General features: G+C 42.7%; 55 protein-coding genes, 2 pseudogenes and 2 riboswitches (1 of these 59 running past the window's edge). Of the genes and pseudogenes, 8 read left to right on the top strand and 49 right to left on the bottom strand.

What is annotated here, in order from left to right:
• The 5 genes from G5A70_RS12200 to G5A70_RS12180 all read right to left on the bottom strand — a co-directional run.
• Positions 1–1003, bottom strand: the 5' portion of a protein-coding gene (locus G5A70_RS12200) for an amidohydrolase (protein ID WP_173749909.1). The gene continues 383 nt to the left of window position 1, outside the view; the window shows 1003 of its 1386 coding nt (coding positions 1–1003); the start codon lies at positions 1001–1003; its stop codon lies beyond the left edge, outside the window.
• Positions 1004–1030: 27 nt separating this feature from the next.
• Positions 1031–1972, bottom strand: a complete 942-nt coding sequence (locus tag G5A70_RS12195; RefSeq protein ID WP_173749908.1) for an ABC transporter permease — start codon at positions 1970–1972, stop codon at positions 1031–1033.
• Positions 1973–1974: 2 nt separating this feature from the next.
• Positions 1975–3009, bottom strand: a complete 1035-nt coding sequence (locus tag G5A70_RS12190) for an ABC transporter permease (RefSeq protein WP_173749907.1) — start codon at positions 3007–3009, stop codon at positions 1975–1977.
• Positions 3009–4532 carry an ABC transporter ATP-binding protein gene (locus tag G5A70_RS12185; protein ID WP_173749913.1) on the bottom strand — a complete coding sequence of 508 codons (1524 nt, stop codon included), beginning with the start codon at positions 4530–4532 and terminating at the stop codon, positions 3009–3011. The genes G5A70_RS12190 and G5A70_RS12185 overlap by 1 nt, the downstream gene beginning before the upstream one ends.
• Before the next feature lie 91 nt (positions 4533–4623).
• Complete coding sequence (locus G5A70_RS12180; RefSeq protein ID WP_173749906.1) at positions 4624–5640, bottom strand: BMP family lipoprotein; 1017 nt, start codon at positions 5638–5640, stop codon at positions 4624–4626.
• 149 nt (positions 5641–5789) lie between these two features.
• Between G5A70_RS12180 and G5A70_RS12175 the strand changes: the two genes are divergently transcribed.
• Positions 5790–6392: a helix-turn-helix domain-containing protein gene (locus G5A70_RS12175; RefSeq protein ID WP_173749905.1), complete on the top strand. Its 603-nt coding sequence runs from the start codon at positions 5790–5792 to the stop codon at positions 6390–6392.
• A gap of 91 nt (positions 6393–6483) precedes the next feature.
• On the opposite strand, the gene G5A70_RS12170 is transcribed toward G5A70_RS12175, so the two are convergent.
• The 4 genes and pseudogenes from G5A70_RS12170 to G5A70_RS12155 all read right to left on the bottom strand — a co-directional run.
• Positions 6484–7122, bottom strand: a complete 639-nt coding sequence (locus tag G5A70_RS12170; protein ID WP_173749904.1) for an ECF transporter S component — start codon at positions 7120–7122, stop codon at positions 6484–6486.
• A gap of 192 nt (positions 7123–7314) precedes the next feature.
• Positions 7315–7430, bottom strand: a riboswitch (FMN riboswitch).
• Between the two features lie 52 nt (positions 7431–7482).
• On the bottom strand, positions 7483–8763 hold the full coding sequence (gene rseP / locus G5A70_RS12165; protein WP_173749903.1) for an RIP metalloprotease RseP: 1281 nt from the start codon (positions 8761–8763) through the stop codon (positions 7483–7485).
• Between the two features lies 1 nt (position 8764).
• Positions 8765–9907, bottom strand: coding sequence for a 1-deoxy-D-xylulose-5-phosphate reductoisomerase (dxr, locus tag G5A70_RS12160; RefSeq protein ID WP_173749902.1), 1143 nt, complete (start codon positions 9905–9907; stop codon positions 8765–8767).
• Positions 9908–9920: 13 nt separating this feature from the next.
• Positions 9921–10112, bottom strand: a pseudogene (locus tag G5A70_RS12155) (phosphatidate cytidylyltransferase); the annotation flags it as partial.
• Between the two features lie 137 nt (positions 10113–10249).
• Between G5A70_RS12155 and G5A70_RS12150 the strand changes: the two are divergent.
• The gene (locus tag G5A70_RS12150) at positions 10250–10438 is read left to right on the top strand and encodes a helix-turn-helix domain-containing protein (RefSeq protein ID WP_173749901.1); all 189 of its coding nucleotides are present in this window, start codon (positions 10250–10252) and stop codon (positions 10436–10438) included.
• A gap of 41 nt (positions 10439–10479) precedes the next feature.
• Here G5A70_RS12150 and G5A70_RS12145 read toward each other — a convergent pair whose 3' ends face one another.
• Both G5A70_RS12145 and G5A70_RS12140 read right to left on the bottom strand, forming a co-directional pair.
• Positions 10480–10890, bottom strand: a complete 411-nt coding sequence (locus G5A70_RS12145) for a hypothetical protein (protein ID WP_173749900.1) — start codon at positions 10888–10890, stop codon at positions 10480–10482.
• The gene (locus G5A70_RS12140; protein ID WP_173749899.1) at positions 10877–11578 is read right to left on the bottom strand and encodes a DUF3990 domain-containing protein; all 702 of its coding nucleotides are present in this window, start codon (positions 11576–11578) and stop codon (positions 10877–10879) included. Before G5A70_RS12140 ends, G5A70_RS12145 begins: the two co-directional genes overlap by 14 nt.
• A 180-nt stretch (positions 11579–11758) precedes the next feature.
• Here G5A70_RS12140 and G5A70_RS12135 point away from each other — a divergent pair.
• Positions 11759–12343 (top strand): annotated as a pseudogene (locus G5A70_RS12135) (peptidoglycan-binding protein); the annotation flags it as partial.
• Positions 12344–12442: 99 nt separating this feature from the next.
• Here the strand turns inward: G5A70_RS12135 and eutH are convergent.
• The 11 genes from eutH to G5A70_RS12080 form a co-directional block, all read right to left on the bottom strand.
• A complete protein-coding gene (eutH, locus tag G5A70_RS12130) occupies positions 12443–13510 on the bottom strand; it encodes an ethanolamine utilization protein EutH (RefSeq protein WP_173749898.1) in 1068 nt (355 codons plus the stop codon).
• Between the two features lie 6 nt (positions 13511–13516).
• Positions 13517–14797, bottom strand: coding sequence for an RIP metalloprotease RseP (gene rseP / locus G5A70_RS12125; protein WP_173749897.1), 1281 nt, complete (start codon positions 14795–14797; stop codon positions 13517–13519).
• A gap of 1 nt (position 14798) precedes the next feature.
• Complete coding sequence (dxr, locus tag G5A70_RS12120; RefSeq protein WP_173749896.1) at positions 14799–15941, bottom strand: 1-deoxy-D-xylulose-5-phosphate reductoisomerase; 1143 nt, start codon at positions 15939–15941, stop codon at positions 14799–14801.
• 13 nt (positions 15942–15954) lie between these two features.
• Positions 15955–16767 carry a phosphatidate cytidylyltransferase gene (locus G5A70_RS12115; RefSeq protein WP_173749895.1) on the bottom strand — a complete coding sequence of 271 codons (813 nt, stop codon included), beginning with the start codon at positions 16765–16767 and terminating at the stop codon, positions 15955–15957.
• A 1-nt stretch (position 16768) separates the two neighbouring features.
• The gene (locus G5A70_RS12110; protein ID WP_173749894.1) at positions 16769–17476 is read right to left on the bottom strand and encodes an isoprenyl transferase; all 708 of its coding nucleotides are present in this window, start codon (positions 17474–17476) and stop codon (positions 16769–16771) included.
• 65 nt (positions 17477–17541) lie between these two features.
• Positions 17542–18096 (bottom strand): ribosome recycling factor, encoded by a 555-nt coding sequence (gene frr / locus G5A70_RS12105; protein ID WP_173749893.1) that lies wholly within the window; start codon positions 18094–18096, stop codon positions 17542–17544.
• A 41-nt stretch (positions 18097–18137) separates the two neighbouring features.
• Positions 18138–18833: a UMP kinase gene (gene pyrH / locus G5A70_RS12100; protein ID WP_173749892.1), complete on the bottom strand. Its 696-nt coding sequence runs from the start codon at positions 18831–18833 to the stop codon at positions 18138–18140.
• Positions 18834–19051: 218 nt separating this feature from the next.
• The gene (locus tag G5A70_RS12095) at positions 19052–20425 is read right to left on the bottom strand and encodes a sodium-dependent transporter (protein ID WP_173749891.1); all 1374 of its coding nucleotides are present in this window, start codon (positions 20423–20425) and stop codon (positions 19052–19054) included.
• 119 nt (positions 20426–20544) lie between these two features.
• Positions 20545–21567 carry a nucleoid-associated protein gene (locus G5A70_RS12090; RefSeq protein ID WP_173749890.1) on the bottom strand — a complete coding sequence of 341 codons (1023 nt, stop codon included), beginning with the start codon at positions 21565–21567 and terminating at the stop codon, positions 20545–20547.
• A gap of 36 nt (positions 21568–21603) precedes the next feature.
• Positions 21604–23166 carry a putative ABC exporter domain-containing protein gene (locus G5A70_RS12085; protein WP_173749889.1) on the bottom strand — a complete coding sequence of 521 codons (1563 nt, stop codon included), beginning with the start codon at positions 23164–23166 and terminating at the stop codon, positions 21604–21606.
• Positions 23163–23867: an ABC transporter ATP-binding protein gene (locus G5A70_RS12080; RefSeq protein ID WP_173749888.1), complete on the bottom strand. Its 705-nt coding sequence runs from the start codon at positions 23865–23867 to the stop codon at positions 23163–23165. Before G5A70_RS12080 ends, G5A70_RS12085 begins: the two co-directional genes overlap by 4 nt.
• A gap of 226 nt (positions 23868–24093) precedes the next feature.
• Here G5A70_RS12080 and carB point away from each other — a divergent pair, with 226 nt between their 5' ends.
• Complete coding sequence (gene carB, locus G5A70_RS12075; protein WP_173749887.1) at positions 24094–27312, top strand: carbamoyl-phosphate synthase large subunit; 3219 nt, start codon at positions 24094–24096, stop codon at positions 27310–27312.
• Positions 27313–27394: 82 nt separating this feature from the next.
• Complete coding sequence (locus G5A70_RS12070) at positions 27395–28309, top strand: DMT family transporter (protein ID WP_173749886.1); 915 nt, start codon at positions 27395–27397, stop codon at positions 28307–28309.
• A gap of 70 nt (positions 28310–28379) precedes the next feature.
• Here G5A70_RS12070 and G5A70_RS12065 read toward each other — a convergent pair whose 3' ends face one another.
• From G5A70_RS12065 to yaaA, 5 genes are read right to left on the bottom strand one after another with little or no spacing between them, the layout of a single operon-like run.
• Positions 28380–28847: a class I SAM-dependent methyltransferase gene (locus tag G5A70_RS12065; protein WP_226853691.1), complete on the bottom strand. Its 468-nt coding sequence runs from the start codon at positions 28845–28847 to the stop codon at positions 28380–28382.
• Positions 28848–28871: 24 nt separating this feature from the next.
• The gene (locus G5A70_RS12060; protein WP_173749885.1) at positions 28872–29459 is read right to left on the bottom strand and encodes a cyclase family protein; all 588 of its coding nucleotides are present in this window, start codon (positions 29457–29459) and stop codon (positions 28872–28874) included.
• A gap of 5 nt (positions 29460–29464) precedes the next feature.
• A complete protein-coding gene (locus G5A70_RS12055; RefSeq protein ID WP_308781667.1) occupies positions 29465–30127 on the bottom strand; it encodes an HAD hydrolase-like protein in 663 nt (220 codons plus the stop codon).
• Positions 30128–30139: 12 nt separating this feature from the next.
• Entirely contained in the window at positions 30140–30607 is a 468-nt protein-coding gene (locus tag G5A70_RS12050) for an NAD(P)H-dependent oxidoreductase subunit E (protein ID WP_173749884.1), read from the bottom strand.
• Entirely contained in the window at positions 30604–31377 is a 774-nt protein-coding gene (yaaA, locus tag G5A70_RS12045; protein ID WP_173749883.1) for a peroxide stress protein YaaA, read from the bottom strand. Before yaaA ends, G5A70_RS12050 begins: the two co-directional genes overlap by 4 nt.
• Before the next feature lie 169 nt (positions 31378–31546).
• On the opposite strand from yaaA, the gene G5A70_RS12040 reads away from it, so the two are divergent.
• On the top strand, positions 31547–32212 hold the full coding sequence (locus tag G5A70_RS12040) for an HAD family hydrolase (RefSeq protein ID WP_173749882.1): 666 nt from the start codon (positions 31547–31549) through the stop codon (positions 32210–32212).
• 103 nt (positions 32213–32315) lie between these two features.
• Here G5A70_RS12040 and G5A70_RS12035 read toward each other — a convergent pair whose 3' ends face one another.
• From G5A70_RS12035 to G5A70_RS11985, 11 genes are all read right to left on the bottom strand, one after another.
• Positions 32316–32615, bottom strand: coding sequence for a cysteine-rich small domain-containing protein (locus tag G5A70_RS12035; protein ID WP_173749881.1), 300 nt, complete (start codon positions 32613–32615; stop codon positions 32316–32318).
• Between the two features lie 30 nt (positions 32616–32645).
• Positions 32646–33794: a flagellin lysine-N-methylase gene (gene fliB / locus G5A70_RS12030; RefSeq protein ID WP_173749880.1), complete on the bottom strand. Its 1149-nt coding sequence runs from the start codon at positions 33792–33794 to the stop codon at positions 32646–32648.
• A gap of 69 nt (positions 33795–33863) precedes the next feature.
• Positions 33864–35333 (bottom strand): bifunctional hydroxymethylpyrimidine kinase/phosphomethylpyrimidine kinase, encoded by a 1470-nt coding sequence (thiD, locus tag G5A70_RS16030; protein ID WP_173749879.1) that lies wholly within the window; start codon positions 35331–35333, stop codon positions 33864–33866.
• 49 nt (positions 35334–35382) lie between these two features.
• Positions 35383–35489, bottom strand: a riboswitch (TPP riboswitch).
• 10 nt (positions 35490–35499) lie between these two features.
• Complete coding sequence (locus G5A70_RS12020; protein ID WP_173749878.1) at positions 35500–35859, bottom strand: arsenate reductase family protein; 360 nt, start codon at positions 35857–35859, stop codon at positions 35500–35502.
• 11 nt (positions 35860–35870) lie between these two features.
• A complete protein-coding gene (locus tag G5A70_RS12015; RefSeq protein ID WP_173749877.1) occupies positions 35871–36293 on the bottom strand; it encodes a bacteriohemerythrin in 423 nt (140 codons plus the stop codon).
• A gap of 59 nt (positions 36294–36352) precedes the next feature.
• Positions 36353–36760, bottom strand: coding sequence for a GNAT family N-acetyltransferase (locus tag G5A70_RS12010; RefSeq protein ID WP_173749876.1), 408 nt, complete (start codon positions 36758–36760; stop codon positions 36353–36355).
• A 46-nt stretch (positions 36761–36806) separates the two neighbouring features.
• Positions 36807–37235 carry a DUF1284 domain-containing protein gene (locus tag G5A70_RS12005; RefSeq protein ID WP_173749875.1) on the bottom strand — a complete coding sequence of 143 codons (429 nt, stop codon included), beginning with the start codon at positions 37233–37235 and terminating at the stop codon, positions 36807–36809.
• Positions 37232–37786 carry a biotin transporter BioY gene (locus tag G5A70_RS12000; RefSeq protein ID WP_173749874.1) on the bottom strand — a complete coding sequence of 185 codons (555 nt, stop codon included), beginning with the start codon at positions 37784–37786 and terminating at the stop codon, positions 37232–37234. Before G5A70_RS12000 ends, G5A70_RS12005 begins: the two co-directional genes overlap by 4 nt.
• A gap of 210 nt (positions 37787–37996) precedes the next feature.
• On the bottom strand, positions 37997–38596 hold the full coding sequence (locus tag G5A70_RS11995) for a PepSY domain-containing protein (protein WP_173749873.1): 600 nt from the start codon (positions 38594–38596) through the stop codon (positions 37997–37999).
• A gap of 79 nt (positions 38597–38675) precedes the next feature.
• On the bottom strand, positions 38676–40046 hold the full coding sequence (locus G5A70_RS11990) for a sensor histidine kinase (protein WP_173749872.1): 1371 nt from the start codon (positions 40044–40046) through the stop codon (positions 38676–38678).
• Entirely contained in the window at positions 40043–40717 is a 675-nt protein-coding gene (locus G5A70_RS11985; protein ID WP_173749871.1) for a response regulator transcription factor, read from the bottom strand. The genes G5A70_RS11990 and G5A70_RS11985 overlap by 4 nt, the downstream gene beginning before the upstream one ends.
• Before the next feature lie 366 nt (positions 40718–41083).
• On the opposite strand from G5A70_RS11985, the gene G5A70_RS11980 reads away from it, so the two are divergent.
• On the top strand, positions 41084–41347 hold the full coding sequence (locus G5A70_RS11980; protein ID WP_173749870.1) for a hypothetical protein: 264 nt from the start codon (positions 41084–41086) through the stop codon (positions 41345–41347).
• Between the two features lie 103 nt (positions 41348–41450).
• Here the strand turns inward: G5A70_RS11980 and G5A70_RS11975 are convergent, their stop codons facing one another.
• The 3 genes from G5A70_RS11975 to cooS form a co-directional block, all read right to left on the bottom strand.
• On the bottom strand, positions 41451–43145 hold the full coding sequence (locus G5A70_RS11975) for an ABC transporter ATP-binding protein (RefSeq protein ID WP_173749869.1): 1695 nt from the start codon (positions 43143–43145) through the stop codon (positions 41451–41453).
• The gene (locus G5A70_RS11970) at positions 43138–43647 is read right to left on the bottom strand and encodes a helix-turn-helix domain-containing protein (protein WP_173749868.1); all 510 of its coding nucleotides are present in this window, start codon (positions 43645–43647) and stop codon (positions 43138–43140) included. Before G5A70_RS11970 ends, G5A70_RS11975 begins: the two co-directional genes overlap by 8 nt.
• A 346-nt stretch (positions 43648–43993) precedes the next feature.
• Positions 43994–45886, bottom strand: a complete 1893-nt coding sequence (gene cooS / locus G5A70_RS11965) for an anaerobic carbon-monoxide dehydrogenase catalytic subunit (RefSeq protein ID WP_173749867.1) — start codon at positions 45884–45886, stop codon at positions 43994–43996.
• Between the two features lie 202 nt (positions 45887–46088).
• Between cooS and hutG the strand changes: the two genes are divergently transcribed.
• Positions 46089–47111 (top strand): formimidoylglutamase, encoded by a 1023-nt coding sequence (gene hutG / locus G5A70_RS11960; protein ID WP_173749866.1) that lies wholly within the window; start codon positions 46089–46091, stop codon positions 47109–47111.
• Between the two features lie 115 nt (positions 47112–47226).
• Here hutG and G5A70_RS11955 read toward each other — a convergent pair whose 3' ends face one another.
• The 8 genes from G5A70_RS11955 to G5A70_RS11920 all read right to left on the bottom strand — a co-directional run bounded on the left by G5A70_RS11955 (position 47227) and on the right by G5A70_RS11920 (position 57576).
• A complete protein-coding gene (locus G5A70_RS11955) occupies positions 47227–48777 on the bottom strand; it encodes a glycoside hydrolase family 43 protein (protein WP_173749865.1) in 1551 nt (516 codons plus the stop codon).
• Between the two features lie 24 nt (positions 48778–48801).
• Entirely contained in the window at positions 48802–50514 is a 1713-nt protein-coding gene (locus G5A70_RS11950) for an SGNH/GDSL hydrolase family protein (RefSeq protein ID WP_173749864.1), read from the bottom strand.
• A gap of 11 nt (positions 50515–50525) precedes the next feature.
• On the bottom strand, positions 50526–51671 hold the full coding sequence (locus G5A70_RS11945) for a glycosyl hydrolase family 8 (protein ID WP_173749863.1): 1146 nt from the start codon (positions 51669–51671) through the stop codon (positions 50526–50528).
• Between the two features lie 34 nt (positions 51672–51705).
• Positions 51706–53229: a glycoside hydrolase 43 family protein gene (locus G5A70_RS11940; RefSeq protein WP_173749862.1), complete on the bottom strand. Its 1524-nt coding sequence runs from the start codon at positions 53227–53229 to the stop codon at positions 51706–51708.
• A 3-nt stretch (positions 53230–53232) separates the two neighbouring features.
• On the bottom strand, positions 53233–54114 hold the full coding sequence (locus tag G5A70_RS11935; protein WP_173749861.1) for a carbohydrate ABC transporter permease: 882 nt from the start codon (positions 54112–54114) through the stop codon (positions 53233–53235).
• Between the two features lie 21 nt (positions 54115–54135).
• Positions 54136–55095, bottom strand: coding sequence for an ABC transporter permease (locus tag G5A70_RS11930; protein ID WP_173749860.1), 960 nt, complete (start codon positions 55093–55095; stop codon positions 54136–54138).
• Positions 55096–55168: 73 nt separating this feature from the next.
• On the bottom strand, positions 55169–56839 hold the full coding sequence (locus G5A70_RS11925) for an extracellular solute-binding protein (RefSeq protein WP_173749859.1): 1671 nt from the start codon (positions 56837–56839) through the stop codon (positions 55169–55171).
• 137 nt (positions 56840–56976) lie between these two features.
• Complete coding sequence (locus G5A70_RS11920) at positions 56977–57576, bottom strand: helix-turn-helix domain-containing protein (protein ID WP_226853689.1); 600 nt, start codon at positions 57574–57576, stop codon at positions 56977–56979.
• Between the last annotated feature and the right edge of the window lie 95 nt (positions 57577–57671).

Below are 57671 nucleotides of genomic sequence, written 5' to 3'. Positions count from 1 at the left end.
GTGCATCCAACTCATTTGAACTGTCATTCGTAGCAGAACCATCACACCCAAGACTAACAAGAACTCCCATTTCCTGAAGTTTTTTGATATCCAGAATAGGGAAACCACCAAGAACTGCAGGTGCCGGACAATGGGAGATTCCTGTTCCTGTTTTCGCAATTTTTTCGTATTCTGCCTGCGTTAATTCCCATGCATGTGCATAAAAAACATCATCTCCAATAAATCCAATTTTCTCACACCAATCCAATGTACGCATCCCATAACGTTCCCGGATTCCTTCACTTTCTCCTTCTCCAAGATGTGTATGCAAACGGACACCTTTATCTCTTGCCAGTTTTACAGATTCTACAAACGTATCTCTATAACAGTTGATCGGCTGACATGGAGACACTACGATCTGACTCATAGAATATGGAGATGCATCATGATATTGATCGATCAATCGCTCACAATCCCGAATAAACTCATCTGTCGTTTCCACCATAGCTGCCGGAATAGAACTTCCCTCTTCTCTCGGCAGTGTGTTTCCTCCACGCCCTGCATGATAACGGATTCCCAACTGGGCTGCTGCTTCCATCTGACGATCAACCGGTCTTTTTCCGGTTGTTGTTGTATAACAATACTGATGATCAAATGCTGTAGTACATCCGTGTTTTAACAGGTCAGCCATGGCAGTCAAAGAAGAATAATAAATAATCTGATCATCAATGTTCTGGAAAATGCGATAAATTTTATCAATCCAATCCATAACTGTCAGATGTGGATAATCAATGGTAATCAGATTTCTTACAAAGGTCTGAAAAAAATGATGATGCGTATTTACCATTCCGGGATATACAAATTTCCCTGTTCCATCAATCACCTCTGCATCCTCTGCCGGAAGATTCTTTCCGATTGCAGAGATTTTTGCTCCATCAATCAATAAATCCGAATCATAAAACACGTCATCTTTTGCATTACATGTTACAATTGCTTTTGCATTTTTTATTAAAATTTTACTCATGTCTTTACCTCCAAACTTTAAAATATCTTATCTGGAACCACGGATATACGGTTTGCCTAATTTCTCAGGCTGGTTACTTTTTCCAATAGAAAGTAACAATGTCAGCAACGTTATCACGTACGGAAGCATTGCAAGTGCCTGAGTAGGAAGCGGAACTCCCATGGCCTGTAAGCGAATCTGAAGTGCATTGGCACCGCCAAACACGAAAGCTGCACCCATAGCCCCAAGCGGTGTATATCTTCCAAGAATTACCGCAGCAAGTGCAATATATCCTCGTCCGGAAATCATATTCTCTGAAAACTTACCAAGCTGTACCAGTACCAGAACTGCACCTCCGATACCGCCCAATACACCGTTTACCACAATCGCAGCCCACTGATGTCCATATACAGAGATACCTGCTGCATCCGCAGACTGAGGATTTTCACCAATAGAGGAAAACGCAAGCCCGGATGAGGTTTTCCTATAAAATACAGATGCAAGAATCACAAGAACAAACACAAGATAGGTCATAATATCCTGATTGAAAAATGCATCTCCAATGAGAGGAATTCTACTGAGTACAGGGATTCTAATACGTTTCAGTGTTTCGATCTGCTGATAAGATTCTCCCGCAGACATCAACTTATATCCAAAACTGGTAACACCCAACATAAAAATATTAAGGGCAATGCCGCTGACGGACTGATCCTGAAACAGCTTAATACATAAAAATCCATGAATCACGCTGACAAGACATCCCCCCAGCATACCGCAGAGAAATCCCACCAACAGACTATTACTGTAAAACGCCCCTGCAAAAGAACCGAATGCACCGCCCAACATAACGCCTTCCAGCCCTATGTTCAAAATTCCTGTTTTTTCCAGAAACACTTCTCCAAGGGCAGCATAGATAAGCGGAACTGCCATTCGTACGGCTGCTGCCAAAAATGCAGTAAAAAACGTAAGTGTAAAAATTTGTTCCAGCATCCTTATACCTCCTTGTTTTTTCTCTTTAATAGTGATAGATGGAACGCCTTTCTTCCCAGGATAAGGAGTACCACAAATCCGATCAAAATGCTGACAAGTGCAGACGGAACGCCAAGTTGTCTCTGCATAGAATTTGCTCCGACCTGCATTGCTGCAAATGCTAACGCAGCAGCAAGCACACCCCATGGACGATTTCCAGCAATCAAAGCAATCAAAACTGCTGTATAACCACACTCGGAAGAGATTCCTTCTATCAGTTTTTTCTGCACGGCAATAACTTCAATCACACCTGCAATTCCGGCAAGTCCACCGCTTAAAAAGGCAGACAGTACAATGTTTTTCATCACCGAAATTCCATTGCAGGCAGCACCATGCCTATTCATACCCACCACTTTCATTTCATAACCGAACTTTGTTTTTTCCATAAGAATCCAGATGAATACTACTGCTGCAACAGCAATAAAAATTCCTCCATGCAGGGTAGTCGGAGGCATCAAATAGGAAAACGTAGCTTCTCTGTCAATTCTCGCAGATTGAGGAACCGATCCCGCCGGATCCATTAAGAATGTACGAACCGCAATCCCCAGAAGATTGATGGCAATATAATTTAACATGATTGTTACAATAATTTCTGAGATACCAAATTTTGACTTCATGATTGCTGCAATCAGTGCCCAAATTCCTCCACAGAGAAATCCAGCTACAATAGAAAGCACGATGCGAAGACTCCCGGGAACCTGTGTAAAAGTCAAGGAAACCATAGCCGCAGCAATAGCACCAATATAAAACTGTCCTTCCGCACCAATATTGAAAAAACCGGTACGAAATGCCACTGCACATCCGAGACCCGTCAGAATCAATGGGGTCGCTTTTACAAAAATCTCACAAAAACCATTGAGATTACCAAACACACCGCCCAAAAACATAGTATAAGCTTCCAGAGGATTCGCACCACAGAGTAAAATCAAAATGGTTCCCATTAGGATGGCTAACAGCACGATCCAGACAATATCCAGATATTTTTTTCTACTTCCCATTATTTCATTTCCTCCTTCGTAATACCGCCCATCAGAAGTCCTAACTGTTCCATTTCAATTTCTTCTTTTTTCTGAACACCTACGATTTTTCCACCAAACATAACTGCCACTCTGTCAGAAAGCTGCATGATTTCTTCTAGATCTGCTGAAATCAGGATTACACTTTTCCCTTCATTTCTTTGATCCATCCAGACCTGACGAACAAACTGTGTTGCACCAATATCTAATCCTCTCGTAGGCTGATTTGCGATAATTAATTTGGAATGCTCCGTAATTTCCCTGGCAAGTATTACTTTCTGCTGATTTCCACCCGACATGAATTTTACAGGAGTCTCTCCCTCCTGATTCCCTGATGTTTTAATGTGATACTTCTCAATTGCTTTTTCTGCATTTTCTTTAATAGCTTTTTTCTGAAAAATACCATTCTTTAAAAACGGCTTTTTATCATACTGCCGCAAAATCAGATTTTCTTCTACATTCATATCCAACACCAGTCCATCTCTATGTCGGTCGTCTGAAATATAAGAAATTCCTTTTTCAAATCGCTCCTTAATCTTCCAGGAAGCAATCTCTTCTCCCATGTAGCAGATTTCCCCTTTAGAAATCTTTCGGATACCGGCAATCACTTCTGCCAGCTCCTTTTGTCCATTTCCGTCTACTCCGGCAATCCCCAAGATTTCCCCTTTGTAAACTTCCAGATTGATCTGATCCAGAACCGGTTTTTTATGTCCTTTTTTTACAGTAATATCTTTTAGCTGTAATGCTATTTCTTTCTTCTCTGTTTCTTTTACTTCAAAGTTATAATCCAACTGTCTTCCAATCATATAATTGGACAATTCTGTGGGATTGGTGTCTTTTGTTACAAGATCTTTTATTTTCTTTCCGTCCCTTAAAATGGTTACACGATCACTGATACTCATAATCTCACTCATACGATGGGTAATAATGATCACGGCATATCCTTCTGCCTTCAATTTTCTAAGCACGGAAAAAAATTTCTCTGTTTCTTTTGGCGTAAGAACACCCGTTGGTTCATCCAAAATTAATAATTCTACATTTCTGTATAATGCTTTTAAAATCTCTACTCTCTGCTGCTGCCCAACAGAAAGCTCACTAATCCTTGCATCCGGATCCACTTGCAGACCATATCGTTCTGCCAGATCTTCCAGGCTTTTTTTTGCACTTTTACGATCCAGAAAAAACCCTTGCTTTTCCAATCCCAAAATCACATTGTCAAGAACTGTCATCTTATTCACAAGAGAAAAATGCTGGTGTACCATTCCGATTCCTTCTGCAATCGCATCTTTAGGAGAATGGAAATGCACTTGTTTGCCTTTCCAAAAAATTTCTCCTTCATCTGCAGAATAAATCCCGAACAAAATATTCATCAATGTCGTTTTCCCAGCACCATTCTCTCCAAGCAATGCATGAATTTCGCCTTTTGCCACAGACAGATCGATTTTTTCATTGGCATAGACGCCGGAAAATTTCTTTCCGATATGCTTCATCTCTAATATATTCATCATATTGAAGGCTCCTTTAAAACAGGCAGGTCCAATAAAATCCAGCTCCTATTGTCCTGCCTGCATGATTTCTATATAATTCTATTCCTGATTACTTTCCTGCTCTGTCTTTTGTGTCACATGGAACCTTGAAGCTTCCATCTTTAATTTCGGCTTCTTTTGCATCTACCATTTCTTTTACCTCTGCCGGAATCTTGTCTTCCATAGCTTTGTTATAAACTAATTCTACAATGCCTTCCGCCATTCCAAGTTCCTTAACTTCTCCCTTGAAGTTCCCCTCTTTAATATCTGTAACAGCTGTTTTGATTAGCTCCGGAACATGATATACTGCAGAAGAAAGAACTGCATTTTCAGCAAGAGCACTCTGATCATAAGAATCACCTGTAGCAAATAATCCGGCATCCTGTGCTGCATTCAATGCTCCTGTACCTGATTCATTTGCACAATGTCCGATGACATCTGCACCACCGTCAATCATGGCCTGTGCTGCTTCTTTTGCCAATGCGGTATCTGTAAAAGAACCGGTCCAAGCTGTCTGGTATTTTATGTCTGGATTTACTTCTTTTGCACCATCTTCATATCCGTTCATGATTTTTACAAGAGACGCTCCCTGTACTGGTCCAATAAATCCAATATTTCCTGTCTGTGACATTCCTGCTGCCAGCATACCCTGAAGGTATCCCGTTTCTTCACATTTCATAACATAGGATGCAACATTTTCTGCAGCTGCATCTGATTCAATGCAGATAAATTTTGTATCCGGATACAATTCTCCTACTTCTAAGGCCGGATCACCAAACTGGAAACCATGTCCAATCACTACATCGTAGTCATTAGATGCATATTCTGTAAATGCAGAAGTCATATCTGCTGCCTGTACATTTTCTGTATAAGCAATTTCACATCCCAGTTCTTCTTCCACCAGTTTCAGACCTTCGTATGCTGACTGGCACCATCCCATATCATTGACTGCACCGGTAACACAAAGGGCTACCTTCAGTGTATCATCTTTTGCTTCTGTTTTTTTCTCTTCCGCTTTGTTGCCACATCCGGCCAAAGTTCCTGTTGCTAAAGCTCCACATAACATTGCAGCTAAAAGTTTCTTCATATTTTCTTCTCCTTCACTACATCGTAATCGTCATTTCTCGTTCATTATAATGAACATATATTATTTTGTCAATTACATTTTGTTTTTCATGACAAATCTTTTTTTCTGTGTTATCATAGAGAACAAAAGAAGAAGCAAAGGGGAACACTATGTCAAAACTGAATCTTGCCAGAATTGGCTTTTTATTGAAAAGCAGAAGAATTGAACTAAATCTTTCTATCCGGGAGCTTTCCGTAAAATCTGGGGTTGCCGCTGGAACTATTAGTCAGATTGAAACCGGGAAAACATCTCCAAACCTTGTGAGCGTCTATTCTTTATGCGAATCCCTAAACTTCCCTATCTCAGCTCTTTTTATTCAAGATGACAGCGATCGGGTAAAACTTGTACGAAAAAATGAACGCACCTCTTTTGTAAGAAATACCAGCAATCAGGAAACCATCCTTGAATCTCTTATTACAAAAGGTGATAGCCGAATGTGGGGAGGTATCATTGATATGCCTGCTGGAACAGACTCCGGAGACTATTATTATCACGGAGGAGAAGAATTTGTTTTTGTCTTGGAAGGCAGTATCACTTTTTATCTGGAACAGGTTGGCAGCTATGTATTAGAAGTTGGTGATACCCTGTACTATCCCAATGAGATCGGACATCGATGGAAAAATCACACAAAGAGCTCTGCTAAATTTTTGATCGTATCCACCTCTGAATTCCGTCAGGAAATCGATGAGCTTGCAGACAAGACACTTAATTAGACCAGATACGGATAAACATTGCGATTTTTTACATGTTAAAAGCCCCATAAACCAGATTTTGTTGCTCTGGATTATGGAGCTTGCTTTTCTTTTACATATCTCCTCTTAAAATCACACGGATTCTTTTATAAAGCAGTAATACAATAACAGAAACAAGAACACCTTTCAAAAGATTAAAAGGACCAACGGCAAGAACAGCAAACATAAACAAACTGTCAATCGCTCCGTTAATCTTAGTTCCCATTTCTACAAAAGCCTGTACCGGCATTCCAAACGCTGCTCCATATGCTGGAAGCAATATAAAGGCATTAAGCACACATGCAAAAACTGTCATCAGCACGGTTCCCGTCGTCATACCGATTACTGCATTTTTCCTTGTTTTTTTTCTTCTGTAAAGGAAGGAAGCAGGAAGAAGGAAAGCACATCCAACTATGAAATTCGCCACCTCGCCGACCCCTGCTGTAATGGTTCCGTTTAATACAAAGTTCAGCAAAACTTTTACTGCTTCAATGGCAATTCCAGCTACAGGGCCCATAGCAAATGCACCAATCAGAACCGGAACCTCGCTGAAATCCAATTCATAGAAAGGCGGTGCCAGAAACGGAAGCGGAAACTCAAACAGCATCAAAACTGTTGAAATTGCTCCCAGCATTGCCACCTGGACAATCGTCCTTACTTTGCTTCTGCTTTTTTGTGCTGCATCCATTTTTCTTAATACCTGTTCACTCATGTTCGTTCTCTCCTTTTGATATCTTGATATAAAAGGAAATCCTTTCGTTTTGAATGTAGACCCTGCAATGTCCCTGTGATGGAAAATGCAACCTCCCATCAAACAAAAAGCCCTGAGCAAAATACTCAGGGCTAATATCCGTTTTTGATTTTCCATAGATACACATGAAAAATCATCTTGGAACAATCACGAATCTTTCTTCTCTCATCCAGACTATACTGTCGGTTTTGGAATCTCACCAAATCAACGCATCTGCGCTCGCGGACTATACCGCCGGTGGGGAATCACGCCCCGCCCCGAAGAATTTTCTTTTATTTGCTTTTATTATATGCCACAACGGCAGTTTTTTCAAGAAATTTCTTATAATCTCCTAAAATCGTTAAACATCACAAATACCATCAGCATCATCAGGAGGACAAAACCTGCAAAATGAATCATACCCTCCACATTGGGATTCAACCGTTTCTTTCTCACAGACTCAATGAGCAAGAATACAAGCCTGCCTCCGTCAAGAGCAGGTATGGGAAGAAGATTCATAACACCCAGGTTCGCTGAAAGCAGGATTGCCCAGTACAGCATCTGCATCCACACCATCATGGCACCCTCACTTTTTGCTTCCTCATAAGAATCTCCGATGACATCGATGATTCCCACCGGACCGGAAAGATCATTGACCGAAAACTGCCCTTTTATGAGCATCATTAGACTCTCTACGGTTGTAGAAACCCAGTACCGCACTTCCACTGCACTGTATTTCATAACACCCAGAAAATTTGTCTTTTCCCGGTAAATATTGTAGATAAATCCAGAATCTACATGTTTGGTCATCTGTGGGATTGCAGAGATTGTCTCCACTTTTCCGTCTCTTTCAATCCCAAGAGTAATCTCTGTTCCATCCAGCGGATGCTCCTGCAAATATGCCTGAATCTCCTGGCTGTCTGCAACTGCAGTTCCATTGATCTCCCTGATAATATCTCCTGGCATTACGCCGGCTTTTGTCATAGCACTGTTTAACATGACCTGGGTAATCTCTGGTATTCCTTCGGACAAATAAGTAAAACCAAGCATATATCTGCTTTCACTATTTGCCTGGAACTGAATATCGTGCTTCTTCCCATCTCTTTCATAGGTCAAAGAAATTTCTTCGTCTTTCAGTCCATGTAACGTCATATAAGAATCCAGGTCACGGCCTATGGAAATATGCCTTCCCTGAAATTCTTTGATGATATCTCCTTCTTTCAGTCCTGCCTGGGCTGCCGGAGATCCTTCTGTCACCTGCAGCACTCTTGCCGGATCATATCCTACCACGCTGGTAATGATCATGGCAAACACAAAGGCTAGGATAAAGTTAAAAATAGGTCCTGCTGCAACTACTGATATTCTTGCCCATACAGATGCATTATTGAAAGACCTTTCGCTGTCATCATCCTCATCTTCTCCTACCATCATACAGGAGCCTCCGATAGGAAAAAGTTTCAAAGAGTATCTGGTTCCTCCTTTTTCTGTAGAAAGAAGCCTCGGCCCCATTCCCAGGGAGAACTCTGTGACTGCGATACCGTTTCTCTTTGCCAAGAGAAAATGCCCTAGTTCATGAAACAGCACAATCACAGAAAATACCAACAGTGCAATTAAAATTTTCAATCTACCACCTGCTTTCAATTCTATTGTATATTTCTTGTTCGATATTTAAAATCTCTTCTACGGTAGGTGCCGGGATTACTTTATGACTCTCCATAGCATCCTCAATAATCCGGTAAATATCCAGAAAAGCAATTTTTTTCTGAAGGAACAGAGCCACTGCCTTTTCATTTGCAGCGTTAAATACCGTTGGCATAGAACCACCTGTTCGTGATGCCTTCATGGCAAGAGGCAGGCCTTTGAAGGTTTCCATATCTGGATTCTCGAAGGTAATAGAACCAAGTTTTGCAAAATCCAGACGTTCCCCATCCAGATATCTCCTGGTTCCACCATAAAGAGCATATTGAATCGGCAGCCGCATATCCGGTGTTCCAAGCTGTGCCATCACACTGCCATCTGTAAACCGAATCATAGAATGAATCACACTCTGGGGCTGCACCACTACCTGAATCTGATCCAGATCAACACCGAACAGCCATTTCGCTTCCATGACTTCTAAGCCCTTGTTCACCAGGGTCGCTGAGTCAATGGTAATCTTCTGCCCCATAGCCCAATTTGGATGCTTCAGGGCATCTTCCACCTGAATGTCTCTCAGGTCTTCTGTTTTTCTTCCTCTGAAAGGACCTCCGGATGCAGTGATGAGCAATTTGTCAATGGTCTTATGTTCTTCTCCGTTTAATGCCTGGAAAATAGCACTGTGTTCACTGTCCACCGGCAGAATCCGTACCCCATATTGCTCTGCCAGCGGCATGATGATATGTCCCGCTGTGACCAAGGTCTCTTTATTAGCAAGTGCAATATCTTTGCCTGCTTTGATTCCTTCAATAGTAGGACGGATTCCGATCATTCCCACAATAGCTGTGACAAGAATCTGTGTGCCTTCCATAGCCGCCAGTTCCAGAAGTCCATCCATACCTCCCACTACCTTGCAGTCTGTGTCTTTGACCCGTTCTCTGAGTTCTGCCGCTTTTTCTTCATCTCCTACTGCTGCCAGTCTTGGAGAAAATTCCCGGATTTGTTCCTCCAGCATGGAAATATTTCTTCCTGCTGCCAGGCCAAGAACCTGTAAATCTTTATTTTTTCTCACAATATCCAGGGTCTGGGTTCCAATGGAACCTGTAGAACCTAAAATCGCAATTTTTATCATACTTACCTTCTCCTTAAATCAACACGTTTGCCAGAAAATAGATAAACGGTGCTGTAAAAATCACGCTGTCAAACCGATCCAGAATCCCTCCATGTCCCGGTATCAGTTTTCCGTAATCTTTAATCTCTTTGTTTCTCTTAATCGCAGAAGCAGCCAAATCCCCTACCATGGAAATCAATGCTCCTACGGCACAGATGATACCATACACGCATTTTATCATTTCAACAACAAGTCATCGTCTTGACACGTCACCTTTCATTGGTTCCGTATTTAAAGATTTCCTCAGACAAATATACGCATTAGCATCTAATATGGATATTAACTTAATGGGGGTAAAGTAACATGCTTGAAGCTTATGATGATATTTTAACCATTCCAGAGGTTGCGGATATTCTTAAAATAGGCACCTCTCAAACATATAAAATTGTTCGTACTGGGCAATTGAAAGGATTTAAAGAAGGGAAAGACTGGAAAATCCCCAAAAAATGTTTAATCGAATACATCATTAGCAAAGTATCCTACAAATATTAATGATGGTAAAAATGTAGTAGAGGATGCGGTCCACGCATCCTCTACATACTTAGCAATTTTCTCACACCGTTTTCAACAGAAGTTTCATGCAACGGATAGTATTGCTTATATAATTTCTCCGGCGTTAGCTTCTCTACAATTTCCGATGATGAAAGGTCATATTCCCACTGCATATACACATAAATATCTGCCATCCACTCTAATATAAACTCGTCATATTTCTCATCTGTCTCATGGCCGCTTTGAATGCTGACACCCAATTCTTCCATAATTTGCTTCGGAGTCTTATTTAAGTACATCGGATTCCCCATGTCCATATATTTCCTATAATCACATTTCATATACTTCGAAATCATCAAAAAAGGATCCGAACAATTTCTGCCAATCAATTTAAACAGATACCTTGTCTTCGTAATCATACTATCCAAATAACATTCATCATACGCTGGCATTTTCATATCCTCCAATTTCATGATTATAAACTAATGGATTCTGAATTGCATATCTTGCAGTAATTCCTGGCACTGTATATCCATCAATCAAAATTGCTTTCATACGTTCCTTTAAAAATCGATTCACTTCTCTTCTTGCATACATATCTGAGTTTTTATATTCTTCTAGCATGACTACTTCATACGATTCCAACCACTTAATATGTTCAAACGCTTTTTTTGACTTCAAAAAAATCTGATTTCCTAACGATCCCTTATAAAACAGATGCTCTACTTCAAAAATATTAATCTGGTTTAACAAAAATGCTTCCACAACCTGTGTATAACTATCATCTGCACGATATCCTTTTATAATATCGTACCCATCGTGATTCGGTGCGTATAATTCAACAAGCCTTTCTCCAACAATACTTGCAGCTTCTTGATTCGTTCCTCTATTCGATACCACTTCAGCAATCCAAGCTAAAACCCCACGTTCATTCAAATCCAATATGTTTAATCCATCTAAATCAAGCTGATACATATTTACAATTGATTTTTGCGGATTACCGTTGAGTGTTGCCCAACTTCTGGCACGTTCTTCATATTCTGTTGTATAAAATCCATTTCCATAATCATTATCAGTTTTACCGCCCATATAACGGGGTATTTTTATAATATGATCAGAACCGTGAAAAACTTTTATCATATTTACGACAACCTTTCCGTGTATCTTTTACCTATTGTAATTATAAATGGATATTCGAAATTAAACAAGTCTATCTTTCCCCCTTGTTTAACGACTTCTTTACTCTTGTTTCTTCTTTTTTAATCACCAATTCATTGATAATGAGGTTTCTGTAACCCCGAATATGTATTGATTTCGGTGTACCGGAACAAAGGCTACGATTTCACCATCACCTCTTCCACTGCCTTTGACCACAAATGGATGTACGGGCGCAATATTTTTGAAAGCATTTCCCAAATCGTAGACGAACTTTTCGACAACTATCTGTCTCGCCCTGGCGTACGGCAGCCCATTCTCACCCAATACTGTGACGGAGAACGGGTCCAGTGTCCAAATTGGATGACACAGTGGGGGTCGAAGTATTTGGGTGACCAGGGCTACTCTGCTATTGAAATTCTGCGGAATTTCTACGGTGACAACATGTACATCAATACCGCAGAAGAAATTTCCGGTATTCCTGCTTCCTGGCCTGGACAGCCGCTGGACATTGGCTCCTCCGGCAGCAAAGTACGCCAGATACAGGAACAGCTAAATGCCATCAGCAAAGCTTACCCTGCCCTTCCTTCCGTGACAGCTGACGGAATTTACGGAGAGGCCACCCAGAATGCAGTTCGGGAATTTCAGAGAATCTTCGGTCTTCCCGCAACTGGCGTGGTGGATTATCCCACCTGGTACGAAATTCAGGACATTTATGTAGGTGTCACCAGAATTGCTGAACTGGTTTAAAATTCACCTTAAAGACCCAAAACAGGCATACAGAAACTTACTCCCTAAAAAGGTCTGTAACTCTTTCTGTATGCCTGTGTAACCTTTCTTTCCTGCCTTTTACCGCCGTTTTCTTTCCAACAGCAAAACGGCCGCCACTGCCGTCGCAGCACCTACTATTTTCGCTGCCAGCATAGCCCCAACCATGTCCGGTTCCACACTTAAGGTAAATCCGGCATGAGCTGCCAGGGCAGAGGCCGCGCTGACGGCAAAAGCTGTATTTGCCACTTTTCCCAGCGAATCCATGTCCTTCATGGAAGTAAGCTGGGGAATGGGGCTGACCATACCAATCATCAGTCCGGACACACTGGTCTCATTGAGCCCAAAATGGTGTCCCAGCTTTCGGAACGGCTTCCGCATCAGCCGTCTTAAAAATTCGGCCAGAGGAAGACTTCCCAGCATAGTAATACCAATAGAGGCTACCACGGCCAGCGCATCTTCTATGGGGGCCAGCCCCGGTATCAAGTCCCGTTTCAGGAAATACGACAACGCTCCTAAAATCAGCCCCAGAGTAATCAGAAGCTTCATACCTCTGGCAAACACCCGAAACCCTTTCATCATGACTCTTGGCGCGCATTTCAGTCCCAGCCCCAGAAGCAGGGACAGAACAAACACAGGCATGCTCTGCCAGATAACTTCCCCAAAGGAAAGCCCGCACAGCAGTCCTCCTGCCAAAAGCCCGGCAGGAAGCGCTGCCAGTCCGGTCAGAATTCCTTTTGCAAAGGCGCCTCTGTCCTCTTCCTCCACGATTTCCATGCCTACTGGAATGGTAAACACCAACGTACACCCAAAGGTGGAAGCAATCAGAACTCCTGCATAACTTCCCACCTGGGGATTATTTGCCAGTTCCTTTGCCAGCTGATAACCGCCCATATCAATAGCCAGAATACCGCCCAGCACCGAAGGGTCCGCGCCTGTAAGGGTAAAAATGGGAACCACAAAAGTGCGGAATGCCTGAGAAATAAGAGGTATCAGACATAACATGCCTACCATGGAAAGAGCTGTGGGCCCCATAAGCATAAAGCCCTCCTCCAGACATTTTCCATATCCTCTCTTATTTCCCAAAAGCTGGTCAATCCCACCCAGAAGCACACCTGCTGCCAATACATACATCAAAATCTCATTCATAGCTGCTTACAATCTCCTGAAATCATTAAACATCACAAAAACCATAAGCAACATAAGCAATACAAATCCTGCAAAATGCACCATGCCTTCCACATTAGGATTCAGTCTCTTTCTCCGCACAGCCTCAACAAGCAGAAAAACCAGTCTTCCGCCGTCCAGGGCCGGAATAGGCAGCAGGTTCATCACTCCCAGGTTTGCGGACAACAAAATAGCCCAGTACAACATCTGCATGGATACCATAACAGCGCCTTCCGTCTTCGCCGCTTCATAGGAATCACCCATAACATCAATGATACCCACAGGACCGGAAAGGTCATTGACCGAAAACTGTCCTTTAACCAGCATAGCCAGACTCTCTATGGTAGTGGAAATCCAGTACCGCACTTCTGTAGCGCTGTAACGGATAACTCCCAGAAAATTCGTCTTTTCCCGGTAAACATTGTAAACAAATCCGGAATCTATCTGTTTTGTCATCTGAGGCTTTGCGGAAATGGTTTCCAGCTTTCCATTTCTCTCAATTCCCAGCTTTACTTCCGAACCATCCAGAGGGTGCTCCTTTAAATAGTCCTGCAGCTGGGCGCTGTCCTTGACTTCCACGCCGTTAATTTCCCGGATAATATCTCCGGCCTGTACACCTGCTTTCTGCATGGAACTGTTCAACATCACCTGCAGAATCTCCGGTTCCCCTTCTGACGCATAATGAAATCCCAGCATATACTTACTTTCACTATTGGCCCGGAATGTAATATCCTGCTTCTTCCCGTCCCGTTTATAGGTCAGAGAAATCGTTTCATCCTGCAGTCCGTGAAGCGTCATATAAGAATCCAAATCTCTGCCGATAACAATATTCTTTCCCTGAAACTCGGTAATCACATCACCTTCCCTTAAACCTGCTTCCCAGGCCGGAGAACCCTCCGTTACCTGCAGCACCTTCGGAGGGTCATAGCCCATAACACTGGTAATAATCATGGCAAAAACAAAGGCCAGAATAAAGTTAAATACCGGCCCTGCTGCCACTACGGAAATTCTTGCCCACACGGAGGCATTGTTAAAAGAACCCTCACTGGTATCGTCATCATCTTCCCCTGCCATCATACAGGAGCCGCCAATAGGAAACAGCTTAAGAGAATATCGGGTACCGCCCCGCTCTGTTGACAAAAGCCGGGGACCCATACCCAGAGAGAATTCAATCACCGTAATACCATTCTTCTTCGCCAGAAGAAAATGTCCCAGTTCATGAAAAAGGACAATCACGGAAAATACAATCGCTGCAATTAAAATTTTCAACCTACCACCTGCTTTCAATTCTGTCGTATACGTCTTGTTCGATATTCAGTATGTCTTCTACGGCAGGATTGGATATGACCTCATGCCTTTCCATAGCTTCCTCAATAATCGTATAAATATCCAGAAAACGAATTTTTCTCTGTAAAAACAAGGCAACCGCCTTTTCATTTGCCGCATTGAATACCGTAGGCATAGACCCGCCTCTTCCGGAAGCCTCCATAGCCAGAGGCAAACCTTTAAACGTCTCCATGTCCGGGTTTTCAAAAGTTATAGAGCCCAACGCGGCGAAATCCAGCCGTTCTCCGTCCAGATACCTGCGTTCTCCCCCGTACAGGGCATACTGTATGGGCAGGCGCATATCAGGAGTTCCAAGCTGAGCCATAATACTGCCGTCTGTAAACTGTATCATAGAGTGAATCACACTCTGGGGCTGCACCACCACCTGAATCCGGTCTAAATCCACGTCAAAGAGCCATTTCGCCTCCATAACCTCCAAACCTTTATTCACTAAAGTGGCGGAATCAATGGTAATCTTCTGTCCCATAGCCCAGTTGGGGTGTTTCAAAGCGTCTTCCACTCGTATCTGCTCCAGTTCTTCTCTCTTCCTTCCCCGGAAGGGACCGCCGGACGCAGTAATAAGCAGCCTGTCAATGGTTCTTTCCCGTTCTCCGTTCAGACACTGGAAAATAGCGCTGTGCTCACTGTCCACAGGAAGAATTTTCACCCCGCACTGCCGGGCCAGAGGCATAATAAGGTGTCCTGCCGTTACCAGCGTCTCTTTATTGGCCAGGGCAATGTCCTTTCCGGCTTTAATGGCTTCCATAGTTGGCCGGATACCAATCATCCCTACAATAGCTGTAACCAGAATCTCCGATTCCTCCATAGCCGCCAGTTCCAGCAGGCCGTCCATGCCTCCCGCTATTTTGCAGTCCGTATCCTTTACCTTTTCCCGCAGTTCTTTTGCTTTTTCTTCATTTCCCACAGCCGCCAGTTTCGGATGAAATCTGCGAATCTGTTCTTCCAGCATGGAAATATTACTGCCTGCCGCAAGTCCAACCACCTGCAAATCTTCATTTTTATTCACAATATCCAGCGTCTGTGTTCCAATAGAACCCGTAGAGCCTAAAATTGCAATTTTTTTCATACCACTTTCCTCTTTAAATCAGCACACTCGCCAGAAAATAAATAAACGGGGCAGTGAAAATCACACTGTCGAAGCGGTCCAAAATCCCGCCGTGTCCCGGAATGAGTGTTCCGTAATCCTTGATTTCCTTGTTTCTCTTAATAGCCGATGCCGCCAAATCTCCCACCATGGAAATCAGCGCTCCCACAGCACAGATAAGGGCATACATAAGCGGTGTGTGACCTTCTGCCGGATTCAGTCCTGCAATGGCCAAAGCATACAAAGCACCCAGAAGCGCCGCTCCTGCTACACCCCCGATACCGCCTTCCACGGATTTCTTTGGACTTAACACCGGCGCCATTTTGTGTTTGCCAATGAGCATGCCCACACAGTAAGCGCAGGTATCGCTCCCCCAGGAACTTAAGAAAATCAGACCCACAAGCCAGGCGCCGCCTTCCAGATTCCTGGTTTTATAAATGTAGGACAGCATAACTGCCACATAAACCATGCCGAAAAGAGCTGCCATAATCTGTTCTGCCCTGTATCTGGGATAATAAAACACATAGACACACATAATCAGCACCAGAGTAAACAGTATCACCATGGTAGAAAAACTCTCTGATTTTGTCCATAAAAGAGTCAGATAATACAGCACTGTACCGCTATATCCGGCTATTTCCAGAGGTCCAAAGCCCTTCTGGTGTACCCCCATAGCCCGATACAATTCAAAAACCCCAATCAGGGAAATGCCAAGAAGCACCGCAAAAAGCACTGGCCCACCTGCTGCAATAGACAAAACGGCAATGAGAACCAGGATAATACCGCTTAAAAGTCTTGTCTTAAACATCTTACTCCTCCTTTACGCCGCCATATCTGCGTTCTCTGTGATTGTACTTGTCAATGGCTCTTTCAAATTCCTGTTTATTGAAATCCGGCCACGGCACATCGGTAAAATAAAACTCCGTATAAGCCAGCTGCCACATCAGGAAGTTAGAAAGCCGTTCCTCTCCGCTGGTGCGGATTAAAAGGTCCGGATCCGGCAGTCCCCTGGTATCCAGATAGGAAGAAATGGTTTCCTCTGTAATCTCTTCCGGCTGCAGATTTCCTTTCTGCACTTCTTCTGCCATGTGCTGCATGGCTCTTTTCATTTCATCCCGGCTTCCGTAGTTTAAGGCAATCTGAAAGTGAAGTTCATCATACTGGCTGGAATATTCTTCTAATTCCTGTATTTTCTTCTGCAAATCTTCATCAAAGGCCCTGGGGTCTCCGATAACCCTTACCCGCATTTTATTTTCCGCAGAAATCTTAATACATTTCTTCATATAATTGCGGAACAGCTTCATCAGTCCGTCTACCTCTTCCCTGGAGCGTTTCCAGTTTTCCGTGGAAAAGGCATACACAGTGAGATACTTTACTCCCAGTTCCTTGGCTATGCTGCAGATTTTTTCCAGATTTTCACAACCCTTAATATGCCCGTATGTTCTCGGCATTCCTTTTGCTTTTGCCCAGCGTCCGTTGCCGTCTAAAATGATGGCTACATGATTGGGAACTTTCATATTTTTTCCTCCTACGCATAAAAGAGGCACAATACCGCAAGCTGTATGTGCCCCTTCCCACTGTTTTATACAGTCAAAATTTCTTTGGATTTTTCATCTACTGCTTTATCAATTTCTTTTACAAACTTATCTGTAACCTTCTGAATTTTTTCTTCCAGTTCTTTGATTTCATCTTCAGATATGTCCTGCTTTGCCAATTTCTTAAATGCGTCATTGGCGTCTCTGCGGACATTGCGGACAGCTACTTTTGCAGCTTCGCCTTTTTTCTTGACATCTTTTACCAGTTCTTTTCTTCTCTCTTCTGTCAGTTCCGGCAATACCAGACGAATAATTTTACCATCGCTGTTTGGATTTAATCCCAAATCAGATGCCATAATGGCTTTGCTAATTTCTTTAATCAGAGACGCTTCCCATGGCTGAATCTGAATCATGCGAGCTTCCGGAACCGTAATGTTTGCCACCTGCTGAAGCGGTGTAGGTGTTCCGTAATAATCTACGGTCAGCTTATCCAGAATATGCGGATTTGCACGTCCCGCACGGATCGTTGCCAGTTCCTTTGTCAGACCGTCTAAAGTCTTTGTCATCTTGCTTTCATATACCTGTATTCTCTCATCTGCCATTTTAAAATCCTCCTAATCTTTTCTGTCTGCCTGTGCAGCCTTTATACCAGAACCTTCGTTCCTGTAAATTTGCCGTGTGCGGTATTGACAATGCTGTTTTCTTCATTTAAGCCAAATACCAGCATAGGCATTTTGTTTTCCATACATAAAATGGATGCTGTCATATCCACAACTGCCAGTTTTTTGTCAATGACTTCCTGAATACTGACTTCATCGTATTTCTTTGCGTCCGGATTTGTCTTGGGGTCGCTGTCGTATACCCCGTCTACTGCCTTTGCCAGGAAGATAGTCTCTGCCTCAATCTCAATGGCACGAAGTACAGTAGCTGTATCTGTGGAAAAATAAGGATGACCGGTTCCGCCTGCCATGAAAACAACCATGCCTCTTTCAAAATATTTATTTGCGCGGTCTTTGGAAAACAGTTTTGTGAAAGAACCGCACTCAAAAGGTGTCAGCACACTGGTCTTCATGCCTGCCGCTCTGAAAATTTCTGAAACATAAATGCAGTTCATCACAGTAGCCAGCATACCAATCTGGTCTGCTTTTGTCCGGTCCATGTTTTCACTGGTACGTCCTCTCCAGAAGTTTCCTCCTCCGATGACAATACCTACCTGAATCCCTTCTTCTACCAGTACCTTTACCTGCTTTGCAACTTCCATAACCGTTGCTTCGTCAAATCCGGTTTTCTTCGGGCCGGCCAGCGCTTCACCGCTTAATTTCAGTAATATTCTCTTCATTCTTTAAGCTCCTTTATCTCTTGATTCTCCCGTCACGGCACAAAGCGCCGCTTTGCTTTAAGTATACCCATAAAGTCTCATGATTTCAAGAAATTTTTCCAAAACTGCGAAAAAAGAATACTGCAGGAAACAGCTGTCCGAAACATTCATACATTTTCATCCATGTATCTCTATTTCGCAGCCGGGTTTCCCACAGCATTTTTAAGCAAAAACTCTCTTTACAAACTCTTGAACAAACTCCAGTATCCCTGGATAAAGATATAAAATACCACCAGAGGAAGTACAAAAGTCAGATACACTCTCAGTTTTTTAGGGAAAGATATCCCCTCACCTGTATTGGCCTCCTTCAGGAAGTTATCCCAGCCCCAGCCATAGCGGCTGACACAGAACAGCAGATAGACCAAAGAGCCCAGAGGCAGCATATTGTTGCTGACTAAGAAGTCCTCAAAATCCATAATCTGCTTGCCCAGAATCGTAAAATCACTCCAGACAGTCATGCCGAAAATACAAGGCAGAGACAATACGAACACAGCCACCCCATTTACCACCACGGCCTTTTTCAAACTCCAGTTCCACAAATCCTGTGCAAAGGAAATCAGGTTCTGGAACACTGCAATAATGGTAGACAGCGCCGCAAAAGTCATAAACAGGAAAAACAACGCACCCCAGAGTCTTCCGCCGGGCATCTCATTAAACACATTGGGCAGTGTAACAAAGACCAGCCCCGGTCCTTCTCCCGGATTGATGCCGAAAGCAAAACATGCGGGGAAAATAATCATGCCTGCAATCAGGGCCACAGTAGTGTCCAGAATCAGAATGTTGACAGCCTCTCCTGTCAGCTTTCTTTCCTTCCCTATGTAACTTCCAAAAATTCCCAGTGCACCAATGCCCAGACTGAGGGTAAAAAACGCCTGCCCCATAGCAGCAAAGACAGCTTCTGAAATCCCGTTTTCCATCAATTTGCCAAAATCCGGCACCAGATAGAATTTCAATCCTTCTGCCGCCCCCGGCAAAAGACAGGAATTCACTGCCAAAACTCCCATTAAAAGCAGCAGTACAACCATCATAATCTTATTGATTCTCTCCACACCGCTCTGCAGTCCCATAGAACAAACCAGAAAACTAAGGATCACAACCAGGAACATCCAGAAAATCATGGTCGGCGCATCTGCCCGCAGAGAATCAAAGGCCTGGCTGACCCCTTTCGTGTCCAGTCCCTGAAATTCACCTTTTGCCATTTTAAAGAAATAAGCCAGCATCCAGCCGCCGATGGTGGTATAAAACATCATCAGCAAATAATTTCCCGCCATACCGAAATAGCGGTAAATATGCCATTTGCTTCCCTTCTTCTCCAATACGTTAAAGGAGGTGGCAATGCTTCTCTGACTTGCACGTCCCACGGCAAACTCCATAACCATAATGGGCAGACCCAGCACCAGCAGGAAAAACAGATAAATCAGCACAAAGGCCGCGCCGCCGTACTTTCCCGTGATATACGGAAACCGCCATACATTCCCCAGTCCAATGGCACATCCTGCAGAAATCAGGATAAAACCAAGACGGGAGGAAAATTTTTCTCTTTCTTTTTCCATTTTCATTACCTTTCATTACCTCTTCTTTGTTTCTTGCTCCCGTTAAAGCGTTGATGTTAAACGACTTTAAAGAGACAATTCCGGGTAATTATATCATGTTCCTGAAAGAATCTCAACTTCTATTTGCTTTCAATGCTGCCTACATTTTTAATGAGGACAGAAATGGTACCGTCTGCATTGGTGATAAATTCAATCCGGTCTTTGTTGTTATACTCCTCCATGGGAATTTTTAACTCAATTCCCGTATCCGTCATCAAATGCTGCTTGGTAAACTTTTTAGTGGTGGCGGGATTTTGAGGTTCCACAGTAGCCTCTGTGAGATTATATTTCTCCAGCTTTTCCTGCACCTCTTCTTTCATCTGGGGATGCTCCTTGAAAATTTTGTCAATAACCACCGGAACTTCAAAACCGCCCTGCTGCGCAAATTCTTCATTTAAAATGCTTTTGGTTTCCATCTGCACCTCAAACTGCTCAGACTCATTAAAATATTTTTTCTGAACCTGTGTCACCGCTTTGCTGACAATGGCCAACTTACTTTTTGAAGACAGGGAACCTTTGCATTTCAAAAACATTTTAGAAAAATAATTGGTTTTCACTCCGTTTACATCGTATTTCTTTTCCACCAGCCGCACATACCGGGGTGCCATCAAATCAATCAGTGCAGCCTCCGAAAGCTTCTGGGTTTCTCCTGGCAAAATGGCTTTCTGCATAATAATGTCATTGTTATTTCCCCAGGGGTCTGCATTGGTCAGATGGGTATACGAAGTTTTGTAATTCATCTTTAAAAGCGCCAGATACCGGTGTTTCTCCACACTGTACTCCACCACCAGCAAATCCGCTGCCGGAATGTCGATATTCTGGTTCATCAGCGTGTATAACTCCCCTGCTATTTTCTGGGAAATCTCCAAAAATTTCTCCGGGTTCCATTCCTCTAACAATTGAAACACCGATGCCTCTTCCTCAAAGGTACCGTTTTTCACATCATCACTGGTATCAATTCTGAAAATATGGGCTTTCAAAAAATCTGCAAAATCCGAACTACAGTCCAGAAGCGTATCGGACAATACCGGAACTCCCAACGCGGAATCCATAATATGTACCACGGCCTGTTCAATTCGAATCTCTTCTTTCGCTGCTAACATGTTTTCTCTCCTTACTGCTGTTTTTCTGTCGGTTCTTTACAGTTCTCTTCCATTCATCATGCCCTGGCAGGCCACAATCACAAGTGCCGATATCACAAAATTCATTGCCAGAGTTATAACAGAAACCACAATCATAGCGGTCTGTAAATCCTGGAAAAAGAAATAGCACAACACGCCAATCACAGTAGCCGGTACTGCGCAGGCCACAATCAGCAGCATACGCAGAAGATTTTCCAGCATTACGTTGCTCCTGGCCTTTAACATACGCACAGACAGCACGGTTCCCGCTATAAAAATCATGCCGTATCCCAAAAGCATAATCAGATACTGCAAAATGGAAAGAAAATCCATACGGTTAAAGATTCCTGCAAATATCACCGAAACACTGACAATCACCGCCACCTTAATGTAAGCAGGCAAAATGGCATATACCAGTTTTGACAAAGGTTTTTCCGGAATCAGATAAATCTGATAATTTTTCAAATCTCCCAGAAGTTCTGCGTCATTGAGCAGATTAAACAGCCACAAAAGCATCATATAGCAAAACATATAAAAACGCCCCTGAGGCATTACGACATAGCTGATAGCAAAGTAAATCACCAATATGAGCATATCCTGTTTTCGCAGGAAATTTCCCGTTTTCCGCATAATCAGCAGGTTTTTAAAGAATACCGCCCTGGCACCCTCCGGGAAGTCTCCCTTCACTCGTTTGATTTTCCGGTCTGAACTTTGGGCCATGCCGCCGTTTGCCTTGACTCTCCGGACATACTCACTGACTGCTTCGGCATCTGCCACGGCCTGCTCGGCAATGTCTTTTTGAAACCTTAAAAAGAATACCACCATGAGGACATCCGCTGCAAGCAAAAGCCCTGTTCCCAACAGCACCGGCAAATACTCTCTCTCCAAAAAAGCATTCAAAGCCCATTTGGCCCAGCCAAAAAAGGGCACATAACAAAATTCCCGGCTCAGTACAAAATCCAGAAGTCCTGCTTTCATATCATAACCGGTCCGATGGGCAGAAACCCAAAAGACAGCTGCGGTCAAAACGCAGAATACAGCTGCCACAATATAATTCCATTTTCTGTGCTTTCTGTCCACCAAAGACCACATATAAATGTAATCCGCTAAAAGCAGAAAGAAAAACAGCACCAGCCACAAAACTAACAGGGTAATCAGAAAGTACGGAACCGAAAAATACCCGTCTATGGAAAACATAGCCATGACAAAGCAGCCTAAAAGCCCATACAAAAGCCCCTGAAGCATGCTCTGACCCATAATGTAAAAATTTATCTGCGCCCTGGTGTAAGGACCTGCAAAAAGGTAATGCGCATCGGTATCATATACTAAGGCCTTTCTGCTGTTTAACATCACAGTCAGCATGAAAAGCGCTGCCATTCCAATTCCTGACATCAAGGCCAGATTGGCGTTCATGCCCATACTTTCCGGTTTATAGGTACTGGAACTGACAAATACCATAACCACCATAGCGCCGTAAAGAAGCACCATAAAAATCGTCACCAGACCGGAGGTGATACTGCGGAACTGATTTCTCACTGTGCCTTTTAACTTAGAAAATGTCAAATAGAATAAAGAACTCATGCTTTTTCCTCCGCGGTTGTCTCAAAGAATATCTGCTTCAGAGTTTCACTGCCTTCCTCTCCTCTGTGGATTTCCCGGACGATTTCCCCCTGCTGCATAATGTAGGCGCAGTCCCAGATTTCGTTCACCACATCAATAATATGAGTACTGATGAGAATAGACGTTCCCGCCTCTTTCAGTCTCACAAAAAGCTGCAGAACAGCTTCAATACTTGCCGGATCCAGTCCCACCATGGGTTCGTCCACCAGCAGAGCTTTGGGCTGTATAAGAAGCGCCAGAAGCATGCTCAGCTTCTGCCTCATACCCTTACTCAGTTCTTTTGCCAGCTTCTTTCTCTGTTTTGTCAAATCAAAAAGTTCCAGATACTCTTCTGCTGTTTTCCCGTAATTCTGCAAACGGTAAGATTTTCCAATAAAGTGAATGGTTTCATCCACTGTCAGCAAGTCGTAAAGCACAGGCACCTCCGGTACATAGCCAAAACTTTTTTTTGCCTCCAGACTGCTGTTCGGATAGCCGCAGATATTAATCTCCCCCTGATAATTCAGCAGATTTACGATACTTTTAATCGTAGTGGATTTCCCCGCTCCGTTTGGCCCCAGCAAAATGGTAATTTTCCCCTCTTTTGCGCAGAAACTTACGTCCTTTACTGCGGGACTTTCCAAAAGACTGTAGTGTTTTGTCAGATTTTTCACTTCTATCATAAAGTGCCTCCTCCTTCTCCTGTTTTTTCGCAATTTTCCTGAAAATTCTCAGTATTTTCTTAATTTTGATAAATTATAGCATAAAAGTGTAGGGAGGTAAAGAAAATCACTGTCTGTTTTCGCCGGAATCCGGTATTTCATCTTGATAACTAAACTTTCCTTATGTTATACTGTCTCTGGATTAACATTCCCGTTATATGAAAACATATATAAATGGAGGTTCTTTATGCCAAAGAGAAACGATATACACAAAATTCTTATTATTGGTTCCGGTCCTATTATCATCGGACAGGCCTGTGAATTTGACTATTCCGGCACCCAGGCCTGTAAAGCATTAAAAAGCCTGGGTTACGAAATTGTTCTGGTGAATTCCAACCCTGCTACCATTATGACAGACCCTTCCACAGCAGATGTCACTTACATCGAACCTTTAAATGTAGACCGTCTAACAGAAATCATTGAAAAAGAACGACCAGACGCCCTTCTTCCGAACCTGGGCGGACAGTCCGGTCTGAATCTCTGCGAAGAACTTTACCACGCAGGTGTTCTGACCAAGTATAACGTAGAAGTTATCGGTGTTCAGGTGGACGCTATCAGCCGCGGAGAAGACCGTATTGAATTCAAGAAAGCCATGGACGAACTGGGTGTTGAAATGGCCAGAAGCGCTCCTGCTTATTCTGTAGAAGAAGCCGTAAAAATTGCGAAAGATTTGGGCTATCCCTGTGTTATCCGTCCTGCTTATACCATGGGCGGTACCGGCGGCGGTCTTGTTTACAATGAAGAAGAATTAAAGAAAGTTGCCGCAAGAGGCATTGCTGCTTCCATGATTAACCAGGTTCTCGTAGAGGAATCCATCTTAGGCTGGGAAGAACTGGAAGTGGAAGTTGTGCGTGATGCCAAAGGAAATAAGGTATCCGTATGCTTTATCGAAAACATTGACCCGGTAGGCGTTCACACAGGTGACTCCTTCTGTTCCGCACCGATGCTGACCATTTCTCAGGACTTGCAGGATCGTCTGGAAAAACAGGCACATGCCATCGTAGAATCCGTAGGCGTTATCGGCGGTACAAACGTACAGTTCGCCCATGACCCGGTATCAGACCGTGTGGTAATTATTGAAATTAACCCAAGAACTTCCCGTTCTTCCGCACTTGCAAGTAAGGCAACCGGATTCCCGATTGCGTATGTATCCGCCCTTCTTGCTGCCGGACTGACACTGGATGAAATTCCTTACTGGAAAGAGGGAACTCTGGACAAATACAAACCAACCGGTGACTATGTGGTTATAAAATTTGCTCGTTGGGCTTTTGAGAAATTCAAAGGTTCTCAGGACAAATTAGGTACACAGATGAAAGCCGTAGGCGAAGTTATGTCTATCGGTAAAAACTATAAAGAAGCTCTTCAGAAAGCTATCCGCTCTCTGGAAAGAGGCTGCTACGGTATGGGTTTTGTGAAAAATCTGCATGAACTGACTTTAGATGAATTATATCTGAAACTCACTGAGGCAACCAGCGAAAGACAGTTCATTTTATATGAAGCAATTCGCAAAGGAGCATCTTTGGAAAAACTTCATGAAATGACTTATATTAAAATGTGGTTCTTAGAGCAAATGAAAGAACTGGTTGATGAAGAAGAAAAGATTCTCTCTTACAAAGGCCAGGAACTTCCTGACGAATTGCTGATTCAGGCAAAGAAAGACGGATTCTCTGATAAATATCTGGCACAGCTTCTGGAAACAGATGAATGGGAATTATGCAAACGCAGAGAAGCCCTTGGTATGGAAGAACGCTGGGACGCAGTACCGGTAAGCGGTGTAAAAGATCCTACTGCTTATTACTACTCTACCTACAACGGAGAAGACAAAGCGCCTGTTTCTAACGGAAGAAAAATCATGGTATTAGGCGGCGGTCCTAACCGTATCGGACAGGGTATCGAATTCGACTACTGCTGTGTACACGCTGCCTTCACACTGAGAGAGCTGGGCTTTGAAACCATCATGGTAAACTGTAACCCGGAAACGGTTTCCACAGACTATGATACTTCTGATAAACTGTATTTCGAGCCTCTGACTGTAGAAGACGTTATGTCTATTTACAACAAAGAAAAACCTCTTGGTATTATCGTACAGTTCGGCGGCCAGACACCTCTGAACATTGCAGCAGAACTGGAAAAACGCGGTGCACACATTCTGGGTACTTCTCCTGCTGTCATTGATATGGCAGAAGACCGTGACCTCTTTAATGAAATGATGCACAAGTTAGAGATTCCTATGCCGGAATCCGGTATGGCTGTAAACGTAGAGGAAGCCCTGGAAATCGCACACCGCATTGGTTATCCGATGATGGTTCGTCCTTCGTATGTGTTAGGCGGACGTGGTATGGAAGTCGTATACGATGACAACATGTTAAGAAACTACATGGCTGCTGCCATTGACGTCACACCGGAACGCCCGATTCTCATGGATAAATTCCTTCAGAATGCCCTGGAGTGTGAAACGGATGCCATTTCTGACGGAACACATGCCTTCGTTCCTACGGTTATGCAGCACATTGAGCAGGCCGGTATTCACTCCGGAGACTCTGCCTGTGTGATTCCTTCTGTAGAAATTTCAGAAGAAAACAAGGCTTTAATCCGCAAATATACCACTGCCATTGCATGCGAAATGGGAGTGGTAGGTCTGATGAACATGCAGTATGCCATCTGTGAAGGCAAGGTATACGTTCTGGAAGCCAACCCAAGAGCTTCCCGTACCGTTCCGCTGGTATCCAAAGTTTGCAACGTCAACATGGCAAACATTGCCACAAAGCTGATGACCTACGAGCTGACCGGAGAACGTCCTGACGTTACTGCTTTCACAGAAAAAGCACATCCGTACTACGGAGTAAAAGAAGCGGTATTCCCGTTTAATATGTTCCCGGAAGTTGACCCTCTTCTGGGACCGGAAATGCGTTCTACAGGTGAAGTGCTTGGGCTGAGCGAATCCTTTGGCATGGCTTACTATAAAGCACAGGAAGCTGCCGGAGCAAAACTGCCTCTGGGCGGAACAGCTTTAGTCAGCGTAAACAAAAATGACCGTGCAGGCGCTTTAGAAGTAGCAAAACAGTTCCGCGAACTGGGCTTCCATATTGTTTCCACAGAAGGCTGTGCAAAATACTTTATGGAAAATGGTCTGGAATGTGAAATGCTGAAAAAACTTCAGGAAGGACGTCCAAACATCTATGACGCTATGGTAAACGGTAAAATTGACTTAATTGTCAACACACCAGCCGGAAAACAGAGCAAGTATGATGACTCTTACCTGCGTAAAACCGCTATTAACAAAAAGATTCCTTACATCACTACGATTTCCGCTGCTCTTGCAAGCGCAAAAGGAATCAAAGCAGTGCTTACCAAAGAAACTGCTACCTTGAAATCTCTGCAGGAATACCACAAATCACTGGATTAATTTCTGTAAGAATATCAGATTTAAGCAAAAGGGGAGCTGCCGTATTCTTTACGGCAGCCCCTCTATTTTTAAGGAGTAACTCATGTCAGCAAAATATTCAAAAAACTTTATTCTTCTTTTTATCACTGCTGTTATCTGGGGCGTGGCTTTTGTGGCCCAGAGCGCAGGAATGGACTATGTAGGGCCATACACGTTCAACGCGGTCCGCTGTCTTTTAGGTGGAATTGTACTGATTCCCTGTGTCTTTTTTCTGACCCGATCTGCAAAAAAAGAGCAGAAAAAAGACGGTGCAGCCTCAAAAATGCCGGTTATGGACCGTCCGAAAGATTTGCTCATCGGAGGACTTATCTGCGGCTTTATGATGTTTGTATCCACCACCTTACAGCAGGTGGGAATTGCCTACACAACTGTGGCAAAAGCAGGTTTCATCACTGCTCTTTACATTATTATTGTACCCATTCTGGGGATTTTTCTGAAAAGAAAAGCAGGTCTGAAAATCTGGATAAGCGTTGTCATTGCTCTGGTTGGTCTGTATCTGCTCTGTATGAAAGGCAGTCTTTCTCTGAGTAAGGGAGATTTCCTGATTCTCATCTGTTCCATCTGCTTTGCCATTCACATTATGGTGGTGGATCATTTTACAGAGAAGGTCAGCGGAACCAAGCTGTCCTGCATCCAGTTCCTGTTTGCAGGCGCTCTGTCCTCGGTTCTTATGTTTCTCTTTGAGGAGCCGCACTGGGCTGATATCGGGGCAGCCTGGCTGCCCATCTGCTATGCGGGTATTCTCTCCTGCGGTGTGGCCTACACCTTTCAGATTATCGGTCAGCGCGGTACAGACCCGACCATTGCCTCTCTGATACTCAGCCTGGAATCGGTAGTTTCCGTTCTGGCGGGATGGATATTGCTTGGAGAGACACTAAGCCCAAGAGAAATCCTGGGATGTGTACTGATGTTTGGAGCCATTATACTGGCACAGATTAATCCGAAAAAACAAGGATAAGTACAGAGAAGACTGCCGTATTTCAACACATACGGCAGCCTTCTATTCTCTGGTTTCCATTCACTGTTTTCTATTTTCCTGCTACAATCAGATAACGGTGAATCGTTCCTTCTATCTCCCCTTTTTCCTCAATAATATTCTGCATTTTCCATAATGCTTTGAAGCATTTATCCACGGAAAAACCGGGAAATTCCCATTCAATAATGCGGGCAAACCACACAAATGCACCCACATCGTAAAACTTGATTGGACGATACGCTTCTTCTGCACGAAGAATATGAAATCCGGCCTCTTCAAACACTTTTCTCTGCTCTTTCAGATTCAAATGAGGAAAAGGAGGTTCGCTTCCGGGAAGAACCATCTCCACTAAATCTCTGTCATTTTCCCCTCCAACCTGTTGGGTAATAAAGATTCCGTCCTGCTTCAAAAGACGATATAATTCCTTTGCATTAAAATCCCCATGTCGATTCAAAATAATGTCAAAAGTTTCACTGTCATAGGGAATCGCAGAAGGATTGGCACACTCTTTGATTAGCAAATTAAGGGAAAATCGTATGGAAGATTACTCCATGGAAAGCAGCACGGGCCTCACCGGAGAACCGTCTATCCCTTCCCATTTCAGAGGCTGTGCTGCAAGAAAATAGTTTCCCGGCAATACTTCGCGCAGCACAAGCCCTTCCAGTATAACAACCTCTGCCGAAAGCAGAATTTTGTGTACTACAGGCTGAGTATCTCCTTTCCCCACAGTCTGGCTTTCCACACCAATCAGATCCGTTTTTGCCTCTGCCAATACGCTGGCTGCCTCAGGGGTCAGCAGAATATCCCCTTTTAAAAGCAACTTTCCCGTCCCGTCTTCCAATAGCTTTTTCATACATTCTTCCGTGATTTCTCCGGAGACTTCAGCTACCTTACAAGCTCCCATACACTTGGCAAGAGGAATGGTATCCACCCCGCCTTTGTCCGGGCAAAAATGCTTCGGCGCGTCCAAATGTGTGCCGTTATGACTGCCCATAGTAATCACGGTAAGATTGCAGACATCTCCTTTTTTGATTTCCAGAAAAGGAGTTTTACAAGGCACCGGGTCACCGGGATAAGCCGGTGTAGAAAACAATTCTTTTCCTATATCATATATCTGAAACGCATCTTTCATGCTCTTTAAACCTCCAATATCCGTCCTAGTTCCTCTACTGTTTCTGCAATTTCCAGGGCGCCTTCCTGCTGCAATTCCTTCCGGTTTCCATATCCGTAAGTGACACCAATACAGGAAAGCCCGGCCTCTCTTGCCCCGCAGACATCATAGAACCGATCCCCAATCATCACAGCTTCTTCTCTTGTGTTTTCCAGTCCCAATTCCCCTAAAACCGCTTCAATTACCTGTGCTTTTGTCATCTTCGGACGTGCAATATCACTGCCTTGCATAACCTGAAAATATCCGTCCAGATGAAAATGTTCCAGTACAATTTTCACCATGGAATCCGGTTTTGAAGACGCCACGGCCAGCAGATATCCCTTCGCCTGCAGCTTTCCCAATAATTCTGCAATTCCTTCATACGGCCTGTTTTCAAAGATTCCGGTCACCGTATACCGTTCCCGGTAATACTTCACCGCCTCTTTGGCCTCTTCCTCTGAAAACCCTGCATAGACCATAAACTGGCTCAAAAGCGGCGGTCCTACAAAGACCTCCAGCGCTTCCAAATGCTCTCCCAGTGCTCCTTTTCCCATTTTCTGCAGGGCATATTGTACGGATTTTGTAATTCCTTCTCCTGAAGCTGTCAGGGTTCCATCTAAATCAAATAATAACGCCTTGTATCTCATCATGTTTTCCTTTTCCTATTTTAATGTTCTTATCAGTCCCAAAACCTTTTCTTCTGTCAGTCCTGTATACAGTTTCCCATCTATTTTCATATTAGGAGAAGTTCGGCATTGTTTCATACAGTTCTGAGTTGTCAGGTGCACTTTTTTATCTGCTGAAAGTCCGTCTTTGGCAATTTTTAATTCCTTTTTCACGGTTTCTAAAAGCACCATACTGTTTTTATTTTGGCAGCGTTCTCCCGTGCAGAGAACCAGTTCATGGCTGTAATTTGCTTCTTTCAAATCAGGAATCCTTTTCATAATACAGCTAAATATTACACGCTTTACTCCCAGTTTTTCAGCCGCCATTTCCTGTGCATCTACCGGAATATATCCCTCCACTTCCTGTATTTCCCGCAGCATGGACACAATATTTTCCTGTTCTGCCGCATTACGCTGTGATGCATAATACTCTATAATTTCTCGGATTTCATTTTCATTCTTCACTTCTGCAAACCCTCCTTTTCTTTGATAAATACCATTTCCGAGGCAGTGGAATGAACCGGTTCATATCGGTATCCCAACCCTTGGAATTCTTTGACTTTTTCTACTTCTTCTATCTGGTTTTCCGACAGCCAGCGCACCATTTCGCCTCTGGCTATCTTCGCCTGTGTTCCTTTTACTTTTACTCTTCCTTCTGCCCATTCTCCGAAAATACAGGTAATATACCGGACGTCTTCTCTCACATAAGGTGCTACTGTTTTGCTGTATTCCTTGGATGCCAGATTTAAAATTATCCGTTCTTCCTTTACCAGTTCCCGGTAAATATCTTCTTCCCAAAAATCATACAAATCCCGCTTTTTCCGTGAATTTGAAACCGTTTCCAGTCTTGTCTGCATTTCCAACCGATAGGGAATCACTCCGTCCATAGGTCTTAAAATCCCGTAAAGCCCAGATAAAATCCGCAGGTTCTTTTGTGCATATTCCCACTGGTTTTCTGTAAATACAGAAGGTGCCATATACTGATATTGAATCCCTTCATAAGCCAGTACCGCAGGAGTCAGTCTGGAAGAAAAATTTTGATTTTGCAGTCTGTACCAATTCTGCCGGGCAATTTTCTCATTACATTTCCACAGTTTCTGCAGCGTTTGAAAATCCTTTTCTTTCAGAGTATTCCATAAACATTCTGCCTTTTTTAGATACACCGGCTCTGTAAACTCTACGGGTTCATCTGTCCGAATATTCATCTTCTTTGCCGGAGAAATGATAATCTTCATCTTTTGCAAAACCTCCTGTATATTTGTAAACTGCACATCGTACCATCATTATACCACGTCCCATTTTCAAATCCAACGCTTTTCTGCCCTTGCACCTATTCCTGGATTCTGCTATTCTGAAAGAGAAATAAAATATACCAAAATACCGTTTTTAGAAAGGGGAATTTTTATGATACAGGCTGTCATTTTTGACATGGACGGTGTTTTATTTGACACGGAACAGGTTATGAAAGAAGGATGGCTAAAAGCCGGAAAGGAACTGAATTTTCAACTTACGGAAAAACATCTTGGACAAATGCGGGGCGGTTCCAGCGAACAAAATGCAGCGCTTTTTCAGAAATGGTTTGAAGGAAAAATTGATTACCACCGGGCCAGGAGTATACGTTCCCAATACTTATCCGATTACATAGAAAAGCATTCTGTCCCCGAAAAGAAGGGACTACAGGAAATTGTGACTTATCTGACACAGGAACAGATTCCGTGGGCAGTAGCCACCTCCACCCCCAGAAAGCGTGCCTCTCACTACTGGGAGCTGGCCGATATTGCAAAATTTATGACCGCCTCCGTCTGCGGTGATGAGGTACAGCACAGCAAGCCCAACCCGGAAATTTTTCTGGAAGCTGCCCAAAAACTGCGTATACCGCCTCAAAACTGCCTTATTGTAGAGGACAGCATAAACGGATTGAAAGCGGGCAAAGCTGCAAATGGAGTGACCTGCATGGTGCCTGATTTGACTCCTTACACAGCTGCTTTAGAACCTTTCTGCGATTATGTATGCAAAGATTTGACACAGGTTATTGCTCTAATCTCCTCTCAGAAATTTATAAAATTTTGACAACTACCTCTCTTGCGAATCCGGCAGACTCTAATATGTTAGCCAAACGCCCTTTTATCCGGCAAATGTAAGCGTGCCGGACAAAAGGACGTTTCCCTGTCTGTTATTTATTTTTTTTCGCCAGTTCCATAATCTCGTTATATTTGCTCATAATATACCCGTAATTTTTCCTCTTATGAGGCAGAAGACAGGCGCTGCAATCCTTTATGCCATTGTCCGTATATTTGAAGTTTCCGCCGCATTTACTGCCAAGGGCGTACAGCGGGCAATAGCAGAACAGACAGTTAAAATTTTCCAAATCTTTTGTTTCATGGCAAGGAAAATACTCACAGTTTTTGTGAGCAAAAAAAGAATATTCCTTTCCCTCCCAGTATGGTTTTTCCTGTTTTTTTTCTTCACTCATGGTCTGATACTCCTCTCTTTTTATTTTTTTCTATGCGATATCCGCCATATGCCTGGGACTGTACTGCCCGTTTTCATGGAAAATTTCTTCCAGAAGATTCAAATTTTCATCGGAGTGTTCAATTTCTCTTGCATATTCATAAGCTGTCTGAACAATTTCAGAAAAGGTCAGTCGTTCCTGATTCTGCAGCCATTTTGCGAAACAAAGTTCATCTATCCAGAAGACGCTGAACACAGCCAGAACCATTTTGGTATACACCATATCGTCATAAACAGCGCCGCAGAAATAAGTATAGACAAAAAATATAAGAATCTGTTCCTGATAAATTTCCCAGTTTTCCCTTTCCTTTTCTTCTATGTACTGCAGAAATTTTCCACGCTTTTTCTCATAAGAAGACCTTCCTTCTCCGTATAATTCAGCTTCCAGACAGGACAGGTTTCCCTCCCATTCCGTGCGCAGCACTTCCAGTCTGCGCAAGTCTTTCAGCATAAACTGCATACTCTCAAAACGAATTTCTGAACGTTTTTCAGGTTTTCTATCTTTTATTTTCTTATCTGCTTTCTGCAGTTCTTCCGCAAAATCCACTTCAAAAAGTATGCCTTCTTCCAAAGCATTCTGGAAGAGCTGTGTTATGTGCAGACATAGGAAAACTCGCTTTCTGATACTGTATTTCCGATTTTGAAGGATTTGAAAAAGATACGTTCGCACCTCTTCCAGCTTTCCGAAAAGCAGAAAATCAAAGTCTTCATAATCTTCCTCTATTTCTTCCAAATCGTCCTCTTCTTCCAGAAATTCCACTCTGGATTTGCAGCCCAGAATCATTTCTGCTGCCACAGGACAGGAAAGAGACAGGGACAGCTCCCGCAGGTTTTCAAATTCCTCTGTGTGCCTTGGATACTGCCTGCAGGTTTCGCACAGTGAGGAGGGGCCCAGTTTCCTATAGATATCGCACAAATTCTTTTCATTTAAAAAGCTGCAGCGCTTTTCATACTGCTCAAAGGCTCCCACAGACCAATCAATAGAGTTCAGAAGACGGATACCGAAATCTCCCTTCACCCGACTGTAGGTTTCCAGAGATTCCTCATCTATGAATATCTGCCAGCCTGCACAGCAGGTATCCGGACATTTGTCAGCCGTGCAGACAAAATCCTGATAATAGTGGGGTTTTCTGTAATACATAGTGAAAATGTTCCTTTCTGCTTTTCTCGTAGTATTCTCAAAAAAGAATACCACTGCCCCACCCCTTTTTCAAGTTTCCTTCATGTATTTCTCAAAAATATTTTCCACATTTTCTTTTCTCAACGCATACATATGATTCAGCGGCCCGCTGCCGTTTCCCAGGTTCAACTGTGCCCGCAAGGCTCCGGTAATGTATGCTTTTGCCCTTCTGACGCTCTCCGGCACATCATAACCTTTTGCCAGATTACAGGCTATGGCAGAAGACAGCGTGCAGCCAGTGCCGTGTGTATTGGGATTTTCCACTTTTTCTCCTGGATACCAGATAAATTTTCCTTCAAAATACAACAAATCATCTGCCGTCTCCTTTAAATGTCCGCCCTTTAAGAGCACAGCTCCCTCCATGCCCTCTCCAATGATTTGCGCCGCTTTTTCCATATCTTTTCCTGTATGAATGTTCATTCCTGTCAGAATTTCCGCCTCTAAGAGATTGGGGGTCACCACATCAGCCAGCGGAAACAGTTCTGCCTTTATTGCCTTCTCTGCCTCTTTCTGCATAAGAGTTCCCCCACTGGTAGCTGACATGACCGGATCCGCCACAATATTTTCGGCTTCATATTCCCGCAGTTTTTCTGCAATGGCATGGATAATCTGGCTGTCTGAAACCATACCGATTTTCACAGCATCCGGACAGATATCCTGGAAAATACAGTCCAGCTGCTTTGCCACAAATTCCGGCGGTACGTTCTGAACCCCGTAAACTCCGGTAGTGTTTTGTGCAGTCAGGGCAGTAATGGCTGTCATGGCATACAGACCGTGTGCAGTAATGGTTTTTATATCGGCCTGGATACCTGCTCCGCCGCTGGAATCTGAACCTGCAATGCTCAGAACTTTTTTCATACTCCTTGCCGTCATTTCTTCTGAAAGTTCCCGCAGCCGCCTGCAGGCCTCTTTTATATTTTTCTGTCCGTAAATCCCGGAAACCACAGCAACACCGGAAACGCCGCTGCCTTTTAATTCCATCAGATTACTTTCTTTCACGCCTCCGATAGCTACCACCGGAATGGAAACGGCCCGGCAAATGGCCTGCAGCTCTTCTCTTGCAACAGGCTTTGCGTCCTTCTTGGTAGAAGTTCCAAATACAGCTCCCACGCCCAGATAGTCTGCACCCAGAGCTTCTGCTTTTCTGGCATCCTCCACAGTCCGGCAGGACACACCAATGAGTTTATCCGGCCCCAGTATTTCTCTGGCTTCCAAAAGCCCCATGTCCTTCTGCCCCAGATGAACACCGTCCGCCTGCACCTTCCTGGCAATTTCCACGTTATCATTAATCACAAAGGGAACTTTGTATTTTGCTGCTAACTGCCGGATTTTTACGGCTTCTTTGAAAAATTCTTCTTCTGCTAAATGTTTTTCCCTCAGCTGCAAAAAGGTAACTCCTCCTTCCAGAGATTCTTCCACCTGTTCTTCAAAAGACTTTTCTCCCACCCAGGTTCTGTCTGTCACTGCATAAAGCTGCATATCTTCTTTTTTACATTTCATGTCTTTTCCTTTCTTTCGGAGACGTAAAAACCGGGAAACGTCAGCACGTCTCCCGGTTTTCACATCTCCCTACGCTGGCATTACCCATATCAGGTTAAAGGGTCGAAGTTTGAGCACTTCCTCTCAGCCCGCCTACGGGCTCCCCTGACTGCATATGAAATTGTTTTTATGCATTTTCCAGCTTTTCTGTCCATTCTTTCTCCTTAAAGCCGGGAAGTGCAAAATCTTCGCCCACCAGAATCGGACGCTTCACCAGCATCCCATCTGTGGACAGAAGTTCCAACTGCTCTTCTTCTGTCATGGAAGGCAGTTTGTCTTTTAAATGAAGTTCTTTGTACTTATTCCCGCTGGTATTAAAAAATCTCTTTAAAGGAAGTCCGCTTTTTTCATACCATTCTCTTAATTCTTCCTTGGAAGGTCTGTCCTCCACAATATGGCGCTCTGAAAATTCCGGATTTCTCTCTTTCAGCCATTTTTTTGCTTTCTGGCAGGTGGTACATTTTGGATATTCCACAAATAATAACATAATTTTGATCCTTATAATCTCTCTGCATTCGATGCCATGAATTTGTACTCCGCTACAGAACGGTCAAAGCCTTTGATGTGGTCAAAGAGCCAGTCCACAACATTTTTCTGTACCTGTGCAACAAAAGCTTCTGTAGGACCTTCTTCCTCTTCCAGCATTTCCTGTAATTCTTTTACTGCTTTTTTGAATTCCGCATGTTTTTCCTTATGTTCTTTGATACCCGGATATTCCATTTCTTCCTGCAGTTTCTCCTCTGCACTAAAGTGAAATTCTGTATAGTCCAACAGGTAATCCAGCATTTTTACTGCTTTAATTTTACCCTGTCCGTCTTCACAGCTTTCCAGAAGCTGGTTAATTCTGCCAATCAGTTCTTTATGCTGAGAATCTATCATCTCATTTCCTGTTACTAATGTTTCATCAAATTCTGCTCTCATAGTCTTAAACCTCCTCTGTGATTAGCTATAGTGTACCACATTTTTTCCGGTTTTCCAATCTAAATTTCCTTTTCCAGAATCACTTTCTGACACCGAAGTCCATAATTTCTGTAAAATTCCAATACCGATTGATTGAAATTCCACGCTGTCAGTTCCAGTTTAAAAATATTCCTGCGTCTGGCTTCCGCTTCTGCCTCTATAAGCAGCAGTTTTCCGATACCCCGGTTTCTATATTTTTCGTCCACGCAAATTGCCTCCACATAGGCTCTCTGCCTTTTTCTGGTAATACTGCCTCCTCCGGCTGTATGATACTTTATCTCACACATGCCCACCATTTTTCCGCTTACGCTGGCTGCCAAAAACAGGATTTCCGGGTTAGCCATGTCTTCTGCAAACTGCTCCAATGTATAAAAATGCTGCACATCTTTATAAATATCCGGTCTGGCCTGGCTGTGCAAATCATGCACCTGCTACATAAATCCCGCGATTTCTCTGTAGTCCTCTTTCTCCGCCTTACGAATCTTTGGCTGTTCCTTCGTATCCTCCATATCTCTCCTGCTCCTTCCTCCTGCAAATTTCACCCCACTGGCAATGCCCGCAGATTCCCTCCCGTCTGCCTGGCTTCAGAATACTCTTCTCCACCAAATGAAAAAACTCTTCCCAGGAAATGACACAATTTTCTTCCAGTCCACATGCAAGCAGCACCTTTCGGTCATATTCTTCCACTTTATCCTGGCTAATGCAGATATCTTCCCTTAAATTTGGACATTTCTTACATAGAATATCCCCTGTTGTCACAATTTGCAAGATTGGATTCTGCTCCATGCCTGCCAGAACGTTTTCCATATGCGCTGTAAATCCGTCACTATACCCTTTTCCCTCAAAAAAAGCAAGGCACATACCATGATGTGCCCGCAATCTGAGAAGCCTTTCTTCTCTCATCTTCTGATAACGCCTCCCAGTCTCTTTGTCAAAACCATTGCCAACAAAATTTTCAGCAAATCCGGAATAATAAAAGGAATGACACACCAGCCTAATACTGCGCCGATTCCCACTGGACCTGTCTGGCTGGTATACACGACCAGAAACCACAGAGTTCCTACGGTATAGCAGGCCAACAGTCCTGCAAGCATGGAAAAGAACAGCGCTGCCTTTCCTCTTCCGAAGAATTTTTCCATCCCCCACATCACCAGTGCAGAAACCAGAAATCCCACAATATATCCTCCGGTAGTTCCTGCCAGAACTCCAATTCCTCCTGTAAATCCTGCAAACACCGGAATTCCTATGATGCCAAGCAATATGTAAATCAAAACCGCCATGCTGCCTCTTCTTCCGCCTAAAATTCCCACAGCAGTAAAAACTCCCATAGTCTGCAGTGTAAATGGCACCGCCGCCGGAATGGAAATCCAGGAGCATACTGCAATTAATACTGCAAAAATACTCACATAAACCAAATCTTGTGTCTTATTTCGTTCCCCTGCTATTGTTGTCATATTCTTTTTCCTTTCCTGTTGCTGTTTTTCAATTTTTCTTCCTACACTTTACCATAGGGTAGCAATAATTGTCAACCTTATTATACTTTTAAGTTTACAATATACTTTTTGTTTACAATAAATGTGGCACAAAACAGCTATGGAAAAGAAAATAGGAAAAGCATTTTCATTCTCCATATGGTTTCGTGCCACATCTTCCTCTTGTATTTCTTAGTAGTTCTCTTCGCTCCACTTCAGGAAGGAACCTGTATTCGCGTCAATTTCAAACTCATACTCTGTCTGCTGGTAAACAATATCTCCCTCGTAGATATATTGCCCGTCATCCAAATCCAGTTCCATGCGCAAATCTTTTTCCTCTGCTCCGGGAACACGTTCTAAAGCCGCTTTTTTCGCGTCTTCCTGGCTGACAGCTACCTGAACGTTCTGTGCATCTCCCTGGGAACTGCTTTCTGCTGTGTTCTGCTGGTTTGCTGTATCCTGTCCCTCTGTTGTCTGTGTACCGGAGGGTGTCTGTGTCTCATAAGAATCACGGACGTCTGTTTCCTCACTTAAAACGGCTCCGTCACTGGCCCCGATGTCATAACTGTACTCCTTCTCTCCTGCATCAAACTCCACTTCGTAAATACTTCTTCCGTCATCTCTGTCCTTGCTGACTTTTAATCTGGAAACCTCATCTTCCGTAACCCCTGCCTTCTCAAATGCAATACTTTTGGCAGATTCCTGTCCAATATCCTTTCCTTCTGCTGCTCCGCATCCTGCCAGCAAACCTCCTAAAACCAAAACAGCTGTTATCCTTGTATATTTCTTCATAAATAAAATCTCCTCTCTGTATTTGATGAAGTCAGTATACCCAGGAAAGATTAAAGAAACATTAAAACCAGAAAATATTTTACTTTTTTTCTCCACTTTCTTCTGTGGGCAGCCAAAAGGTAAACACACTGCCCTTGCCAAGAGTACTTTCCACCTGGATTTCTCCCTGGTGGGCCTGCACAATCCATTTCACCATAGGCAGCCCCAGCCCGGAATGACTGTCCTGTATTCTGGCCTTATCGACCCGGTAAAACCGCTCCCAGATATGAGGAAGGTCTTCCGGGGAAATTCCCTTTCCATCATCCTCTATACTTCCCCAAATTTGATTTTCCATACCCTGCAGACGGATTTTCACATAGCCCGGTCCTCCGTGATAAGCAATGGCATTGGAAACCAGGTTCACCACCATACGGAGGTAAAGACTCTCGTCCACTTCCGCAAAAAGATTTTCCTCTATCTGCATTTCCAGCCGGATATTTTCTTTCTCTGCCAACAGTTCCATCTCCAAAGCAGCCATTTCCGTCAATTCACTGAGGTTTACCCGCTCTTTTTGAATTTCCTGCCGTCCCTGGTCTGCCCTGGACAAAAACAGGAGGCGCGAAATCATGTCTGACATTTCAAAAGCTTTTTTCTGAATCCTTTGCAGCTGCGTTTTCTGCTCCCTCGTCAGATTTTCGTCTTCCAGCAACTCCTCACACTGCGCCAGAATCACTGCCGCCGGCATACGAAGTTCATGAGAGACATCCGAGGTAAACTGCTTTTCCCTCTGAAATCCCTCCTCTATCTGCGCCAACATTTTATCAAATGTTTCTGCCATCACATAGACTTCATCTGTGCCGCGGCCAAGACCTACTCTTCTGGACAAATCCCTGTCTTTCTGTATCTCCTGTACGGTTTCTGTAATCTGCCTTACCGGGCGCAGCGTCCTTCTAATGAAAAAATACCCCGCTGTTCCTGTAAGCGCTACCAGCAGAGGCAACAAAATCAGAGCCAGACGCTGAACGGTTTTCATACTGTTTTCTGCACGATTAATGGAACAGACACCCCGGATATACACGTCCTGAAATTCTCCCGGCCGATACTTGATATCAAAAACATACCACCGCGCGGCGCCTGTTCCCACAGTCTGCATACTCCCATCTGCAAACACCGTCTTTTCCTGAAAACCATAAGGCACTCTCCCAAAGAGAAAGGTTCCCGTTTCATCATATAAAGCCAGGTAAATGCCATCCTCCAAATCATAAAAATCCTGTTCCATATCCAGTTTACCATTTTGCACACTTACTTCATCCATACTTTCATATACCCGCTTTTCCAGTTGAGCCTGTACAGAACCTAAAATTTCCTGGCTACTGAGGGAAAACAACAGCCCCAGGGAAATGCAGGTTAAAAGCGTCATGAAAAAAGTAAACATAAGCGTCACTTTTATTTTCAAAGATATTTTTTTCATGCTTTCTCCTTCAGCACATATCCGGCGCCCCGTACAGTGTGAATCAGCTTAGAAGTAAAGCCCTCATCAATCTTTTTCCGCAGGTAGCGGATGTACACGTCAATCACATTCGAGCCTCCTGTATAGTCATAATTCCAGATATGCTGCTCCAGCTTTTCTCTGGACAGCACGATTCCCTGGTTCTGTATCATATAGCGAAGGAGGGAAAATTCCTTTCCGGAAAGTGTAATCTCCTTCCCGCCCCGCAGAACTTCATGGGTATCCAGGTGTACTTCCAAATCCGCCACACGGCACACGTTTTCCTTCTCTCCTGTTCCCCGGCGCAAAAGCACCCGGATACGCGCCAGCAGCTCTTCCAAAGCAAAAGGCTTCACCAGATAATCATTGGCCCCCGAATCCAGTCCCTTCACCCGGTCTTCAATGCTGTCTCTGGCTGTCAGAAGCAACACCGGAACCTGATTTCCCTCTTTTCTGATTTTTGTCAGCACGCTCAGACCGTCCAGCACCGGCATCATAATATCCAGAATCACTACATCATATTCTGCACCGGCCAGATAGTCCAGCGCCTCTTCTCCCTGAAAACAGGTATCTACACTGTAATGCTCTTTTTTTAGCCTGGATACTAAAATCGCATTCATATCTCTGTCATCTTCGGCTACCAGAATTCTCATAAAATCACGTCCTCCCTGTACTTTCTAAATGCCTTTTTTCATCTAAATGCACATTTTTCATAGCAACAATGAGCCATACAACAAACATATTTCTCTGCTCTTTACTCATTTTTTCTGTATCATAAAATTGTCTTTCGCGAAACAGTTCAGATTCATTTTCAATTAAATCTTCTGCAAGATAGTTTTATCAATGGATTATCTCCCCTTCCATATCATATAGTTCTGTTCTTCACTTTGATTATATCAAATATTTTTATTTCGTACATAAATTTCCGTTCAAATTTATCGATAAAAAATATGTTCTGAATACTATTGAATGGCAATCTAAAAATTTATTGGAAATAACTTATAGGGAGGGATAAGTTAATGAAGTACGCAAAAGGTATAAAATATTCTTTGTCATTTGTAGCACTTTTGTATATTTTAGGTATTTGCTTTGTTCCTTTTGTGAAGCCACTAAAATATAATTGGACTGCATGGTTAGTTTTTGGAATATATTTATTAAATCTTGTTTTTTTGTGGGCTATTGATGGAAAGAAAACAACTATAATGGATGACAAGGAAGAAGCAACAAAAGAGGCGAAAATATCTCAAGAATTATTAAGAGACAGAAATAAATGGATTGTATAATGTTACGTCTTGATAGTTCTATACTAAAAGTAAAGTGGAAACGGGGCGTTGCAAAATAGGTGAGTGAGTATCTATGGAGCAACCCCCTTTTTTTGATAAAGCATCAACCAGTTCCATTCAAAAATTCTCGAAATTTCTCGCTATGTTCAAAAACGGCATTATAACTGCCTGCCATTTCAATTCCACCATCTACAAGAAAGATAATTTCATCATATTCTTTTAAAAGCGGAGAATGAATATCATGCGTAATCGACAGTAATGTCACATTCTTCCTACTAAGAAGCCGTTTCTCTATATCATAAGCACTTTTCTTATCAATCGCCGACATTCCCTCATCAAGAATCAATATCGGCTTTTCATGATAAACAGCCCGTGCCAATGCTATTTTTTGCTTTTGCCCTCCTGACAAGTTTGCTCCATTCTCTTGTATTACCTGCTCCAGCCTACATTTCTGATCTTGTATCAATTCCAAGACTCCACTGATTGTGCAGGCATCCACCAAACGTTTTGCATCTTCCTTTTCCGTAAGTGTAATATTCTCTTGTACGGTTGAATGAAACAAAAAAGTATTTTGACCAACTGTTGCAAACAAATTGATATATTGACGATATTTGTTTTCAATACCGCATCCGTCTACCAGAATATTTCCTGCGTTCTGCTTATAAATACCGTTAATAAGATTGATTAATGTTGTCTTTCCTGCACCGCTGCCTCCTACTACTGCATATTTCTTACCTTTTCGTATTTTCAAATAAATTTCATGTAATATTTCCTTCTGCCCTTCATAAGAAAAACTGATATTACACAGTTCAATGTCTTTTTCAAAAAGAAGTAATGCAGATTCTTCTTTTTGGTTTCCCCTATCATTTTCATCTACAGTCAATATGCTTAAAAATCGTTCCTCTATTGCCCGGCCACCAGAAATCTTTGGCAAATTTGTCATAATGAGTATCAACGGCTGAACAAATGCACCTGTCAGCTGCATCACCGCAACCATTTCCCCGACATTTAATATATTCATAAACACAAATTGAGCCGACACAAACAGTACCAGCAATTCTGTCGCAACGGACAGAACGGAGGAAAATGTCTCACTTTTGGATAGATTTTTATCCAGTGAATTCTTTTTTTCATAATATTTTTCATTCGCAGAATCAAATTTTTCTCCTGCTTTTTCCTGATAATTGTATGTACTAATCACATAAAATCCTTCCAAATAATCTGACGCAGTCCCAGTTATAAGAGCAAGTCGTTTTGAAACCTTTTCCTGTGCCAGAGAAATCTTCTTATTAAAAAGACGTGGCAAAAAATAAATAATTACTGTACATGTAATAATCAGAAAAGTGATACTTATGTTTGTGCCCAATAGAGCCAGCAGTACAATTGTTGCTGATATGACATTTTGTACTACACAGAGTTTACTTCTCACTATTCCTTCCTGATAAATCTGAATATCATTTGTGAGAAGTGACAAATAATCTGATGTTGAAGATTTCCGAAAACCAACAAACGAATATGACATTATTTTTCGAAACAAAAGACTACGTAATTGTCCTATATAACGATTAATCATTCTCTGCATGTAAAAATTCCTTAGATAGTTAAATCCAAAATATAGCACTATAAAAATCAACGCACCAAAAACAATCCTCCTAAAGTCATCCATCTGCTCAGTACTTACTATATTAATTGTCAGTTCAATAATCAGTGCGATTGCCACGGATAAAACAGCTGTTATAATATTTAATACCATGTAAATAAACAAGGAGTTTTTAGAATGTCTGCAGTATTTATTCATCTAACTCCTCCTTCTCTTTCTCATTAACAGGAGCGGAAATGATTGAAATATTTCTGAGTTTTGCTCCCGGACTGTTTTTCCTATAATATTTCTGGCATAATTTTTCATGCTCTTGGATGAACTGCTGATATTCAGCATCCGTAAGCAATAAGTAATCTCTCCCTGCAAACAACATATCTTTTGTGGGATCAGGTTCCTTTTCGTAATACTTCTGGAAATCTGAAAGCAAAGATAATAAGAAAGTCAATATTGCATTAAAGTCATTGTTTTTAGCCACTTTTTTCAGCGAATATATCTTTTCTATGGTCCCTCGGATTCTATTTTCCTGCACCACTTCTATAATCTGATTCTGCTCAAGTAATCTAATATGATTATAAATGGATGCCTTTGAAACGGCTGGTAATGAAGATATAATCTCACTTGTGGTAGCTTTTTTGTGTATGCACAAATACTGCAAAATGCTTAATCTTACCGGATGTATTAATACTTCTGTTTTATTCATCCCTTCCCCTCCAGTCTACTTATTTTTATTATTATATTTATTTTTATTATTCTATTTATTTATAATATTACACTTGATTTATTCGTTTGTCAATAGATTTATGAAATCAGGAAATACAAACGGAAAAAGGAGACTGCCGCCAATACAGTCTCCTCTCACAAAAGGGCCTCTTCTGTTAGTTTCTTCTAGTACAACGAATACTAAGTTTCTGCTATATTGACGTAGAATAATTGTTCCATATGCAAGGCGGAGGAATGAGGCGTAGCGGTGGCTACGCTGATTGACGACAACGATGCAGATGGACAATTAGGCAAGTCAATATGGTGGTTACTTAGTATTCGCTGTACTAGATTCCCAGTGCTGCTCTCTTCTCTTCAATCCGGGCAATCATGGCATCTCCCAGTTTTTCAATATCCTTTTCCACCGTGTAGGAAGCCTCTACCCAGTCCCGTACGCCTTCCGTCAGCCAGTAAACCATTTCCGAAGAACCGCTGACCTGAGGGTCTACGCCCAGAAAGGTATCAATACCGGTTGCCACAACATAGTTGCCAATGGACACTGCCTTTTCAGACATCCATTCCGGCGCGCAGCCTACCAGAGGCAGCTTGGAAACAGGAAGTCCGGAGTCTATGGACAGCTTAGAAGCCAGTACCATCATACGGCTGATATCCACACAGGAACCCATGTGCAGCACCGGCGGAATATCTGCCAGTTCACAGACTCTCTTCAACCCGTCTCCGCATAAGTCCTTGGCTCTTTTATCCATCAGGCCTGCTCTGGCTGCTGCCTGAGCAGAACAACCGGAAAGAATAACGAGAATATCGTTTTTAATCAGTTTTTTCATTAATTTTATATGCGCAGAATCCGGACGTACTCTGGGGTTATTACAGCCTACCATAGCTACTGCGCCTCTCAATACACCTGAGGTAATGCAATCCAGCAAAGGTTTGGTAGTGCCCAGCGCTTCTCCCTGTCCTGCTGCCACACCATCCAGTGCATGGATAATAGCCTCTACAGAATAACCGACTGTGGCTTTCTGCTTCATCTGGGGAATATGTACCAAATCCTGCTTTCTGTTGACAAAGTTTTCTACTGCCATGCGTACAATCTGCTTTGCATTTTCCCCTGCTGTCTTGGCATTAAAACGGATAAAATCAGAATCCGGCATCTGTGCGATGGGAGAAGTGGTGATAAATTTCGTATGGAAACATTTGCTCAATGGACCCAGGGCCGGAAAAATACACTGCACATCTACCACAATGGCTTCGCAGGCCCCCGTCAGTACCACGTTCTCCTGCTGCAGGAAATTTCCTGCCATAGGAACACCTCTTCGCATAGCGACTTCATTGGATGTACAACAGACACCTGCCACTTGAATACCCGTCGCTCCCAAAGATTTTGCAAGGGCAATCATTTCCGGGTCTTCTGCATATTCGCAAATCATTTCTGACAGACTTGGATCATGTCCATGAATAATGATATTGACCTGGTCTTCTTTCATAACCCCAAGATTTGCTTCCGTGTCCACTGCTTTTGGCGTGCCGAACAGCACATCGGAAAATTCCGTCCCGCACATAGAACCACCCCAGCCATCCGACATACCTGCACGCAGAGCCTGTCTTACCAGTGCTTCCGGTTTGGAGGAACAGCCCATATGGGTCATGTGCATAGCGGTAGAAACTTCCCGGTCAATGGCTCTCGGCTCCAGCTCTGCGGCCTGCCACAGTTTCCGGGTGTGTTCCGGCGCTCTGCTTAACCAGCGCTGTACGCCAAATGGCTTTCCGTACTCCAAAAGAGCCAGTTCGGACATCTCATGTGCCAAATCATAAATGTCTTTTCCCTCTGTTTCCAAGCCCCATTCTTTTGCAATGCGCATAAGTTTTTCCGGATCTTTTACCTGGTAATTGCCATCCGGGGAAGCTGCGTGAAGGGTATGGCAGATTTCTCTTCCGTGATCTGAATGAGTTGCTGCGCCTCCGGCTGTAAAACGCAGAAAATTTCGTCCTGCAATACCGTGGGCATCACAGCCGCAGATACCTCTCGGTGCCTTTTTGGTAATACGGCATGGGCCCATGGTGCAGATACGGCAGCAGATACCCTCTTCTCCAAACTTACAGTGGGGCGTCTGGTTCTTCACTCTGGCCTGCCAGGAATCCGCCCCTACCTTCTGTCCTGTTTCCAGAAGTCTTTCCGTGGCCTGTTCAAATTCTTCAATGGTTGTCAATCTGAATATACTCATCTCTACCTCCAACTATTTTTGTTTGTCTATATTATAACAATCTCCGTCAAAGTTTCCTATCAACGGTTTATTGAAGGTATCAACCAATGATTGATACAAAAGTATTTGACTTTTTTCCGCTATACAGCCAACTGTCCCTTATGGTACAATAAGATATAAAAAGTTCAGGAAAAATAACTGCTTCGAGGAGGATTCAAAAACTATGCGATTGACCAATTATGTTGCGGCCATGGACTGCTGGAAAGGCCGGGTGGACAGCACCACAGATTACGATGCTTTCCGCTGGCATCAGTGGGTACAGCCATTAGATTTAAACGAAGTTACAGAAATAGAAAACGGGAAACTTGGATTTGCGTTTATAGGCTTTTGCAGTGAGCAGGGGGTAAAACGAAATAAAGGCCGTATAGGAACCGCTCTTGCACCGGATTTTATCCGGACACAAATGTCAAATTTCCCTTGTACATTTTCCCAGGAAGTAAAGTTCTACGATGCCGGAAACATTCTCTGTGAGGAGATTTGCATGGAGGAGGGACAGCGTCTTTTGGGACTTGCTGTGGAGAAAATTCTGGATATGAACCTGTTTCCCATTGTTCTGGGCGGCGGCCACGAAACCACTTTCGGGCACTTTCAGGGACAGTTCGCCGATTTGAAGAAAAAAAAGGAATCCCTGGATATGGGCATTATCAATTTTGACGCGCATTTTGATTTAAGACCTTATGAGCATGGCCCGTCTTCAGGCTCCATGTTCCGTCAGATTGCAGATATTTATAAAAAAGAACAAGCTGCTTATCACTATCTGCCTCTGGGAATCCAGGAACACAGCAACACGGTCAGCCTGTTCAAATACGCGAAGGAAATCGGAGCGGATTATATTCTGGCAAAGGAAATTCAAACCTCCAATTATTCGGTCGTTTTGGAGAAAATCGACACTTTCCTGTATGAATGTGATTCTGCTTATATTACCATCTGCACGGATGTATTTTCTTCTGCATTTGCGCCAGGCGTAAGTGCCACACAGACCCTGGGACTGGATCCGGAAGCGGTGCTTCCTCTGCTGAAACATATCCTGAGAACCCGCCAGGTCAGAGGCTTTGACATCTGCGAAATTTCCCCTCGGTTTGACCAGGATAATACTACGGCCAAGCTGGGGGCTGTGCTGATTTTTGCCGTGGTAAACACGCTGTGCAAGCTGAATAATCTGGCAATTGATGTACTTACCCATTAAGTATTTGTCCATACAGACACGGCAGGTTCTTAGAGGACTTATACAAAAAAGGAGAAGCTATTTCACTATAACAGTTTCTCCTTTTTCTTCATAATTTCAAGTGTACTACTATATTTTATTGTTTCACAATAAACCAGGCAAAGTCTGCATAATCCTGGCTTTCTTTTCCATAAGCGGAAGCATACATTCCCATTGTACACCCCACAAAACCGCCTGCGTATTCAGTACTATAAGGCCGTAAGTCCACTGCTTCCGCAACAGGCCGTGTCTCCCCGTTTTGTACTATGTAAATCCTTCCCACTTGTTCCTCTGCCTGAAACAGGATTTCTATCAGTCCTTCACAGATAGATGCAGTACCCAATACCCGTTCCTGCCCATCTATAGTTTCTATTACACTGGTGGTACGCTCTTCATTCTCATTCCGTATTTCTGCCCTCAAAAAGTTCCGATGATTTTGGAACAATAAAACTCCGGCTCCACTATGGCTGTCCTTGGGTATAAATTCCAATCCTGCAGATACTGTGAAGGTATAGCCCATTTGCCGCACACCCAGATAAGTGCTTCTGGCTTTTTCCCCTACGTGATGTCTTCCTGCCTGTAAGCGCAGAAAACCTGGCCTTGCATGTAATGAATACATATGAGAATCTCTTCCGTAAATACTCACCAGTTCTTTCGGCAGTTGGTTTCCGTAAAATTGAAAAAACAGATTCTCTCCCGCCTCTCTTGGGAAACGCACAGGTTCTTGTGGCAGTTCCAACCACTCTTCCAATTTTCCAATACCTGGATTGATTACCGGCCAGCCATCTTCCCACTGGACTTTCGCCAGAAAAGTTTCCCTGCCCATGCTGCTGCATCCCTTGCATCTTCTGCAGGCCAGCATTACTATATACCAATTGCCCTTTCCATCATCTACTAAATCCCCATGTCCCGCACATGTTACAGGATAATTCCGTCCTAAATGCCGGTGGGTAAACACTGGGTTGCGGGGACATCCTTCAAAGGGCTTCTCAAGACTTTTAGTTCGTGCAACGCAAATACAGTGCTCCTCTGCTGTTCCTCCCTCAGCATGGAACAAATAATAATATTCCCCCATTTTATACAAATGAGGACCTTCTGGCCAAATAGCATTTTGCATGGCACCCTTCCAAATAGTTCTGCTTTCCCCTATAAGGCGCATATTTTCCAAATCTAATTCCTGAAGCCAGATTTCCCAGTCTCCGTTATATTGAACCCCATTGCTGTTTGGTCGTGTTCCCACATAATAACAGGTTCCATCTTCGTCAAAAAACAAACTGGGATCAATTCCTTTGGCGTTCTCTCCCAAATAAAAAGGATCAGACCATGGACCCTGTGGTGTCTTAGATGTAACCACAAAAGTTCCCCCCTGATCCACATTTGTAGTAATCATATAAAAAGTTCCATTATTCCAACGAATTACCGGGGCAAAAATGCCTCTGGAAATTTCTCCCCCGTCTAAGGATAATTGCTCCGGTCTGTCCAGAATATTTCCTATTTGTTCCCAGTGAGCCAAATCTCGGCTGTGAAATAAAGGAACTCCAGGAAAATAAGAAAAGCTGGAGTTTACTAAATAATAATCTTTCCCTACCCTACATATGGATGGGTCGGGATAAAAACCTTTTAAAATGGGATTATTGGTTTTCAGCATATGTACCTCCTAAATATTGACGCTTTATTTTACATAGCCGAACCCAAGAATGGTAAAATTCTTTCTTTCCTCTCCCTGTGCCGGCCGTATAGTTATGTTATGTGTTTTTGTCTCTTTCCCTTTAAAAAGAATGACTGCATTACAATGTGTCCAACCATTTTCGAGGGGATTTGCTGTGAGAATCTGTTTGTGATCCACATAAACCTCTGCCTTACCTGCATTGGTTTCCCCAGAATCTTTAAACACCAGAAGAAGGCTTTTACAGGTAATCTCCATGGTAAATGGAATCATCTCCCGTATAAGTTCTTCTCCTCTGTACTGCCAGTTATAGGGAAACTGGGGTGTGGGTGTAAGATCCAAATCCATTTCTACACACTGCAAATCACAGTCTGTACCATCAAAACTGCCACAGCAGATAACAGCATCCTGGCATAAGCTTTTCCGGTCTAAAAGTTGTACATCCTGAAAGTCGCAGCCTAAAACAGGAGTACATTTTTCCTGTAAGATACTGCTGTCTTCGCTTCCAGCCAAACTGTTATCTGCTGCTTCAAACAGATAATCCAGGCATTTTGCCATAATTAGGTGTCCCAGATTCGATGGATGAAACATATCATAGAAAAATTGATTTCTGGAAATCACCCCACCCTGCTCCTTTGGCAATCCAAATTGGGGAGATACTGCATCCCGGACACTGACCATAGGCAAATGATAATAATATCCCACCGGACTTAACCGCTCCTGCAGGTTCCAGTCATTTGCAAATACGGAAAACAACAAGATAACTGCCGGATTCCAGGGAAGCTGCAAAACCTTTCGTACCAGACTTTCATAGCATACACCCTTTGTCTCATCCCCTTCATCGTTCACGGCAAACTCTATGACAATCAAATCCGGCTTCTCCTGTTTCCTTAGCACATCTCTTTCAAACCGTATCATTCCCAGTTCCGAAGGAGTCCCCCCTACTCCTGCTTTCAGATAATGTACATTTTCCCCGACGCCAAATCTATCTTTGAAAGCACAGCAGGTCTTCCATGCATAGCATTCCCGGTGAATAGGCACCGCACCGGCCCCCTGAGTAATCGAGCCTCCTATAAAAGCCAGGGTGACATCCTCTCCCTGTTTTGCTTTTTCTATGACTTTTTTCATACGAAAAGGATTTCCCAGTGACAAAAGAGATCTGGCAATCATAGATTCTGCTGCTTCTCCTGTCAGATTCGGTGTATCTTCCTCACCTTGTTCTGGAACCTGGAATCCATTCTGTACATAAAGCATCACACTTACTTTCGCCTTTTGGCCTGGTTTTGGGAATCGAAACCGAATCTGCCCAGGTTCCTTGTCATCCTCAGACCATTTAATTTGCTCCAGTAAAATCTTCTGCTCTATGCCATTTCCCTTTAAAGATAGTTTTATAGCAGTCCCGCCGCCGTAAAGATTCTGTTTTCCATACATTTGAAATACAAATTCAATATCCTCTTCCGGTGTTTCGGCGTCTATGCTTACCCCAATACTATGCACCAGACTCCGAAATCCTTCCACACTTTTTAAACAGCTCAGCATTTCTTCGTCCTGTATATTTCCCACAATCCTGGCACTGTTTACTAATCTCCCATCTGATTCATATAAAAACTGGACGCCGCTTCCGTCTTCCTGAGGTGCGCCGAAAACTTCTTTTTCTCTCATAATATAAAAACCCGCCCGCTTTTTTTCCGGATTTTTTGGTGCCACAGGTCCTCTCATATTCCCATTCCTCATTTCCAAATACGATAATTTCCACTTAGTGCCATTAGTGCGAACAGATACAGGAAATTGTCATAATATCTCCTGTCTCCTGTTCGAAGGGGTGTGTTCCAGAATTTTTCCACACATTCCCTGGAATATGCCCCATCTGCTGCAAGAGATGCCTGAGCATTTACTGCAACTACAGCTACCGGATGCAGAGCTTTTTCTTCTAATCTTGTTCCATCGATAAGAAACACACCATCCCAGTGGCCTTTTTGCTTGACACAGTAAAATTCCTGGAAAGTCTGAGCAATTTCCTTCTGCCATGGGTCCTTCCCAAACCATAAGGTATCTAAACCAATGTTTGCTATCGTACGATAAGCATCACTATAGTACCAGTCGTGGCGCCCAAACTGTTCTACATGTCCGGTATGAGGTTCTCCATTGTATTCACCATATTCTGGTGACAATCCTGTATCCGGATGACAGGCACAATGAAGATATGTTCTGCTGGCCTGTGCTGCCTGTCTCCAAAACTCCCTGTCTTCTTTGTTTGCCCATAATGCAAATAATTCATAAAAATGTGGAAGATGGTAAGAGGGGTCTGTAAAGTCTACCCCTGGAATAAATTTAATCAATTTGTTTTCTCTATCCCACATAGGTTCTCCCAAATTTCCATTTTCTCCTTTGTGTACACATTCTTTTAAAATGTTTTTCGCTTCCTGGCTATAGTTAAAAATTCCTGTACCGTCACCCCAGCGGTGAGAAGCAAAAAATAATGACATAGCAAAGAATTCTTCTCCATCCGGAGCCGGGCCATCAGAATTCGGACTTCCCTCTGTGCTGCAGGACCAGCGGAAATAATAGCGTCCTGCGCCTTCGCTCATCCACATATAAGTTTTTACCCATTTCCAGATACGGTCAAATTCCTCTTTTTTATTTAACTGAACACAAACCATCATTCCATAAGACATTCCCTCTGTGCGGACATCATGATTTCCTGTATCTTCCAGATAGCCCATATCCTCCCCGACCTCATGATAAAACCGCTCTGCCTCCGTTCCATAAAAAACAGTTTCAAAAGCATCCTTCAATTTTTTCTCAATTTTTTCTTCCGGATAGCCATACTCTTTGAATAAATTTCTATAATTTTCTGTTTCAAACGCTCCTGACATCTTCCTGATTCCTTCCTACTCTGTAATCTGATGTTTATGTATAGATAAAATTGGTAAATCCAGCACTTCCCCCAGTAACACGTGTAGAATACATGAAAAGTGCAAACCGGCATCCGCAGAAGTGGTCCATTTTAAAATACAGCTTCTGTGTTCTTCCAATTTTCTTCCATCCTTTTGCTGTCTCATAAAAAAATTCTGCTTCATCTTTCTTATATTCAAAATCAATTGCTACCTTTAATCTCACATAATCTGACGGTATTCGTATTTTTTCATACTCTGTGCCTGCATCCCAGTTTTTCTTTCCATTCAGGGATTCATCCTCTTCCTGCTTTCCTACCATAACCAGAGACATATGATCTTCTTCTTTTTTCAATGCCACAAATCCGAAACATCCTAAAAATGCACTAATTCCGGCATAATCTCCCACATTCATGTCGCTTCCATTTATCGTCACTTCTGCTTCACACTTAGGATATCGTGTTCTCTGAGTAAGTGTGTTGACTGCCTCTTCCAGTTTTGTACAGAGTTTATCAGACTGGATTCGAAATTCCCCATCTGCAATTGACCAGTGCAAGGAGTCCGGCTGATGGTTAAATTCCCACACTTCCTTTAATGAAATTTTTCCATTTTTGTCTGGAAGATACTGAAAATCATCACTGGAAAATAAAGGAGTATATTGATATTCGGGCCTGCTACTTTTTGTTTCAATTCGTTCCGGTACTCTGCCATGTTTACCAAACACAGGAAAGTCATTTTCCCATTTCACAGGAACCAGTACCGGAATTCTTCCCACTGCACCTCTGTCCTGAAACAGAACCCCATACCATTCTCCATCCGGCGTATCCACAATTCCTCCTTGTGCAATACCCTGATGGCAATAGTTTAAATCATCTGCCAGAACATCTCCTCCGGTAAAGGTTCCTTCGATACTGTCCGATACAAAACAGGCCTCCCGTCTGAACCATTCTTCACCAGATGAATGTATGAGGAACACATAATATTTTCCATGAATCTTATAAAAATGCGCTCCTTCATACCCTAATCTATAGGTTCCCTGTTCTTTCACAATGATTCTGTCTATCCCATTCTCTTTCGGCCCTTTTAGATTTCTATCCAGTTCTGTTAAATGAATCTCTGTATTGCCGTATACAAGATACACTCTGTCATCATCATCAAACAACAGAGAACAGTCATGATAAAAACCTTCTATTTCTTGTTTTTTCCAATTACCGGAAATGGTGTGCGAGTGGTACAGATAGGTTTTCCCTGTGTCATTTGCCGCAAAACATACATAAAATTTATTTTTATGATACCGTATAGAAGCAGCCCACATACCTTTCCCATAAATACCTCTCTTATCTTGCAGACGCTGTCCTTTCGTACCATCCAGACTGTCATAAATATGGCCGGCAATCTCCCAGTTTCTTAAATCATAAGACCTGAGAATCACACATCCTGGCATAAAATGCATGGTGGTACTTACCATATAATAGGTATCCTCTACCCGAATCACATCCGGGTCTGGAAAATCCATGTTCAAAATAGGATTTATACTCATTATTTACTCCTTTACCCCGCCAATGGTAAGTCCTGTTACAAAATATCTCTGCAAAAACGGATACAGACAGATAATCGGTAGCATGGTTAAAATAGTAGCTGCCGCACGGACGGAAGTAGGAGTTACGGTTCCAATAGCATTTTTCATGGCTTCTGCTGAACTTCCTTGATTGGTTACAGAAGACAGCAGTTTCATTAACTCATACTGAAGTGTAGTAAATTCCGGACTCATTCTGTTATAGAGCATGGCATCAAACCAGGAATTCCATTGGCCTACTGCTACAAACAATGCCACGGTTGCATAAACCGGTTTGCATAATGGTGATATAATCTTCAGAAAAATAGTAGTATATCCTGCTCCGTCAAGTTGTGCCGATTCTTCCAGACTATCCGGTATGCCATTCATATATGTACGGATTACCAGCATATTAAATGCACTGAGCATTCCCGGGATTACATAAACCATAAAGCTGTTGGTCAAACCTAAATTCTTATACAGCAAGAAAACAGGAATCATTCCTCCATTAACATACATGGTAATAACCCAAAATAAAGAAAGGGAACGCTTAAACAAAAAGCGCTTTCTGCTAACAATAAAGGCCAGAATTGCATTACTAAACAGCGCCAGCATAGTACCAATAATAGTTCGCAGCACTGTAATATAAGCTCCTGTAATCAGATTATCTTTCTGCAAAATCGTAATGTAGTTTTTCAGCGTCCATTTTCTTGGCAATAAGTAGATACCTCCCCTAAGGGCGTCTGTTCCGTCATTGAGTGAAATTGCCAGTGTATTTAATACCGGATATAATGTTATGGTTACAAAGACAATCATAAAAATCGTATTCAAGACAACAAATACCTTATCCGCTGTCGATTTTTTCTTCATTTATTTATCCACCTCTTTCTGTCAGAATAATCGTTCTTCCCCGTGCCTTTTAGCAATTTGGTTGGCGATAACAATAAGAACAATACTTACAAGGCTCTTGAAAATACCTGCTGCCGTACCAAGTGCATAATTTCCCTGGCTGATACCCCATTTCAATACATAGATATCAATGGTCTGAGATACACTTTGTACTAATCCGTTTCCTAACAGATACTGGATTTCAAAACCTGCATTTAAAACATTTCCAACGTTCATGAGAAGCAAAATCATAATCGTTGGCTTAATGCCAGGCAGTGTTACATGCTTGATTTTTGCCCAACGTCCTGCACCATCCATACTGGCAGCTTCATACAAAGATGGATCAATGGCGGTAATAGCAGACAAGTAAATAATGGCGTTCCACCCTGTCTCTTTCCAGACATTTGCAAATGCTACAATAGGCCAGAAAAATTTAGGATGAGCGAAAAAGTTTAAAGGCTGATCCAAAATATTCAATCTCATAAGGATTTCATTTACAATTCCAGTCCCTGATAACACATCATGAAGGATACCAGTTACTACAATCCATGACAAAAAGTGAGGCAGGTAGGAAATGGTCTGCACTACTTTTTTGCCACCTTTTGCCTTTACCTCATTTAGCAAAATAGCAAATACAATCGCCATCACAAAGGTAGATGCCAAGTTAATGACTCCCATGGCCAGTGTATTCCGGATAACTCTCAAAAACGTTGCATCTGAAAACAAAAATTTAAAATTTTCCAGTCCTATAAACGCAGAATGAAACAGCCCGTCTTTTGGTTTATAATCCTGAAAAGCCATAATCCATCCGCCTAAAGGCAGATAGCAGAAAATAATTCCATATATTACAATCACCACTGACCATAAAAGCAGCACTTTTTGTCTCTTTATTTCTTTCCACGTAATCTTCGGAACCGGATCCATCACGTTTTCTTTTTTTCTACGTTTTGCCGCCGATGTCATAATGTCACTCCTTTTCTTTAAAGGTAAGGCTGTCACATTAAAGCGACAGCCTCTATGTTCTGTTTTCTATTTTTTATTCGTATTTTTCATGTTCTTCTATTCTACGTTCCAGTTCCGCCTGCATTTCATCTAAAAATGCCTGTGGATTGCAGTCTTCATAAACCTTCATATAATCATCCCATGCCTGATCGAAGTCTTCTGCCATCACAACTTTAGGTAAATACTCATGTTTGACCTCTCCCATCTTGGTCCATGCCATACCTCCCGGTGTGCTGGTTGTCAATGTACCACTAAAGGAATACAATGGATACCATGGTCCGGGAGCTTCGCTTGTTCCCAACATATCTACATAAGTTTCCGCTCCATATGCTTCAAAGCATTTTTTAACGTCATCATTTAATCCGTCAAAAAATTCTCTTGGCTGATTCTGTGGTGACATGGCATTGATGCCATCTCTGCTGGTTCCTGAATATTGTGGAAAATATGAATACGTGCACAAATGAGAGGCTTTATAAGCCGTATCAGAGGCCTGAGTCCTCATTTCTTCTGTGCGATAATATTCTCCATTCTCGTCTACATCATAATCTACACCTTCAACGCCCCAGTAACGTAAATCATGAACTTCCTGTCCTAAAAGGTCGTTAATAAACTGAAGCGCGCCTTCTACATCGTCACAGTCTGTTGTAATAGCCAGTCCGCTTGCCACATTGAGAACGCTTCCTGAGTTGTGCCACTGGTTTTTCATTCCTTCTTCAATGGTAATTGGAAGCGGTATGTAATCACAGCCCTGATCATTTAATCCCTGCTGCTTCAAAGAATCATTTACAGAGTATGCAAAATCCCACCACTGATCAATCATTCCCAGAACACGTCCCGTAGATAATTTTGCAATATATTCATCATAAGTCTGTGTAAAGGATTCCGGGTCTATAATTCCTTTTTTGTACTCTTCATTTAATTTCTGGAAATATTTTACAGCTGTGGGAGACGTATTATAATCCATAACCTGAAGTTTGTCTGTATCTACCATAACGCATCCATCATTTGGATAACCATCCAGGAACATTGGTGCATTTTCCAGGCAGAAATATCTCCAATCATCACAAAGAATGGTATATGGAATATTCTCCGTTCCATCTTCCATAGTAGGATTTGCTTCCTGGTATGCCTCAATTAAGTCAAAATACTGATCCATAGTTTTTACTTCTGGGTATCCTGCCCATTCCAGCACACGAGCCTGAATCCAGAATGCTTCATCATTATGGGTAGTTGCTTTTTCCTCTCCATAGATATTTCCGAACTGCTGAATCCAATAAATATGCCCATCATCTTTGCGAAGTTTGTCCCACTCCTCTTCTGTATAATATTCTTTGATATTAGGATAATCGTCTATGTAATCATCCAGTGGAACTAATGCTCCTGCTTCATATAACTGTTCCATGGCATCGCCACCGTCAATAAAGTCCGGATATTCCCCACCTGCAATCATGGTTCCAACTGCTTCTTCTGCTGTCTGTCCGGTAAGCCAGGTTTCTTTACATTTCGCCCCGGTAATCTCTGCGATTTTTTCCTGGATTTCATTATCATCATTGATTTCTGTACCAGGTACAGCGAAAAACGCTGTAAACTCTTTTATTCCTCCTTCTTCCTTTTCCTTGTCCTTTTTTTCTCCTCCACATCCAGCGAGAAGTGATGCTGCCATAGCAATTGTAAGTCCAAAGGCTAACATCTGTTTTCTTTTCATATTACGTTCCTCCTGTTTTTTGATACTCTAATTTTAACAGTTTTGTTTCTCCTTACAACCCGACAAACAACAGCAAAAAGCAGGACAAATTTTAGTTCTTTATAGAATCATGAAAATTTATCCTGCTTTTCACATACTTATACCCCACATTTTGCCTTTTTTCTATAGTTGGTAGGGGTACATCCCTTCACTGCAATAAATTTATTAATAAAATAATCTAAATCTCGGTAGCCTACCTTATCTGCAATCTGATAAATCTTATCATCCGTATGCAACAGACAGTCTGCTGCTTTTTCAATTCTATAATGATTCAGATATTCTTTAAAGGAGACCCCATATTGCTTGCGAAACATCTGCCCCAAATAAGCACTGTTGACAAAATATTTTTTACTGAATTCTTTTAAGGTAAGGTTCTCCTGATAACGTTCCCGTATTTCCTTTTCTACACATCCCAAAACTCCTCGTGAAGTGTTTTTCCGCAGTTCTCCTAAATATTCTCCATATTCCTGCATAAACCTCTGGAAATTTTCTTTCCCGCCTCTAAGTACACTGTTTTCAAATACATTTTTCCGGATATATTGTATAATTTCATCCTGATTCAGACTGTCATCCTGCCCCAATCCTAAATGAGCCAAATTTACCAGCAGATAATTCATATTCATCTGGGTCATTTCTAAATTCATATTCTGCTGATTTAGTTCTTCATATACAATCCTGGCTTTTTTCTCAATCTTCAAAGCATCATTTTCTTCTACTGCTTTTAATAATTCTTCAATACTAGTATAACGAATATTAAATAATTGCTATATTAAATTGATACTGCTTCCTCTTC

Origin of the sequence: Blautia hansenii (assembly GCF_013304445.1) — a bacterium.
Taxonomy (GTDB): domain Bacteria; phylum Bacillota; class Clostridia; order Lachnospirales; family Lachnospiraceae; genus Blautia.
The sequence above is the reverse complement of the archived record's forward strand: the minus strand, read 5'-3'. Positions and strand labels throughout refer to the sequence as shown.

Bases quoted from the DNA above. Each gene is read 5' to 3' on its own strand.
- G5A70_RS12195 (WP_173749908.1), bottom strand. From the start codon at position 1,972: ATGCTGGAACAAATTTTTACACTTACGTTTTTTACTGCATTTTTGGCA.
- G5A70_RS12190 (WP_173749907.1), bottom strand. From the start codon at position 3,009: ATGGGAAGTAGAAAAAAATATCTGGATATTGTCTGGATCGTGCTGTTA.
- G5A70_RS12185 (WP_173749913.1), bottom strand. From the start codon at position 4,532: ATGAATATATTAGAGATGAAGCATATCGGAAAGAAATTTTCCGGCGTC.
- G5A70_RS12180 (WP_173749906.1), bottom strand. From the start codon at position 5,640: ATGAAGAAACTTTTAGCTGCAATGTTATGTGGAGCTTTAGCAACAGGA.
- G5A70_RS12175 (WP_173749905.1), top strand. From the start codon at position 5,790: ATGTCAAAACTGAATCTTGCCAGAATTGGCTTTTTATTGAAAAGCAGA.
- G5A70_RS12170 (WP_173749904.1), bottom strand. From the start codon at position 7,122: ATGAGTGAACAGGTATTAAGAAAAATGGATGCAGCACAAAAAAGCAGA.
- dxr (WP_173749902.1), bottom strand. From the start codon at position 9,907: ATGATAAAAATTGCGATTTTAGGTTCTACAGGTTCCATTGGAACCCAG.
- G5A70_RS12150 (WP_173749901.1), top strand. From the start codon at position 10,250: ATGCTTGAAGCTTATGATGATATTTTAACCATTCCAGAGGTTGCGGAT.
- G5A70_RS12145 (WP_173749900.1), bottom strand. From the start codon at position 10,890: ATGCCAGCGTATGATGAATGTTATTTGGATAGTATGATTACGAAGACA.
- G5A70_RS12140 (WP_173749899.1), bottom strand. From the start codon at position 11,578: ATGATAAAAGTTTTTCACGGTTCTGATCATATTATAAAAATACCCCGT.
- eutH (WP_173749898.1), bottom strand. From the start codon at position 13,510: ATGAATGAGATTTTGATGTATGTATTGGCAGCAGGTGTGCTTCTGGGT.
- dxr (WP_173749896.1), bottom strand. From the start codon at position 15,941: ATGAAAAAAATTGCAATTTTAGGCTCTACGGGTTCTATTGGAACACAG.
- G5A70_RS12115 (WP_173749895.1), bottom strand. From the start codon at position 16,767: ATGTTTAAGACAAGACTTTTAAGCGGTATTATCCTGGTTCTCATTGCC.
- G5A70_RS12110 (WP_173749894.1), bottom strand. From the start codon at position 17,476: ATGAAAGTTCCCAATCATGTAGCCATCATTTTAGACGGCAACGGACGC.
- frr (WP_173749893.1), bottom strand. From the start codon at position 18,096: ATGGCAGATGAGAGAATACAGGTATATGAAAGCAAGATGACAAAGACT.
- pyrH (WP_173749892.1), bottom strand. From the start codon at position 18,833: ATGAAGAGAATATTACTGAAATTAAGCGGTGAAGCGCTGGCCGGCCCG.
- G5A70_RS12095 (WP_173749891.1), bottom strand. From the start codon at position 20,425: ATGGAAAAAGAAAGAGAAAAATTTTCCTCCCGTCTTGGTTTTATCCTG.
- G5A70_RS12090 (WP_173749890.1), bottom strand. From the start codon at position 21,567: ATGTTAGCAGCGAAAGAAGAGATTCGAATTGAACAGGCCGTGGTACAT.
- G5A70_RS12085 (WP_173749889.1), bottom strand. From the start codon at position 23,166: ATGAGTTCTTTATTCTATTTGACATTTTCTAAGTTAAAAGGCACAGTG.
- G5A70_RS12080 (WP_173749888.1), bottom strand. From the start codon at position 23,867: ATGATAGAAGTGAAAAATCTGACAAAACACTACAGTCTTTTGGAAAGT.
- carB (WP_173749887.1), top strand. From the start codon at position 24,094: ATGCCAAAGAGAAACGATATACACAAAATTCTTATTATTGGTTCCGGT.
- G5A70_RS12070 (WP_173749886.1), top strand. From the start codon at position 27,395: ATGTCAGCAAAATATTCAAAAAACTTTATTCTTCTTTTTATCACTGCT.
- G5A70_RS12060 (WP_173749885.1), bottom strand. From the start codon at position 29,459: ATGAAAGATGCGTTTCAGATATATGATATAGGAAAAGAATTGTTTTCT.
- G5A70_RS12055 (WP_308781667.1), bottom strand. From the start codon at position 30,127: ATGATGAGATACAAGGCGTTATTATTTGATTTAGATGGAACCCTGACA.
- yaaA (WP_173749883.1), bottom strand. From the start codon at position 31,377: ATGAAGATTATCATTTCTCCGGCAAAGAAGATGAATATTCGGACAGAT.
- G5A70_RS12040 (WP_173749882.1), top strand. From the start codon at position 31,547: ATGATACAGGCTGTCATTTTTGACATGGACGGTGTTTTATTTGACACG.
- G5A70_RS12035 (WP_173749881.1), bottom strand. From the start codon at position 32,615: ATGAGTGAAGAAAAAAAACAGGAAAAACCATACTGGGAGGGAAAGGAA.
- fliB (WP_173749880.1), bottom strand. From the start codon at position 33,794: ATGTATTACAGAAAACCCCACTATTATCAGGATTTTGTCTGCACGGCT.
- thiD (WP_173749879.1), bottom strand. From the start codon at position 35,333: ATGAAATGTAAAAAAGAAGATATGCAGCTTTATGCAGTGACAGACAGA.
- G5A70_RS12020 (WP_173749878.1), bottom strand. From the start codon at position 35,859: ATGTTATTATTTGTGGAATATCCAAAATGTACCACCTGCCAGAAAGCA.
- G5A70_RS12015 (WP_173749877.1), bottom strand. From the start codon at position 36,293: ATGAGAGCAGAATTTGATGAAACATTAGTAACAGGAAATGAGATGATA.
- G5A70_RS12005 (WP_173749875.1), bottom strand. From the start codon at position 37,235: ATGAGAGAAGAAAGGCTTCTCAGATTGCGGGCACATCATGGTATGTGC.
- G5A70_RS12000 (WP_173749874.1), bottom strand. From the start codon at position 37,786: ATGACAACAATAGCAGGGGAACGAAATAAGACACAAGATTTGGTTTAT.
- G5A70_RS11995 (WP_173749873.1), bottom strand. From the start codon at position 38,596: ATGAAGAAATATACAAGGATAACAGCTGTTTTGGTTTTAGGAGGTTTG.
- G5A70_RS11990 (WP_173749872.1), bottom strand. From the start codon at position 40,046: ATGAAAAAAATATCTTTGAAAATAAAAGTGACGCTTATGTTTACTTTT.
- G5A70_RS11985 (WP_173749871.1), bottom strand. From the start codon at position 40,717: ATGAGAATTCTGGTAGCCGAAGATGACAGAGATATGAATGCGATTTTA.
- G5A70_RS11980 (WP_173749870.1), top strand. From the start codon at position 41,084: ATGAAGTACGCAAAAGGTATAAAATATTCTTTGTCATTTGTAGCACTT.
- G5A70_RS11975 (WP_173749869.1), bottom strand. From the start codon at position 43,145: ATGAATAAATACTGCAGACATTCTAAAAACTCCTTGTTTATTTACATG.
- G5A70_RS11970 (WP_173749868.1), bottom strand. From the start codon at position 43,647: ATGAATAAAACAGAAGTATTAATACATCCGGTAAGATTAAGCATTTTG.
- cooS (WP_173749867.1), bottom strand. From the start codon at position 45,886: ATGAGTATATTCAGATTGACAACCATTGAAGAATTTGAACAGGCCACG.
- hutG (WP_173749866.1), top strand. From the start codon at position 46,089: ATGCGATTGACCAATTATGTTGCGGCCATGGACTGCTGGAAAGGCCGG.
- G5A70_RS11955 (WP_173749865.1), bottom strand. From the start codon at position 48,777: ATGCTGAAAACCAATAATCCCATTTTAAAAGGTTTTTATCCCGACCCA.
- G5A70_RS11950 (WP_173749864.1), bottom strand. From the start codon at position 50,514: ATGAGAGGACCTGTGGCACCAAAAAATCCGGAAAAAAAGCGGGCGGGT.
- G5A70_RS11945 (WP_173749863.1), bottom strand. From the start codon at position 51,671: ATGTCAGGAGCGTTTGAAACAGAAAATTATAGAAATTTATTCAAAGAG.
- G5A70_RS11940 (WP_173749862.1), bottom strand. From the start codon at position 53,229: ATGAGTATAAATCCTATTTTGAACATGGATTTTCCAGACCCGGATGTG.
- G5A70_RS11935 (WP_173749861.1), bottom strand. From the start codon at position 54,114: ATGAAGAAAAAATCGACAGCGGATAAGGTATTTGTTGTCTTGAATACG.
- G5A70_RS11930 (WP_173749860.1), bottom strand. From the start codon at position 55,095: ATGACATCGGCGGCAAAACGTAGAAAAAAAGAAAACGTGATGGATCCG.
- G5A70_RS11925 (WP_173749859.1), bottom strand. From the start codon at position 56,839: ATGAAAAGAAAACAGATGTTAGCCTTTGGACTTACAATTGCTATGGCA.